Source organism: Patulibacter ginsengiterrae, assembly GCF_056269115.1.
In genome coordinates, this window is record NZ_JBWDOG010000016.1 from 55,389 (window position 1) to 101,003 (window position 45,615).

The following is a 45,615-nucleotide window of genomic DNA, read 5'->3' on the forward strand; positions in this document are numbered from 1 at the left end:
CGAGACCGCCTCGTCGGGCGAGCGCCGCGACCGCGGCGACCGCCGCAGGAGCACGGCCAGCGCGATCCCGCAGATCAGCGCGAGGCCGATCAGCCCGCGCACCCACGGCCGTCCGAGGTGGTCGTCGGCGCGCTCCCAGAAGCTGGCCTGGGCGATCTCGCCCGCCGTCACCGCCGGCACCCGCTCGACGACCCGGCCCCGCTGGAGGACCTCGATCGTGCCCAGCCGCGTGCCCTTGGCGACCGGCCCCTCGACGTCGACCGGCAGGTCGATCACCCGCGTCGTCACCCGCTCTCCGCGGCGGGCGACGCGGGTCACCGAGGACGCGGCGACGAGATCGGCCTGCGCGTCCCGGTAGCGCAGCGGCAGCCGCGCCACGACCGCACCGGCCTTGACCGGTCGGACGCGGTGGTAGCGGCCGAGCGCGTACCGCAGCAGCGCCAGGCTGTCGCTGTCGCGGGCGCCCTCCGAGGGATCCCCCAGCACGACCGTGATCACCGAGACGCCGTTGCGGCGCCCGGACCCGACCAGCGCGTAGCCGGCCTTGCTGGTGTGCCCGGTCTTGACCCCGTCGACCCACGGCACGGTCTGGACCAGCGTGTTGCGGTTGACCACCGTGATCGGCGGCGAGGCCGACTCCAGCCGCATCGACTTGCGGTCGACGATCGTCCGGAACGCCGGATAGCGCCGCAGCAGCAGCGTCAGCTTGACCAGATCGGCGGCGCTCGCGTGGTGGCCGGGCTGGTCGAGCCCGATCGGGTTGCGGAAGCGCGCATCGAGGCCGAGCGCCCGCGAACGGTCGTTCATCAGCTCGACGAACCGCGGGACGCTGCCGCCGACGCCCTTCGCGATCGCGACCGCCGCGTCGTTGCCCGACGGCAGCAGCATCGCGCCGAGCAGGTCCCGCAGGGTCATCCGCTCGCCGGCGTGGATGCCGGCCAGCGACTCGGCCGGAGCCGCGTCGTAGCGCGGGACCGTGATCTGCTCGTCGAGGTCCGGCTGCCGTTCGAGCGCGACCAGCGCGGTCATCAGCTTGGTGGTCGAGGCGATCCCCCGCTGATCGGTGCTCCGACGGGAGTAGACGACGTCCCCGGAGGTGACCTCGACGGCGATCGCCGACCCGGCCTCGATCGACGGCGGATCGGCCGCGGCCGATCCCGGACCGCCGGCGAACGCCAGCAGCCCGAAGAGCAGGAACAGGGGGAACCGGCGCGCAGGTCGCGCCCCGCGACTAGCCACGGAGGCGGAGCCGCTGACCAGCCCGGATCGCCTGGGGATCCACCTTCGGGTTCAGCTCGGTGAGCCGCTCGACCGTGATGCCGTAGCGATTGGCGATCTTGCCGAGGCTGTCGCCGGGGCGCACCGTGTACAGACGTCGCTTCGGTTGCTTGCTCGCCTCGGTGACCGTCGTTCGCGCCGCCGTCTCCGAGCCGCTGTCGCGTGACCCGCTGCTGACGACCATGAGGACGGCCACCACGATCACCAACAAGGCGACGGGAGCAACGATTCGAAACGGGCTGCGCGGTGGCATCTCGGGGCAGAATACGGCGTCAGGCGCGGGGCACGGACCGACGGCGGCGCTCAGCGCAGGCCGGCAGCCGCCGCACGGAGCTCTTCGGCAGCCCGTCGGGCGGCCGAAGCCGGATCCGCCGCGCCGGGCGGCGCGGCACCCACGATCGAGCGCGAGGCCGTGACCAGCGCCGCTCCAGGACCGGCTGCGAAAGCCGGTGCGAGGTCCTCGACGCGGCCGCCCTGAGCGCCGACGCCCGGCAGCAGGAAGGGCGTCCGGGGCATCAGCTCGCGGAGCCGCTGGAGTCGCTCGGGCGCCGTCGCACCGACGACCGCTCCGACCGGGTCGAGCGGAGCCGGGCCGGATCCGGCGTCGGCGGTCGCGGCGGTCGCCGCCGCGCCCAGGTCGGCGACCATCCGGGCGACGCGGGCCCAGACGGGCTCGCCGTCCTCGAGCGCGTGCTCCTGGAGGTCGCCCGCGCCCGGATTCGAGGTGCGGACGAGGACGATGACGCCGGCACCGCGGGTGACGGCGACGTCGATGAAGGGTTGGATGCTGTCGCGCCCCATGTACGGCGCGACGGTGACGGCGTCTCCGCCGATGCCGGGGACGTGGCCCCACGGCGTGTCGGTCCCGCCGAGCAGCGCTTGGGCGTAGGAGCCGGCCGAGACGTCGATGTCTCCGCGCTTGGCGTCCAGCAACACCAGCAGGCCGAGGTCCTGGGCGTAGCGGGTGACGGTGGTCAGGGCGGTCAGTCCGTCGGCTCCGAGCCGCTCGAACGAGGCGCTCTGGAGCTTGACTGCCACGCAGGCGTCGGCCACGGCGTCGAGCACGCGGCGACAGTGATCGGTGACCGCGAGTGCGGCCGCCCGGGCCGGCGGCAAGCCGTCGGCCGAGGAGGCAACGCCAGCCCAGAGCCGCGACGGATCGGGATCAAGCCCGACCACGACGGCGCTGTTCCGACGCTGAACCGCGGACGCCAGCCGGAACCCGAATCCGGGAACCGACTGGTCGCCAAGCACCTGCAACGTCAGGCGACCGACTTCTTCAGCGCGGCGCCGGCCGAGAACTTCGGCAGCTTCTTGGCGGCGATGTCGATCTGCTGGCCGGTGGCCGGGTTGATGCCCTTACGCGCGCTGCGCTCCGCAACGGAGAACTTGCCGAAGCCGGAGAAGGTCACGTCGCTGCCGCGCGAGAGCGCGTCGCTGATGGTCTCCAGAACCGCATCAACAGCGGCCTGCGCGTCCTTCTTGCCGAGACCGGCCTTCTCGGCGACATGGTCAACGAATTCTGCCTTGGTCATGTTCCGCTCCTCCTGTGGGGGGCACCTAATCGGAATGCGACGCTATCGCGTCTGCTCGCCCCCCGCAGGCTGCGGGATGGCGGCCCCTCCCGAGCCGCAAGACAAGGGAAGGACGGCGAAAGTGTGCCTTCCCAACAGGACGGAACGCGGTGCGACCCCCTGGCGACCCTCCCGCCGACCGCCCCGCGAGAGCACCCGATCGGCGTCGGACCGCCCCGCCACGGACCCCGCGAACTGGTTGGATAGACGGCGATGACGCTCGAGCGAATCTCGTGGGCCGTGGTCGTCCTCGCCTGTGCGGTGACGGCCCTCCTGCTCGCCGTGGGCGGCTACGTCGGCTACGGCGGGGTCGCCACCGCGGTCGGCCTCTCCGCGGCGATAAACCTGCGCTGAGCAGGGAGAACCCGGCGCCGGCTAGCGGTACATCCGGCTTCCCAGCCACTCCTTGAAGGCCCGTGCCGCCTGGCCACGGTGCGAGATCTCGGCCTTCTCGTCCCGGCTCAGCTCGGCCATCGTCCGGCCGCCGGCGAGCTCGTCGTCGGGCAGGAAGATCGGGTCGTACCCGAAGCCGCCGAGCCCGCGTGGGGCGTCGGCCATCCGGCCTTCGCAACGTCCTTCCACGACGTGCTCGATTCCGCCGTCCGGATCGACGTAGGCGAGCGCGCAGACGTAGGCCAGGGCACTTCCCGGCGGGACCCGTTCGATCAGCAACGCGAGGTTCTCCTCGTCGGTCGCGTCCTCCCCGGCGAACCGCGCCGAGCGGATTCCGGGGGCGCCATCGAGTGCTTCGGCGACGATGCCGGAGTCGTCCGCGAACGCCCTCCGCCCCGTCCCGGCGGCCGCGGCCCGTGCCTTGTCGAGCGCGTTGGCGGCGAACGTCGTCCCGGTCTCGGGCGGGAGGTCGACGTTGTCGGGAAGCGGGGTGACGGTGCACGGCGCCAGCAACGTCGCGAACTCCTCCGCCTTGTGTGCGTTGCGCGTGGCGAGGATCAGTTTCAGCACGAGGCCATCCTACGAGTCGGACGGCCGCCGACCCGCCCTCGGGGCGGACGCGACGGCCGTCCCGGATCGACGCTCAGGAGCGGCGCCGACCGGGGAGGGCCGTTCCTCACTTCGGGGCCTTCCCCGCGCTCCCGATCGCGGCCTTGACCTTCTCGACGACCGCCTGGGCGATCCCGCCGCCCTTCAGGCCACCGGCGGCGACCACCACCCCGGCCATCACCGCCGCGATCAGCATCGCCAGGGCGACGTACTCGACCGTCCCCTGGCCCCGCTCGTCGCGGAGCCGGAGCAGGCGGTGGTGGACGGTGGCGGCGAGCGCCATCGGCGCCCACGGCGTCGGCGGGTGGGTCGGGAGATGGATCGGGACGTGGATCGGGCGGGACATGGGATTCCTCCGGTCGGAGTTGGCTTGCCGCTCCATGGTCCACCGGAAGCCTGTGCCGACTCCAGGGGTCAACCGTGCACAATCAGCACCAAATGCGTGTCCTCGTCGTGTCGAACATGGCGCCCGACGCCCAGCACCCGGAACGCGGCGGCTTCGTGCGCGACCAGGTGGCGGCGCTGCGGCGGATCCCCGGGATCGAGGTCGAGCTCGACGAGTTCGCGCCCGGCGGCTACCGCAGCGCCGCCCGTGGCCTCCGCCAGCGACACCGCGGCGTCCGCTACGACGTCGTCCACTCGCACTTCGGGCTGACCGCCGTCCCCGCGCTCGTCGTCCGCGCCCGCCGTCGCGCGGTCACCCTGCACGGCCGCGATCTGCGTCACCCGCAGACACGGCTCGTCACGCTCGCGGTGCTCCCGACCCAGCGACTGATCGGCCTCGCGTCGGGCGATCTCGCCTCGCTGCTGCCGCGCCCGTTCCACCGACGGATGCAGTCGCTGCCCGTCGGCCTCGCGCTCGACCGGTTCGGCCCGACCGCCCGCGAGGACGCCCGTCGCGAGCTCGGCCTCGACCCCGCCGAGCGGTTCCTGCTCTTCCCCTACGGACCGGACCGCCGGGTCAAGCGGGTCGACCGGGCGCGCGAGCTGGCGGCCGCCGTCGGGGTCCCACTGCGCACCCTCGGCGGGCAGCCTCCCGAGCGGATGCGTGCCTGGCTCAACGCCGCCACGGCGGTGGTGATCCCCAGCGAACACGAGGGCTTCGGACTCGCTGCCGTCGAAGCGCTCGCCTGTGACGTGCCCGTCCTCGCCACCCCCACCGGTGCCCACCCCGAGACCGTGGGCGCGACCCCCGGCTGCCTCTGCGCCGCCTGGGACGTCGACCGCTGGGCCGCTGCCCTCTGCCCCCACCTGGCGAGCGACGATCCCCGGGTCCCGGGCCGCGCGATCGCCGAGCGCCACGGGACCGACGTCTACGCCCGGCGGCTGGCGGAGGCCTGGCGAACGATGCTCCCGTCGCCGCTAGACTCCGGCCGCGGGCCGACGGTCTGAACACGTCGCCGCCCGTCACCCTATGAGCAGCCTCTTTCACCGCATCCGCCAGCGACGCGGAGAGGACGACGCGATCGACACCCCTGCGTCCTCCCCGGAGCCGGACCCGACGGCACCGCCGACGATGGTGGCCCCCGCCCCGGACGCCACCTCCACGGCCCCCGAGCCCGCGGACCCCGCCGCCGTCGGGACCCCGTCCGAGGCCGCCGACGCCCCGTCCGCCGCAACCCCGCCGGCGCCCGCGACAGACACGTCCGCCCCCGCGAGCGGCGAGGCGGCTGCCCCCGCGGCCGCCGACGCCCCGACCCGCGTGCACGGCCTGCCCCCGTCGCTCGACCCCGAGGCCGCCCTCGCTGCCGAGCTGTCCGACGACGTGCGCACCGGGCCGCTCCCGGCCGCTCCCGCTCCCACTCCGGCTCCCCCGCCCGCGTCCGCCGAGGCCGCCAGCGGGTCGCCGACGCCGCCGCCCGGAGCACCCGGGGCCGCGACGGACGCCAGCGCCGCGCCGCAGGTTCCCGCGGCCACCGTCACCCCCGAGGCCGACGGCGGCGCGCCCGAGACCCCCGCCCGCCCGCCGAAGGTCGGCGTCCGCAACCGCGGACGGATGCGACGCCGGCTGCGCTACCTCCGTCGGGTCCGCGAGCTCGGCTACCGCGACCTCGGCGGCCTCGTCTTCGAGCTGCGGCGGGCCAACGCCCAGAACGAGATCCTGGTCGGCGCGAAGGTCGACGCGCTCCTGCGGATCGACGCCGAGCTGCACGCGCTCGAGCACGCCGTCCGCGACTACCAGCCGATCGAGGAGCTGCACGAGCCGGGCGTGTCCGTCTGCATCCGTTGCGGGGCCCTGCACGGCAGCGAGGCGCACTTCTGCCCCCAGTGCGGCCTCCGGATCGGCCACCCCGGATCGGCGCTCAGCGCCGCCGATCCGGCCGCCGTCAACGCCAACAGCGGCCCGCCCGCGATCCCGGGCATCACGGGAACTCCGGCCGGGCCCGCAACCGGAACCCACCCGACCCCGGGCCCGGTGACCGGCAGCCATGCCGCGCCCGGTCCCGCCACCGGCAGCCACCCCACCCCGGGGCCCGCGACCGGCAGCCACACCCGCCCCGGCTTCGGCGGTGCTCCCGCGTCGGTATTCGGCCGTCCTGCCGCGCCCGGGTCCGGGCCGGCCACCCCGACGCCGCCCGGCCCGGCCACGCCGACGCCGCCGGAGGGCGCCAAGCCGGCGCCCCAGACCCGTCCCACGCCCCCCGGTAGCGAGGCGACCCCGACCGAGCCCGCCCGGTCGCCCTGGTCCTCGATCCCCGACCGCCCGTACCCCGGTCCGACCGGCCCGGCCGCCCCTGGCCCGACCGACGGCACCGCGGACGAGCCGTCCTCCGGTCGATGACCCGAACCCCGCCGACCCCGATCGTCTGCCCTCGCTGCGGCGGGACCGTCGGTCCCGAACAGGCCTGGTGCCTGACCTGTGGCGCCCCGGCCCGGACCCGGATGCGGCCGACCCCGAACTGGAAGATCCCGCTCGCCGCGATCGCCGCGATCGTCCTGATCGTGGCCGGCGGCACCGTCGGCGCGTTCGTGGCCTTGACCACCGACCGCGAGGCCCCGACCGCGACGCCCACCACCGAGCCGGCGATCACCGCCCCCGCCGCGACGCCGCCGGCCACGCAGGCCCCGACGGCAACCCCGACCATCCCCCCGGCCGTCGGCACCACCCCGACCCCGGGGACCGCCGGGACCAGCCCCGACGGCACGACGTCCGCCCCCGACGGCACGACCACGCCCGGCACCATGACGACCCCGCCGCCCGCCGCGGAGGCGACCCCGACGACGACCGGCACCACGACGAAGAGCGGCCCGGCGACCTAGCGTCGCCCGGCGACCTCAGCCGGCCGCGACCGCCGGCCAGCGGTCGGCGAGGAATGCCTGCGCCTGCGCGACCACCGGGGTCACCGGGAGCGAATCGCCGGCCGGCTCGGGCGGCCGCGACCAGACCTCGAGCGTCGCCGCGACCGTCCGGGCGAGCGCGTCGACCGCGTAGCCACCCTCCAGCACCAACCCGACCGGGACCTCGAGCTCGGTCCCGAGCCGGTGGATCGCCGCCGCAACCGCCGCGAACCCGGCGTCGCTGACCTCGCAGCCCGCCAGCGGGTCCTCGGCGTGCGCGTCGTAGCCGGCCGAGACCAGGATCAGCTGGGGCCGGTAGGACCGCGCGATCGGCAGCAGCAGCCGCTCCGTCATCCCGATCCAGGTCGCGTCGCCGCTGCCCTCCGGAACCGGCAGGTTGACGGTGAAGCCGCGGCCGGCGCCGTGGCCCTGCTCGTCCGAGCGGCCCGTCCCGGGGTAGAGCGGGAACTCGTGGATCGAGCAGAAGAGGACCTCGTCGGTCCCCGCGAAGATCTCGGCCGTGCCGTTGCCGTGGTGCACGTCCCAGTCGTAGATCAGCACCCGCTCGAGGCCGTACGCGTCGCGGGCGTGGCGGGCCGCGACCGCGACGTTGTTGAAGAGGCAGAAGCCCATCGGCTGGGCGGTCTCGCAGTGGTGGCCGGGCGGCCGGTGCAGCGAGGCCGCGCGATCGATCCCGTCGGCGTCGGGCCCGAGCAAGGCGTCGACCACCGCCACCGCCCCGCCGGCCGCGTGCAGGGCCGCCTCCCACGAGCCGGCCGAGACGATCGTGTCGGCATCGATCGACCCGCCCCCGATCGCGGCGAGCGCGCGGATCCGCTCGACGTGGGTCGCTGGATGGATCGCCTCCAGCTGCTCGATCGTCGCCGCGGGCGACTCCCGCGGCCGGAAGCCGCACCAGTCCCGGGCCTCCAGCTCGCGTTCCACGGCGACGATCCGCGCCGCACGCTCCGGGTGCGAACCGGTGTCGTGCCGCAACGAGGATCCATGACGAAAGAGCACTGGGGCCACGGCGGATACGGTACCCGGCATGCCCGCCTCCGCTGACGCGACCACCGACGTCCTCGTCGTCGGGGCCGGAGCCGCCGGTCTCTACGCTGCGCTACGGGCCGCCCGCGACGGTGCCCGGGTGACCGTCGTCAGCGCGACCCCCCTGGCCGAGACCGCTTCCTACTGGGCCCAGGGCGGCGTCGCCGCCGCACTCGCGGTCGACGACGACCCCGCCGCCCACCTCCTCGACACCGAGCGGGCCGGCCGCGGACTCGTGCGCCGCTCGGCGGCCGAGGTGCTCTGCCGGGAGGCCCCCGATGCCGTGCGCGACCTCGAGGCGCTCGGCGTCCGCTTCGACGCCGACCGCCACGGCCGCCTGGTGCTCGGATTGGAGGGCGGCCACACCCACCGCCGCGTCGTCCACGCCGGGGGCAGCGCGACCGGCCGGCGACTCGTCCGTCAGCTCTCGGCCCAGCTCGTCGGCCATCCCAACGTGACGGTGCTCGAACGGACCCGGGCGGCAGTCGTCTGGACCAGCGAGGGCCGCTGCGTCGGCGTCGTGACCGAGGACGGGGCCGGCGGTCGCCCGGTCCTCGCCCGCGCCACGATCCTCGCCTGCGGGGGCTCGGCCGCGCTCTGGCGCCGGACGACCAACCCGCCCGGCTCGGTCGGGATCGGTGCCCAGCTCGCCTACGCCGCCGGCGCCGAGCTGGCCGATCTCGAGTTCGTCCAGTTCCATCCGACCGCGGTCACCGGGATCCCGGGCCGCGAGGGCTTCCTGGTGACCGAGGCGATCCGTGGCGAGGGCGCCCTGCTCCTGAACGGCAACGGCGAGCGGTTCGTCCAGGAGCTGGCCCCGCGCGACGAGGTCGCCTACGCGGTCTGGCGGACGATGCAGGACGAAGGCAGCGACCACGTCCTGCTCGACATGCGCGAGGTCGATCCCGGCGCGTTCCCCAACGTCGTCGGCACGCTGCGGGAGTCCGGGCTCGATCCGGCCACCACTCCGATCCCCGTCGCCCCCGCCTGCCATTACACGATGGGCGGCGTCGCCTGCGACCTGAACGGGGCGACCCGCGTCCCGGGCCTGTTCGTGATCGGCGAGACCGCCTGCACCGGCCTCCACGGGGCGAACCGGCTGGCGTCGAACTCGCTCGCCGAGTGCATCGTCTTCGGCGGCCGCGCCGCGCGCGCCGCGCTCGACGCCCCCCCGCTCCCGGCGTCGCCCGACCCGGCCCCCGCGAGCCCGACCGTGCTCACCCCGACCCGGGAGACCCGCACGGCGCTCTGGCAGCACGCCGGGATCGAGCGCGACGCGGAGTCGCTCGCCCTGCTCCTCGACGACCCGCATCCGCTCGCGCGCGCGATCGGGGCCGCCGCGCTGGCCCGCGAGGAGTCCCGCGGGGCGCACCGCCGGAGCGACCATCCCGACCTCGATCCGGGGCTCGACGAGATCCACACGATCGTCGAGCCAGTGGTCGGCGGAGAGGCCCCCCGGACCCGCCGCGAACGCTGGGGCACCGGCGCTTCGGCGCGGGCCTGAGCCCGGCCCCGGGAGCGCCGCGCGGTCCGCGCCGGGCACCGCCGCAGGGGGCCCTTAACCGAAACCCAACATTCGAGGGGTTCTAAGAGATAGACGGCTATTCCCTCCGTCGAACTTGACTATGTACCACCTCTCCAGGACCCTCTACCGCGACGTCACCCGGAACCTCCCGGACGGCGGCAACCACGCAAGCCAGGAGCGTGTGCTCCGTGCGTGTGAGTCGACGATCGAGCGGTTGGTGACGGACCCCCACTACTTCGCCCATCCGGCAAGAAGCCTCTTCCACGAGATCCGCTTCCTGTTCCCGATGGCGGCCCAGGCCCGCGTCTGGCAGATCGTCGACCGGCACGTGACCACGGTCGCCGACGAGCTCCGCCGCCGGCCCGACCTCGGCCACGACCTGACTGGCACCAAGCCGACCTGTCAGGCGACGACCCGCCGCGGCCAGCCCTGTCAGCGGGACCCGCTCGCGGCCTCCCGCTACTGCCCGTCGCACCAGCACCTGACCGCGACCGAGGAGCTCTTCGACGAGTTCCACGAGATCGAGCACCAGCACGAGGAGATCGCCGCCCTCGCCGCGTAGCCGGTTGCGCCATTGAGGGGCCGTCCGCCGGTCGCACCGCGAGCGTCGCTACGCTCGCGGACGATGCTCCTGGGAGTCGACGTCGGCGGCACCTTCACCGATGCGACGCTGGTCGACGGCGATCGTGTCCACACCGCCAAGACGCCGACCACCCCCGACGACCAGTCGCGGGGCGTGCTCGCCGCGATCGACGCCGTGCTCGCCGAGGCTGGAGCCACGGCTGCCGACGTGAGCGGCTTCCGCCACGGCATGACCGTGGCCACCAACGCGTTGCTCGAGGGCCGGCTGGCCCGGACCGTGCTCTGCGCGACCGCGGGCTTCGTCGACCTGATCGAGCTCGGGCGCCAGGACCGCCCGCACCTCTACGACCTCAGCCGCCGCCGGCCCGCTCCGTTGACGCCCCCGGAACGCCGGGTCGCCGTCGCCGAGCGCTGTGGCCCCGACGGCGTCGAGCGGCCGCTGACCGCGGCCGAGACCGACCGCGTCGCGACCGCGGTCGCTGCCCTCGAGCCGGAGGCGGTCGCGGTCGTCCTGCTCCACGCGGACCGCTATCCGGCCCACGAGCAGCAGCTCGGCGCCGCCCTCCGCGAGCGCCTCGGGCCCGACGTCCAGATCTCGCTCTCGCACGTCGCCGTCGGCACCTTCCGCGAGTACGAACGGGCGGCCACCACCGAGGTCGACGCCGCCGTCTCGCCGCTGGTCGGCCGCTACCTCCGGCGGCTCGCCGAGCGCTGCACCGAGGCTGGCCTCCCCCGTCCCCAGGTCCTGCAGTCATCCGGCGGCGTCTGCGAGCTCGAGGTCGCCGCCAGCCGCGGGGCGACCACCGTCCTCTCCGGCCCCGCCGGTGGTGCCGCGGCCGCCACCATCGTCGCCCGCACCGCCGACGAGCCCGACCTGCTCTGCTTCGACATGGGCGGCACCTCCTGCGACGTGCTGGTCGTCAGCGGCGGGCGCGTGCGCGAGGTCGGCGGCGGCGAGGTCGGCGGGCGTCCGATCGCCCTGCCGACGATCGACATCCACACCGTCGGCGCCGGTGGCGGATCGATCGCCTGGGCCGACGCCGGCGGCGCCCTCCGGGTCGGCCCCCGCTCGGCCGGCGCCGTCCCCGGCCCTGCGGCCTACGGGCAGGGCGGCGAGGAGCCGACCGTGACCGACGCCCACGTGGTGCTCGGGACGCTCGATCCCGCGGTGCCGCTCGCCGGCGGCGTCCGGCTCGACGTCGATGCCGCGCGGGCTGCGGTCGCCAGGCTGGCCGCGAAGCTCGACCTCGACCCGCTCGCCTGCGCCCGCGGGATCCTGCGGGTCGCCGACGCCGAGATGGGCCGCGCGCTGCGGGTGATGACCGTCGAGCGGGGCGTCGATCCGCGCGACTTCGCGCTGCTGGCCTACGGTGGCGCGGGCGGCCTCCACGCGGCCGGCCTCGCCGCCCGGCTCGGGATCCGCCGGGTGCTCGTCCCCCAGGCCGGCGGCGTGCTCTCCGCGCTCGGGCTGGCGGCCGCGGAGCGACGCACCGATCGCGCGCGGACGGTGCTCCTGCGCGGTCCCGCGATCACCGCCGAGGCGCTGCGACCCGACCCCGGGGCGGCCACGCCCACGTCCTCCCAGGACGTTCGCCAGACGCCGACCCTGCACGACCCGCGGGTCGCGATGGCCTACGACGTCCGCTACACCGGCCAGGCGTTCGAGCTGACCGTCCGCGACTGCCCGCCCGACCCCGAGGCCCTCCGGCGGGCCTTCGACGCGGCTCACGAGCAGCGCTACGGGTTCTCCGACCCCGACGCCGAGCTCGAGCTGGTGACCGTCCGCCAGGCCGTCGTCGAGCCCGGACCGGCGGTCGCGCTCGGGCACGACGGCCACGGCTCGGACCGGGTTCCGGGCCCGGCCGTGCTCCGGCTGCGCGGGGCGACGGTCGTCGTGCCCGCCGGCTGGACCGCCCGCACCGACTCCCACGGCACGCTCCGGCTCGACGCCGACGACCCGCATCCGCGGCCGGCGCCGTGGGACGAGGAGCAGCGATGACCCGCCCCGACCACGGCATGCTCGACGCGATCGACCTCCAGGTGCTGGTCGGCGCTCTCCGCGCCGCCTGCGACGAGATGGGCGCGGTCCTGATCCGCAGCGCCCACTCCGTCAACATCACCGAGCGCCGCGACTGCTCGACCGCGCTCTTCGACGCCCAGGGACGGATGATCGCCCAGGCCGAGCACATCCCGGTCCACCTCGGCGCGATGCCGGCCTCGGTCGCCGCCGTCCGCGACGAGCACCACCGGCCCGGCGTCTCCTGGATCCTCAACGACCCGTTCGCCGGCGGCTCGCACCTGCCGGACATCACCGTCGTGACCCCCGTCTTCGCCCCTCCCGGCGACGCTCCCGGCGAGGTCCAGGGGCACGAGCCCGTTCAGGCGCCCGAGGGCGTGCGCTCCGGGACCGAGCCCCACGTTCCGGCCCCGCCGCCACACCTGATCGGCTTCGCCGCCGCCCGCGCCCATCACGCCGACGTCGGGGGCAGCACCCCCGGCTCGATGCCCGCGGATTCGACCTCGCTCGACCAGGAGGGCGTGGTGATCGCTCCGGTCCCGCTCACAGCCGCGCTGATCGACGAGCTCGCCGGGCAGATGCGGCATCCGGCCCAGCGGCGCGCCGACCTCCGCGCCCAGCAGGCCGCGTGCGTCGCCGGAGCAGCCCGCCTGACCGCCCTCGCAAGCGCGCGCGGACCTGAGCGGCTCGCGGCCCAGATCGACGACGTGCTCGCCTACGGGGAGCGACGGATGGCCGCCGCGATCCGTTCGCTGCCGGTCGGCGTCCACCGCCGTAGCGACGTGCTCGAGGCCCGTGACGCACCGATCGAGCTGCAGGTCGCGGTCACCGTCGAGGAGGACCGGGTCACGATCGACCTTCGCGACGCCCCCGACCAGGGCCACCACAACCTCAACTGCCCGCGGGCCGTGACCGAGTCGGCGTGCCTGTTCGCGATCCGGGCCGCGGTCGGCGACGCCGAGCTGCCGACCGACGACGGCACCCGTCGCCGAATCCGGGTGCTCACCCGGGCCGGCTCGCTGCTCGACGCGCGCCCGTGGCCCGACGGCTCGCGTCCGGCGGTCGTCGCCGGCAACGTCGAGACCAGCTCGCGGGTGGCCGACCTCGTGCTCGGCGCGCTCGGACGGGCGCTCGGGCAGGGCACGATGAACAACGTGACCCTCGGCGACAACACCCGCACGATGTACGAGACGATCGCCGGCGGTCAGGGCGCACTCGCCACCTGCGACGGTCCGACCGCTGTTCACGTCGCGATGTCCAACACCCGCAACACGCCGATCGAGGCGCTCGAGGTGAGCTTCCCGGTGCGGGTGGACCGTTACGAGGTTCGCCGCGGAAGTGGTGGTGCGGGTCACCACCGCGGCGGCGACGGCGTGGTTCGCGAGCTGCGGGTGCTCGCGCCGCTCGAGTTCCAGCTGCTGACCGAGCGGCGGAGCACTGCGCCTCCCGGTGCCGCGGGCGGCGAAGACGGTGATCCCGGGCGCAACCTGCTCGACGGTCGACCGCTTCCGGCCAAGGCCGGTGGCCTGCTCGTTCCGGGTCAGCGCCTGCGGATCGACACCCCTGGCGGCGGGGGATACGGCCGCCCTGACAACCGGTCGTTCGACTCCGAACCGCCGCGCTGACGGTCCCGGGCTCCGTGCTTTGGCGCACGGATTGACGGCAACCCCTTGGATTTTGCACCGTTGTCTGCAACGATGCTTTCTCCGTCCTGTTGCGATCTCCCGCTTGTGTGCGGCTGCGCGCAGGGTCGTTCATCATCAACTGTTGGTTCCGCCATGCCGATTGCATTCAAGGAATGGGCGGTCACGGTTCGTGCCCTCGCCGAGGGTGAGCAGCTGCTCACGCTACGCAAGGGTGGGCTTCGCGAAGAGCACAAGCACTTCCGGCTCGAGCACGACCGTTTCTTCCTGTATCCCACCTTCGATCACCAGCGCAACGATGTTGTGAGGGAGTCCCACCTCCCCGAGCTTCGTCGTGCCCTCGAGGAAGGCGTCTGGCCGGACGGCGATCCGCCGCCGACCGCGCTGACCGACGACGGCGGCATCCCCCAGCCGGAGCGCGTTCGCATCCGGGCCTGGGCCGAGGCCGTTGCGCACTACACGGTCACCGACGCCCGCGTCGTCGAGGCGCTGTCCCCGTACTACGTGTGGACGCCCGACTACGCCGAGAAGCGGCTGAACTGGAAGCACCGCCACCCGCTGCACGTCGTGCTGCTGCGCGCCTACCGGATCCCGCGTCCGGTGACGGTCCGCGTCCGCGACGACTTCGGCGCGAGCCGGTCGTGGTTGGAGATCCAGCGCGACCTGCCGTTCGAGGGCACCCCCGTGCTCTCCGACGACGAGTTCACCCGGGCCACCGACCAGATCGAGTCGATCCTGGACGGCACCGCGGACCGCTCGTCGGTCCCCGCCCTGGCCTAGAGCACCCGTGTCGGGCGGCGCTGAGGCTCGCGCCGCCGACATGGTCCTCCCCGACGCGGAGCGCGTGCTCTGCGTCGGGATCGGCGGAGGCGGCGACGTGGTCGGCGCCCTCGCCGCCGCGCAGCTCCTGGAACGGGAGACAGTGCTCGGCGGCCTCAGCTGGGAACGGCTGCCCGTCGACCCGGTCCCGGGTCCCCGGCGGATCGACGAGCTCGTCGACGCCACCCCGCTCGCCACAGCCGCCGCGCTCGCCGGCGCTACGACGCGGACCTCTTCCGGCGTGCTCTTCGCCGAGTCCCGGATCGCCGCCCATCTCGGCACCGCGACGGTCCTGATCGACCCAAATCCCGGTCCGGCGATCGTCGCCGACGGGCTGGCGGCCGCCGCGGACCACCTCGGTTGCGACGGGATCCTGCTCGTCGACGTCGGCGGCGACGTGCTCGCTCACGGTCACGAGGCAACGCTCGCGAGCCCGCTCGCCGACGCCACGCTGCTGGCCGCCGGCGCGCTGCTCGTCCGGCGCGGCCAGCAGGTCGCCCTCTGCGTGGTCGGTGCCGGCTGCGACGGCGAGCTGACGCCGCTGGAGGTCCGCGCCCGAATCGACGAAGCGGCCGCCCTCGGTGGCCTGCTCGCCGAGGTCCCGCTCTCCCCCACCGGCCTCGACGAGCTCGAGGCGGCCGTCGCCGACGTGCCGACCGAGGCCAGCGCGCTCGCGATCCGCTGCGCCCGCGGCCAACGTGGCCCGGTGCTGATCCGCAACGGACGCCGCTCGGTCGAGTGCACCGCGCTCGGCGGCCGGGCCGTCTTCCTCGATATCGAGGCGTGCCTCGCCGGGCCCGCGCGACTGGCCGTCGTCGTGCTCGACGCCGAGGACCTCGACGCCGCCGACCGACGCCTGGCCGAGCGCGGAATCACGTCCGAGCTGGCCTGGGAACGGGCCCAGCGCCCGAGCTGAGCGGGCCCCGGCCCCGGCCCCGGAGCCACCCTGGCCCGCGGGGTCGACGCGGCCGGGCGGTCAGTCCGCGGCGGCGGTGACCGTGACGGGGACCTCGGTGATCTCGCCCGCCTTGGTGATCAGGTAGCTGCGGACCTCGGGCTCGTCACCGGTGGTCCCCACGATCAGCCACTCGACGTTCGGCCAGTGGGCGGCGAAGTTGACGTCGGTCTGCGACGGGTAGGGCGCCGACCGGGTGTGCGAGTGGTAGATCACGCCGAGCTCGTCGCCGGCGTCCTCGATCTCGTCGTGAACGCCGAGCAGCGCCAGCGGAGCGATCTCGAACCCGAGCGGCTTGGGGCCGTCGAGGGCGTTCTCCAGCTCGTGGACGGTCACGGCGACGCCGTCCCGCACGCCGAGCACGCCGCAGCACTCGTCCGGCGCGTCACGCACGGCATGGGCGATGACCTGATCGAGCAGGCCCTGAGCGATCCGCATGCGGTCAGGCCGCGTGGCCGACGGCGACGCCGGAATCCGTCACGACTTGTCGCGCCCGAAGGCGTCCTCGGCCGTGTGCTCGTCGGCCTTGGCCGAAGCGGTCGTGGTCGCGACCGGGCTCGGAGCGGCGTGGACCTCGGCCGGCGCCTTGCGGACCGGCTTCTCATCCTCTTCCTCGAACGGGTTCGAGGAGGAGATGCTGTCCTTGAACTCGCGCATGCCCTTGCCCAGCGACTTCCCGACCTCAGGCAACTTCTTCGGGCCGAGGATCAGGAGCGCGACCACGAGGATCACGATCAGTTCGGGAGCACCGATAGGGCCCATCAGATCACCACCAAAGCGTTGATTCGAGTTTCTCGATCTCTTCGATCGGCTTCGTGTAGATGCCGGACGAGAGGTACTTCCAGCCGTCGTCGCAGACGATGAAGACGACGTTGCCCTCGTCCATCTCGTTCGCGATCCGGACGGCGACGCGGGCGATCGCGCCGGAGCTGACCCCGGCGAACAGGCCCTCTTCGTCGAGCAGCTTGCGCGTCCAGACGATCGCGTCCTGGTTGGTGACGAAGATCTTCCGGTCGAGCAGCGAGAGGTCGATGATCGGCGGGATGAAGCCGTCGTCCAGCGACCGCAGGCCCTGGACCGGCTCGCCCTGCATCGGCTCGGCGGCGACGATCTTGACGCGGTCGCCGAGCTCTTCCTTGAAGCGGCGGCCGTTGCCCATCAGGGTGCCGCCGGTGCCGAGGCCGGCGACGAACGCGTCGACCTCGCCGTCGAGCTCCTCGAGGATCTCCAGCGCGGTGCCGTTGTAGTGCGCGAGCGGATTCGCCGGGTTGCCGTACTGGTACGGCATCACGTACTGCGGATCCTCGGCGGCCATCTTCTCGGCCAGCGCGACGGCGCCGTTGGAGCCCTGGTCACCGGGCGAGTAGACGATCTCGGCGCCGTACATCAGCAGGAGGTCGGTGCGCTCCTTGGTGACGTTGTCCGGCATCACGACCTTGAGCCGGTAGCCCTTGCGCCGACAGATCATCGCGAGCGCGATCCCGGTGTTGCCGGAGGTCGGCTCGAGGATGATCGAGTCCGGACCGATCGTCCCGCGCGCCTCGGCGTCCTCGATCAGCGCCTTGGCGACGCGATCCTTGACCGAGCCGGTCGGATTGGCGGATTCGAGCTTCGCCCAGATCCGCACCCCCGGCTTGGGGGAGAGTCGCTTGAGCTCGATCAGCGGGGTGTGACCGATCGACTGCACGATGTCGCCGTAGCGACCGGCGCACGGACGATTCTCGAGAGGAGGGAGGGCCATGACCTCACGAAGTGTAGACACCCCGCAACCTCGGCCCGGCCAGTCTTCGTTCATGCGTCCACGGTGAGTCGCCGAGCAGGCGTGCACGAGCGAGCAACTAGGCTTGCCGCGTGGCACGCTCAGGCACGGATCGACGGACGCTCCGCACGACCGCGGCGATCCTCGACGCCGCGGAGGCGCTGTTCCACGTCCGCGGCTTCCACGCCACGACCGTGGAGGCGATCGCCGAGCGCGCCGAGGTCGCGGTCGGCTCGATCTACTTCCACTTCACCGCCAAGGACCGGCTCTACCTGGCGCTGGTCGAACGGGCGCTGGACGTCAACGAGCGCTACATGGCGGAGGCCTATGGCCAGGGGCGGTCGCCGCTCGAGGAGCTGCTGGCCGCCGCCGAGGCCTACCTCCGGTTCCACCTCGACCATCCCGGGTCGTTCCGGATGATCGCGCTCCGGGGCCTCGACGTCGGCGCAGGCCCGGAGCTGGCCGCGATCGAGGCCGGATTGGCCGACCGGGTCGAACGGATGGTCGGCCAGGTCGGCGACGCGATCGCGCGGGCCGTGGCCGCGGGCCAGGCGCGGGTCGACGACCCCGCTACGGCGGCGGTCTTCCTGTGGGGCTCGTGGAACGGCGTGGTCGCCCTCCACCAGCGCCCCGACCGCCTGGCCCTCGACGAGCAGCGGCTGCGACAGGTGCTCGCCGTCGGGCGGCGGATCGTGGTCGAGGGGTTGGCGTCGGCGACGCTGCGCAACGCCGACGGCACGATCTCGGACGAGCTCGCCGACTTTTTGTAGTGACGCTCAACTTCGGGTAGCGTTGCGGCCGTGATCCGTGTCGGGGCCGTCCAACTCGAGGCCGTCGTCGCCGACGTCGACGCCAACCTCGCGGCCTGCGAGCGCCTGGCCGACGAGGCCGCGGCACAGGGCGCGCGGGTGATCGCGCTGCCCGAGTTCTTCTCGACGGGGATCGCGTTCGACCCGGCGCTGGTCGATGCGGTCCTGCCGCCGGACGGTGCGGCGACCGTGCTGCTCCGTGCCCTGGCGCGACGCCACGGCGCGCTCGTCGGCGGGTCGTTCCTCTGCCGCGATCCCGATGGCCATGTCCGCAACGCGTACGTGCTGGCCGGGCCGGAGGGCGTGGTCGGCCGCCACGACAAGGACCTCCCGACGATGTGGGAGAACGCCTTCTACGTCGGGGGCGACGATCCGGGCGCGATCGAGCTGCGGCTGCCGGAGTCGGTCGCGCCCGAGCAGCCGGAGATCACGGTCGGGACCGCGGTCTGCTGGGAGCTGATGCGGACCCAGACCGTCCACCGCCTGCGCGGCCGGATCGACCTGGCGATGACCGGGTCCGGCTGGTGGTCGGTGCCGGAGTGGCGTCCGCGCGGCGTCTTCCGCCGACTCGAGGCCGCCAACGCGGCGACCGCCCACCTGGCGGCCGCGAGCTTCGCCCGCTACGTCGGCGCCCCGGTGGTGCACGCCGCTCACGCGGGCCGCCTGCGCTGCTCGATGCCCTGGCTGCCCGTCGGGTACGAGGGCCGGTTCGAGGGCGCGACGCTGATCTGCGACGGCGACGGACGGATCCTCGCCGAGCGCGCCCGCGACGCCGGCGAGGGCGTGGTCGTGGCGGACGTCACGCCGGGCCGCCGGCCCCCGTCGGCGATGCCGCCGGAGCGCTTCTGGCTGCACCGGCGGGGCGCCCTCGCCGCCGTGACCTGGGCCTACCAACGTCGTCACGGTCGCCGCTGGTACGCCAGCCACGTCGGCCCATCGGCCGTACGGCCGTCGCCCCCTCGCCCCACCTCACCGCACGGAGACGCAGCATGAATCCCTTGACCCAGTTCGGCCTCTGCCTCCTCGCCTTCGGCGCGCTATCCGGGTGGGTGGTGGTGCTGCGCACCGAGTACCCACAGGTCCTGACCCGAATCGGCGTGAAGAGCCCGCGGCGGCTACTCCAGGCGCACATCGACTTCATCATGATGGGCGTGATCCTGATCGCCGTCGGGCTTGCGCTGCCCGATCTCGCGGGCTGGAACCGCGCCCTGCTGATCGCCGGCACGATCGTGAACCCGCTGCTGTTCCTGCCGCTCGCGTTCCGCGAGGAGTGGTCGAAGGCGATCCCCTACCGGGTGATCACGATCCTGTCGTTCCTCGCCATGAGCACCGGGACCGTCGCCGCGGCGATCGCCGGCCTCGGCGCCTGAGGCTCCGCGGCCGGCGCACCCTGAGGGGCCGCCAGCGCGAAGCGGCCTACCCCGATGGCCAGCCGCGCCGGTGCCCGCCCGATCGCGCCGCGACCGCCGTCAGTTCGACGTGCTGAGCACCAGCGGGTAGACCTGACCCGCGCCGCGGCGGCGGAGCTGCCCGCCGACCATCGCCCCCGTCCAACCGCTCTGCCGCAGATCGTCGATCAGCAGGCAGGGCCCGGACGGCACGTCGCCGACGATCGCGAAGGCCCCCCGGACGTTCGCCGCCTGCTGGGCCGCGCCCCGCTGGTCCGCCTGCCGCGGCCGCTCTTCGCAGCGGGCCACGACGGGCTGCCACGGCAGCCCGAGCGCTGCGGCGACCCGCGCAGCCACGTCGGCCACCGGGTCCCCCGCCCGCCGGGACGGCACCGCCGCCACCCAGGCGACCGGCACGCGCCAACCACGAACGAGCTCGGCCAACGCGGTCACGACATCATCGCCCAGCCGGCCGGCCTCGAGCTCCCCGCGGACCTGCGCGTCCCAGCCGGCGTCCCCCCGACGCGCGAGCGCGCGCCCCGGCTCGATCCGCGCACCGTCCGGGATCTTGCGCATCTTGCCGCTGACCGCATCCGGAGCCATCCGCTTGGGCTCGAACCCGACCGGCCGCGACCGCAGCGCCGCCTGCGCCTCGCGCACGAGCTCACGGTCCGGGGCGCGGTCGTACTTCGCCGCGGTGCAGATCGCGCAGCGGCCGCAGTCGGACGGATCGGGATCGTCGAGCTGTTCCTGCAGCGTCCGCATCAGGCAGCGGCCGTCGGTGCCGTAGGCCGCCATCGCCTCCTGCTCGCCCCGCCGCAGCGCCGTCACGTGGTGGTAGCGGTCGGCATCGTAGGTCCAGGTGCTGCCCGGCTCGTGGACCCAACGGCCCCCGGAGCGCCCGACCGCGCCCTCGACGTCGAGGACCTTCAGCATCGCCTCCAGGCGGGTCAGGCCGAGGTTGACCTGGGCCTGGATCTCCCGCGTGGTCGCCCCCGCGTCACCGACCTCGGCCAGGATCCCGCGGACCTCCGCCACCCGTTCCGCGGACGGGAACGCCTGGGTGATGAAGAAGTCCTGGATCCGCCGGTCCTCGCTGCCGCGCAACAGGACGACCTCGGCGTGGTCGACACCGCGCCCCGCTCGGCCGACCTGCTGGTAGTAGGCCACCACCGATCCAGGCGCCTGGTAGTGGACGATGAACCCCAGGTCCGGCTTGTCGTAGCCCATCCCCAGGGCGCTGGTGGCCACGACCGCCTTGACCTGGTCGTCCTGCAACCGTCCTTCGAGCGCGATCCGGTGCTCGGTCGCCTGCTGGCCGGTGTAGGCCTCGGCCGCGATCCCGTGGTCGGCCAGGAACGCCGCGACCTGCTCGGCGTCGGCGACGGTCAGCGTGTAGACGATCCCCGAGCCCGGAAGCTCGTCCGGGCCGCTCCGCAGCCGCTCGACCAGCCACGCCAGACGCTCGGCGGGATGCGGCAGCTCGACCGTCTCCAGCCGCAAGCTGGTGCGGGCCAGCGATCCACGGTAGGTCTGGAGGGCTCGGCCGGCGCTCTCCGCCCCTCCGTCCGCGGACGCGGAGCCGGCGGCCGTCAGCTGTTCGACGACGTCGGCCACCACTCGATCGTTGGCCGTCGCCGTCGTCCCGAGCACCGCGGCGTCCGGCGGCAGCCCGGCGAGCACGTCCCGGATCCGCCGGTAGTCGGGGCGGAAGTCGTGTCCCCAGTCGGAGACGCAGTGGGCTTCGTCGATCACGAGCAGGCCCGTGCGCGCCGCGACCAACGGCAGCAGCCGCTCGCGGAAGCGGTCGGCGTTCAGACGCTCGGGACCGATCAGGAGCAGGTCGACGTCGTCGGCCCCGATCAGGCGCTCGATCTCCGTCCACTCGCCCTGGTTCGTCGAGTTGATCGTGTGCGCCCGCAGGCCCATCGCCTCGGCCGCCGTCAGCTGGTTGCGCATCAACGAGAGCAGCGGCGAGACGATCAGCGTCGGCCCCGCGCCCCGGGCGCGCAGCAACGCCGTCGCGACGAAGTAGACCGCGCTCTTGCCCCAGCCGGTCCGTTGGACGCAGAGGACCCGGGCCCGATCCTCGACGAGGTCGCGGATCGCGTCGAGCTGGTGCTCGCGGAAGACCGCCTCCGGGTTGCCGGTCAGCTGCCGGAGGCGGGTGAGGGCCTCGTCGGCGAGGGACGGGGCGGGCTGCAGCGTTTCCGACATCCCGGTCCATGCTGACGAACCAGTCGTGCCACGTGGGTTGCGCGCCGTGCCAATAGCGCGCAGGCCCTGTGCCAACTTCGTCACGAACGGGCTCCAACGGCCGCTCGCACGCGAGCTGTGCTCCTAGCGGTCGTCCTAGCTGCCGTCCTACGCCGGTCGCGCGACGCGCTCACCGGCGGCACCGCGGTCCCGATCGGCCCAGACCGCCACGACCGCGAGCAGCGCGATCACGGCGCCGAACAGCGCCACCGTGGTCGACAGGTCGAGCGTGTCCGCGAGCAGCCCCTCCCCGATCACCGGCAGCATCATGCCCAGGTAGGCCGCGACGTAGAAGGCACTGAACAGCTCGGCCCCACCGCCGTCGCCGGCCGCCTGGTGCAGCCGCCCGAGCGCCCCCTGGAACGCGACCCCGAACGCCGCGCCGATCACGACGATCGCCACCAGGTAGAGCGCGAGGCTGCCGACCTCGATCGCCACGGCCTGGAGCGCGAGACCGGGGACCAGCCCGAGCAGACCGAGCCGCTGCTGCCGTGCGACTGGCACTCGGGCGTGCAACAGCGGCGGCACCGCCAGCGCCACCACCGCCATCAGGCAGGGGACGGCGCCGGCGAGCAGGTGACTGGGCTGCCCGAGGCCGACCCGCAGGAACGTCCCCGTCAAGGCGCTGACCAGCCCGAGGACGGCGAACCCGCAGAAGCCGGCCGCCGCGGTCGTCGCGAAGGCCCGGGCCTGACCGGAGGGCACGCCGACGCGCGGCCAGCTCGGTCGGGCCGGGCGCCGTTCGGCCACCGTCTCGCGCACGCGCAGCAGAACCAGCCCCGCGAGCACCACCAGCGCCAGGTGGACGACGTAGGCCGTCGTCGTCGGGCTCACCAGCCACGCCGCGATCGCGCCGGCGACCAGCGCCCCCGCGCCACCCCCGAGGATCGTCGCCACACCGGACAGCTGGCCTGCCCGCGCCCGCCACCGCTCGGGCGCCGCCTCGACCATCCCGGCGGCCGCGGCCCCGGTCAGCAGCGCGACGGCGATCCCGCAGAGGAAACGGCCGACCAGCAACGCCCAGAGCCGGTCGCTCCCGAGCGCGAAGCAGAGGTCGCTGAGAAGGACGACGCCCAGCCCGATCGCGATCACCGGACGCCGCCCGAGCCGATCGCTGAGGTGCCCGCAGGTCAGCAGGGTGAGCAGGACGCCGAGTGCATAGGCCGCGAACAGCACGGTGATCGCCGTCGCCCCGAGGTCCAGGCGCTCGGCGTAGAGCACGTAGAGCGGGGACGGCAGTTGGCTGGCGAGGACGACGACCACCAGGATCGACGCCAGCAGCACCAGCGGCCAGGCCGACTCGCGGCGGACGGTGAGCACTGCGGCCTCCGGGGGATTCGCGGGGAGGCCCCTGCCGGGGGAGCTGGCGCGCCGGTCCATGGGGCCACGGTAGCAGCCGAAGTGACCGATGGTCACTAATCAATTAGGCGTACCTTACCCGCCGCCCTGAACGCCGCCCAAGAGGGTCTCGAGCAGCACCTCGAAGCGGGGCGCCGGCTCGAGCGGCGACGTCCGCGCCTGCTCGGTGGCGACCCAGCCGACGACGCTCGTGCCGAACGCGTACCAGTACTGGACGGCATCGTCGTGCGCGAGCCCCGCATCGACGACCAGGACCGTGACGACCCGCTGCTGGAGGCGGTCGTAGGCGGCCGTGTGCTCGTGCGGCCCGACCAGCCGGTGGGCGTGCCCGGGAGCCGCCAGCAGGACCCGCCGGATCGTCCACCCCAGCTCGACCAGCCAGGCGCGCCACTCGCCGTCGACCGGCCCCTCCCGCGGCGTCATCCGCTCCAGCACGACGTCGCTCACCAGCTCGACCAGCGCCTCACGGCTGGCCACCCAGCGGTAGAGCGCCCCGTGCGAGACCCCGAGCCGGCGGGCCAGGCCGTGCATGCTCAGGTCCGCGAGATCGAGCTCGAGGGCCGCCTCGATGATCGCCTCGCGGCTCAGCCGTGGGGGCCTCCCGGGGCCGGGATGCGGCGACGGGACGGGCGTCACCGCGCGCACCCCGGACCACACGGCCGGCCGGGCGTGGGTGACGAGCGGGCGATCTCCGACATCGCCCCAATGCTGACGGACCGGACCGCACCCGGTGGGCCGGAATCGACCACCGGCGCTCGGCGGGCCCCGGTCGGCCCCAGCCCGAAGCCCGCTGAACCCCCGATCGCCGCGGGGCTCGCTCGCGGTCGAGCCCGACCGGACGTCCACCGGCGCCCCGCCTATGCGTCCAAACCGCCGAACGACCAGCCACCCGCGCGTAACGTGCACGCTGCGAGGTCGTGTGGTGGGCCCGGGAGGCCAGAATGACGCGGTGCACCGTCCGTTGGCTGCTGTCGGCGGCGTTCCTCATCTCGATGTCCCTGATCGCCGTGATCCCGGCGCAGTCGTCGACGGTCGTCGGCCGCTCGACCGACGCCCAGGGCAAGGGCGTCTTCACGCTCGACGGCAATCCGTGGGTGTCGATCGGCTGGAACGACTACACGCTCTCCAACCACCCGGTGCTCGGAGACCAGAACTGCGGCGACCCGATGAGCTCGGAGGACTTCACCCGCCAGATGGACCGGATCCAGGCCACCGGGGCCAACACGATCCGCGTCTGGTTCTTCCAGGAGTACTACCACGACGCCCCGAGCAACGATCGCTGGCGGCCGTTCGTCCGGATCCTCGAAGGGGCCAAGGATCGTGGCCTGAAGATCGTCCCCGTGCTGATCAACCAGTGGTCGGCGTGCGACCGCGCCAACGACTGGTACGACCAGGCGGACAACGGCCAGTACGGCAACCTCACGACCGGGTTCTACGCGAACGACTACTCGACCGCCGGGGCCACCCCGATGGAGAGCTACGAGTTCTCCGCGCGCGCGTGGGCCCAGCAGGTCGCCAAGCGCTTCAACCCCGACTCGGGCTACGCGTCGACGATCGCGTTCTTCCAGCTCGTCAACGAGGCCGAGACCCGGACCTGGGCCAACGACAAGCAGTGCACCCCCGGCGGCGCGCAGGTGCTCCGGAACTTCGCCGACGACATGACCGGTGCCCTGAAGACCGCCTACGTCGATGGCGTCAGCGGGCGCCAGGCCCCGCTCGTGTCGCTCGGGACGATGGGGATCGGGCAGTGCGGTCAGAAGCCGGAGGACGCGACCCCCTCCGATCCCAACGACGACCGCACCGAGTACGAGTACATCCACGACGGGGCCGTCGACATCTGCGAGGTCCACGACTACGACGCGATGAACGAGGCGTGGCCGACCAACGTCTACGGCATCGCCGGCAACAGCTTCGCCGACCGGCTCAGCGAGTGCGGGAGCAAGCCCTTCATCGTCGGCGAGGCGGGGATCAAGGCGAACGTCCGCGCCGGGGCCAAGGGCCGCTTCGACGACCCTCCGACGTACTACGAGAGCGACCCCACGACCACGGCGACCCTCCAGCGCCGCGCGGACTGGTTCCACGACAAGATCAGCACCGCGCTCGGCAACGGGACCGACGGCTACCTGCTGTGGGACAAGTACTTCCTGAAGACGACCCACCCGTACAACAAGGGCCGCCACGAGAACTTCGGCATCGGGGCGCCCGGCGATCCCACGACGTGCGCCTTCCGCTCGTTCACCGCCGCCCCCAACTGCGGCCCGTTCGGCCCCCCGGTCGGGGCTCCGGACGACGGCGTCTTCACCCACTACGGCTTCGAGCAGGACGACGCCGGCTGGGGCTCCGACTCCTGGAACGGGCTCACCGTCGGGCGCTCGAGCTACGTCAGCGACCAGGGCGACTACGCGCTCGCCGTGAAGATGGCGGCCGAGCCGACCAAGGCCTACGCCGGGGTCGGCACCTACTACGGCCTGACCGGCCTCGATTCGGGGACCGTCGTCACCCTCCGCTTCCACAGCGCGAGCGACGCCGACCAGGTCCAGGTCCAGCCCTACGTGAAGGACGCGAGCTGGACCGCGCACTTCGGGTCGACCACGAGCCTCTCCGGCTCGGGCTGGCAGACCGTGACGTTCACCGTTCCGACGGTCGACGCGGTGCAGGCGATCGGCGTCCACTTCCTCAACCCCCAGCACCAGACCGGCAGCGTCCATCTCGACACGGTCCGCTGGTAGCGGCGACCACGGAGCCCTTCCCATGACCACCGTTCTCTCCCCTCGCCAGCGACTAGCCCTCGCGCTCGCGGCGGTCGTGCTCAGCCTCCTGGCCGTCGCCGCGGTGCTGCTCGCGACGAACGCCAACGGCGCTCCGGGCACGATCAGCGCGAACGGCGACCAGCTGAGCTGGGACGTCCCGGGTCGAGCCAGCGTGACGATCCGCACCACCCCCGGCACCGCCTGCGGGGGAGCGCCGTGCGCTGTCCTGAGCGACGCCGAAGGCGCCTCTGCCCCCACCGGTTCGTGCGTCGCGACGGACGCCGGCGGCCCCGGCGTGCGCTGCCCGACCGACGGCCTCCGTCGTCTCCAGGTCACCGGCCAGCCCGGACCGAGCAACCTGCCCGTCAGCGTCGCGGTCGACCGTTCGCCCGGTCAGCCGTGCCCGGCGTACGAGCTGGCGATCGTCCAGACGGCCAGCAACGGGCCGGTCAGCGCCCGCGACGGCTGCCGCCAGCTGATCGAGTGCTCGAGCCGCTACACCGGTCCGATCGACGCCGACGGCCTCGACGAGGTCTCCGCCGACTGCACCCGCGTCGACGTCGACGGCAAGGTCCTCCGGCGACCGGGGACCGGTGGGGCCTGCGGCGACTCCAGCAGCAACTGCTCGCCCGGCGGGGGCGGGGGCGGCTCGTCGACGAGCGGGATCCACCCCGTCACCGGCCCGAGTGGGCCGACGATCCCCGAGCACCGAGCACCGTCGGGGAAGACGCCCAGCGGTGCCCCGCTGATCTCGTCGGTCCGACTCCAGCCCGCCGGCCGGCACGCGCTCCGGGCGCATTTCTCGCTGGGCCAGGAGGCGCGGGTCTCGGCGGTGCTCTTCCGGCGCACGCCCAAGCGGCGCTGGAAGCTCGTCGCCAGCATCCCGCGACCGGGTCGCCTCGGTGCGAACCAGGTCCTCTTCCGCTCGAGCGCCCGCGCCCGGATCACCCCGGGCCTCTACCGCACGATGGTCGTGATCGCGCTCCCCGAGGGCAAGCCCGTCACGTCGCGCGCGATCCGCAAGCGCTGAGCGGCCGCCCGCGGAATCCGCCGACAGCTCACGGTCCGGCCCCGAGGACGGCGCCGGACCTCGTTCACCGCGCGGCCGGGGCCAGCGTCCCCCGGCGCCCCTGGAGGAACTCGGCCTCCGCCTCCCCCAGCGGCGTCGACGGCGGCGCCCCGTGGAGGTACTCCGCCGCGATCGCGCCCCAGTCGGCCCCCGCCCGCAGCTGGCCGAGCACGATCGCGACGATCGCGTGCATCCGCCGGGCGAGGATCGCCTCCGGCGGGATCGTGAACTGGTTGACCTGATCGCGGATCTCGGCCCGCTGCTCGCGGTTGGGCCGCTCCCGCCCGCCCCCGTGCCCGCCGGGACCCCCGCGGGCGTCCTCGGGGGTGAATCGCCGCTCACCCGGGAGCGCGTACCAGCCCGAGACCGAGCGCATCATCCGCAGCGTCCACTCGGCGTCGACCGCCTCGGCCCGCGCGGGAGGCAGGTACCCGCCGTTCCGGAGGGCTGCCTTCAGGCCCTCGGCGTCACCGGCCGTCAGCGCGGCGGCGATCGTCCGCTCCCCCGCGAGCTGGCCCGGATCGACGTCCTTCAGGAGACCGAAGTCGAGGAAGCAGACCCGGCCGTCGGCGCAGCGCAGGTAGTTGCCCGGGTGCGGGTCGCCGAGCGCGATCCCGTCGCGGTAGAGCAGCCCGAAGAAGAACCGGAAGACGATCTCGCCGTAGCGGTCGCGTTCGGCCTCGTCGCTGCGGCGGACCGCCTCGAAGCCCTCGCCCTCGACGTACTCGGAGATCAGCACCCGCCGCGTCGACAGGTCGGTGCGGACCCGCGGGACCTTCATGGACGGGTGCCCGCGCAGCAGCCGCTCGATCCGACGCTGGTTCTGGGCCTCGAGCTCGTAGTCGAGCTCCTCGCCGATCCGCTCGCGCATCTCGGCCGCGAGCGCCCGCGCGTCGAGCCCCGGCGCCAGCCGCTTGACCAGCGGCAGCAGCAGCATCGCGTTGCGGAGATCGGTCTCGACCGCCTCGGCGACACCCGGATACTGGACCTTGACGACCACGTCGTCGCCGTCGAGGGTGGTCGCCCGGTGGACCTGGCCGATCGAGGCGGCGGCGAACGCCTGCTCGTCGAAGCTCGCGAAGACGCTCGAGAGCGGGCCGCCCAGCTCCTGGCGCAGCAGCTTCTCGAGCTTGGAGAAGGGGACCGGAGGAACGTCGTCGCGGAGCGCCGCCAGCTTGCGCTGGAGCTCGTCCTGCTCCTCGTCCGGGAGCCCGTCGAGCTCGACCATCGAGAGCATCTGGCCGACCTTCATCGCCGCGCCCCGCATCTGGCCCAGCTGCTCGACGAGCTGGTTGACGAGCGCCGCGGTGCGGTCGCTCTGGGCCTCGGCGGCCCGTTCGGGGGTGCGGACGCGGTTGGCGGCCCGCATCCCGGCCCAGCGCAGGCCCTGGCCGGCGACGAGGCCGCCGACCCGAGCGGTCCGGGAGACCCGACTGGTCGGGAGCTTCCCGGCTTCGGGCGGCGGTTCGTTCGGCCCGTCGGTCATACCGACGAGCGTACCGCCCTGTCCTCAGCGTTCCCTGAGGGACGGGTCCTCAACGCGGGTGCGTGCGAGGGGTTCGTGGATCAAGCAGGTCGGTGCGCGCGGGGCGAGAGCTGGGCGCCAGCCCTGCCGAGCCCCGTGCGTGCCGAGATGCGCCGCGTCCACGGTCGCCTCGCACCGCCCGCCGAGGTGCGAAGCGCCTACGGGCGCGCCGCACCGCCCGCCATGGCCGGGAGGATGACGATGGTGTCGGCCTCCACCACGGCGGTCTCGAGGCCGCCGAGGACGCGGACGTCCTCGTCGTTCAGGTAGACGTTGACGAACCGGTTGAGGTCGCCGTCGGCGCCGAACAGCTGCGTCTTGAGCTCGCCGTGGGCTTCGACGAGCGCGTCGAGCACCTCGCGGACGTTGCTGCCGTCGGCGGACACCTGACGCTCGCCGCCGACGGCGGGACGCAGAACCGGAGGAATGCGAATCGTGGCCATGGAAGGATCAATCGTAGTGGGATGGAGACGCCCGCCGCGAACGACGAGCCGGGACGACGCAGGCGCCGCTCGCGGCGAACGGTTGCCTGGAACAGCTCGGGCCGAAATCTCAGCTGCCGGGCCGTCGGACTGAGGCGAAGGTATCGGGGGCGCTGGCAAGGACGCAGGACCCGCCGAAGGCCGCCAGGCCTTCAAGCGGTCCGAGGACACCGCCAGCGCCCCCGAGACCGAGCCTCAGCCGGCGGCCGCGCAGAAGGCCTCGTAATCGGGGAAGACGCCGATCTCGTCCTCGGAGATCGACTCAGGATCGCGGGAGCAGACGGGGCAGTTCGGATCGCGCCGGACCTTGACCTCGTTCATCTCGGCCGCGAGCGCGTCGTACATCACCAGGCGGCCGCGGAGCGAGTCGCCCTTGCCGATGATCAGCTTGATGACCTCGGTCGCCTGCAGCAACCCGGCGGTCCCGGGCAGCACGCCCAGCACGCCGTTGGCGCCGCAGGACGGAGCCAGCTCGGCGGGCGGCGGCTCGGGGAAGAGGCAGCGGTAGCAGGGGCCGTCGTTGGCGGTGTCGAAGACCGACAGCTGGGCCTCGAAGCCGAGGATCGCGGCGCTGACCACGGGCTTGCCGAGGCGGACCGCGGCGTCGTTGATCAGGTACCGCGTCGGGAAGTTGTCGGTCCCGTCGACGATGATGTCGTAGCCGCGGAAGATCTCCAGGACGCTGCTGCTGTCCAGCCGCGTCTCGTGCGCGATGACCTTGACCTCGGGGTTGAGGTCGTTGATCCGGCGGGTGGCCGACTCGACCTTCGAGACGCCGACCGTCGAGGTCCCGTGGACGACCTGGCGCTGGAGGTTGGAGAGGTCGACGACGTCGTCGTCGACGATCCCGATCGTGCCGACGCCGGCCGCGGCCAGGTAGAGCGCGTTCGGCGAACCGAGCGCGCCCGCGCCGATCAGCAGCACCTTGGCGTCGATCAGCTTGATCTGCCCGTCGAGGCCGACCTCGTCGATCAGGATGTGGCGGCTGTAGCGCTCGCGCTGCTCGGCGGTCAGCGTCCGCGGGACGTCGACCTCGTAGCCGCGGTCCTTCCAGAGCGTGTAGCCCCCGGTCATCGACTCGACCTTCGCGTACCCCAGGTCCTCCTGGAGCGTGCGGGCGGCCAGCGCCGAGCGGTTGCCGGACGCGCAGTAGAGGATCACGCGCTTGTCGCGATCGCCGACGGCGCCGTCGATCCGCGACTCGAGGAATCCGCGCGGGACGTGGATCGCCCCGGGCAGCTTCCCGGCCGCGACCTCGTCGCTCTCGCGAACGTCGATCAGTACGACGCCCTCGTCGAAGAGGACATCGTGCACCTGCGCCGGATCGACCTCGTCGACCTGGCCCTTGATCTGGCGGACGAATTCCGCACCCGAGGGGGTCATGTCATCACCTGAACGTCCATGGGAATTAACTACTTTACAAAGTGTAGCGACTGTCGCAAGCCGGTTGCCAAACCGCCCGCAGTACTCGCGCGACGCGCGCGAAGCGGACGAGCCTCTACCCTCGGTCGTACCGTGAACGCGCGCGTCCGCCTGTCCCTGTTCGTCACCGCCGTCGTGGTCCTCGGAGTCTGCACCGTCCTGGCCCTCGCCCGTCCGGGAAGCTCCGACGGCGGCGTCGCCGACGGCATCGTCAGTGCCCAGTCGCCGTACGTCGGGGCGACCCGCCCGCCCGCTCCGTCACCGGCCTTCCGCCTGCGGGACCAGCACGGCAAGCCGACGAGCATCGATCAGTTCCGCGGCCAGCCGCTGATCGTCACCTTCATCTACAGCACCTGCGAGGACACCTGCCCGGCCGCGGCCCGGCAGATCGCGTCGGCGCTCGACACCCTCGACCAGCCGGTCCCGACGCTGGCCGTCAGCGTCGATCCGGTCGGGGACACGCCCGCGTCCGCCCAGCGCTTCCTCAACAAGATGCGGCTCGGGACGCGAGCGAAGTTCCTGCTCGGCGACCGCGCCCAGCTCGCGCCGGTCTGGAAGGCCTACGCGATCGAGCCCCAGGGGCCGAAGTTCGACCACTCCGCCTACGTGCTCGTGCTCGACGGCCAGGGACGCCAGCGGGTCGCGTTCCCGGTCGACAAGCTGACCGCGGACGGGCTCGCCCACGACGTCCGCGTCGTCCAGGCCCAGGACGCCGCCGGCGACACGCCGACGGCGACCCGCGGCTGAACCGACTCAGCCGGGCTGGCCCGCCGCCCGCTCCGCGTTGCGCTGGATCCGATCCTCGCGGCGGAGCGCGTCGACGAAGACCAGGCCGAAGGCGATCCCGAAGACGAGGATCTCCAGCAGGCACATCGAGGCGCCCGCGAGCTGCTGGTCGGTCAGCGGATCGATCCCGCGCCGCGCCGCGGTGACCGCGTAGTCGGGGAACATCTCGCGCCCCATGAAGGTGAGCGGCAGGCAGACCGCGACGGTCGCGAACCGCGACGCTGCGATCACGGCCAGCCGCTGCATCCGCGGGCGATGGCGTCGGCGGCCGAGCGGATCGATCACGACCCACCAGAGCAGGACGCCGGTGTAGAACAGCAGCGCGTGCTGGAGCAGGTGCAGGACGGGGCTGCTCTGGGTCAGCTGGAGCATCGCCGGCACCGCCCACGTCCACTGCATCGCCGCGAACAGGCCGACGGCGACGAACGGATTCGTGAGGAAGCTCGTGATCCGGCCCCAGCGTCCGCGCGGAGCGAGCAGCCGCAGCGCTGCGCGGGGCAGCCCGAGGGTCAGCAGCGGGCTGCGGAGCCCGAGCACGAGCAGGGCCGAGGCGAGGTCCGCCAGCAGCACGTGCTGGAGCATGTGCGCGGACAGCAGGTCGTCCGCCGCCGACGACAGCGGCGGGACCGCGGTCGCGACGATCGCGAGCAGGCCGAGCCCGAAGGGCAGGATGTGGCTGATCCCGAGCTGGGCACCGCCCGGCTTGCGGCGAGCGGTACGGAACAGGCGGGCGTAGACGTAGGCGTAGACCGCCGCGATCGGGAGGACGGTGACCAGCTGTGCTGGCCAGGTTGCCGTCGCAAGGGTGAGGGACATGAGGTTCTCCGGCGTGCGCGCTCCTCCGGAAGCCGGCAGGAGCACCGTGATCGGGTCGTAGGCCGCGGCCGGGCCGCGAGCGTCGGCGACGAACGCGAGGGCGCGCGCCGTCGCTTCCGACGGCGTTCAGGACCCGGGCCGGGTCCTCAGGAGGGCGCGCTCGCGAGGCCCGCCCGGGGTGGCGGGCGGCGGGCGAGCCGATCGCCGACCAGCGCGCTTCCGCGGACGACCGGACCGCTGGCCCGGCGCGCCTGCCGGGGCACGCGGGCGTCGGCAGGCCGCTGACGGCGCGGGCGACGGGCGATCCCGCGCAACCGCGCCAGCGACCGCTCGCCGACGTAGCGCGACAGCAGCAACGGCAGCAGCAGGACCAGGCCGGGGGCCAGGAACAGCAGGCCGGTGCCGAGCTCGGTCGACGCCAGCGCACAGGCCAGCGCCACCAGGACGGCGGCGGCCACGGCAACCCGATGACGACGAGTCGTCATCGGGGCGAGTCTAGTTGATCGTCTCGCCCGTCTCGCCCGTCTCGCCCGTCACCGGCCAAGCCGGCCTCGTGCGTGATCCGATCAGCGATCGGTCGCGAGCGCCGCCAGCGCGGCGTCCTCGCGGTCGCACGCGGCGAGGTAGACGGCCCAGCGCTCGGTTCCCGGACGGGCGGTCCAGGCGGCCCACTCGGTGTGGGCCTCGTCGCGGGCGGCTTCCCAGGCGGCGCGGATCATGTCCTCCGCGTCGGAGCGCCACACGACGATCTCGTGCGTGTCGTCGATCGAGTCGAGCAACAGGTGAAGCTGGTGACTGTCACGCGTGGGCATCTGGCTCTCGGGTCTGACGGTGGGTCGTTACCCGGGAGAACCCCGGACCGGCCCGTTGGTTGCGCTCGGCCTGCGAATACGCGCGACCGTACCGACGACAGGTGATCCCACTCCCCGCCTCCGTCGGCGGCGCCCCACCCCGGGGTTGCGCCGCCAGCGCGCCGCGCTCCCGGTCAGGAAGCGGGCGGGAGCTCGTCGTCCGCGATGCCCTCGCCGAAGCCGTCCTCGGCCTCGTCCTCCGGCAGCTTGCGGCCGGCGTACCAGAGGCCGCCGGCGACCAGCGCGACCGGGGCCAGGTAGAGCAGTGCGTGGTACCAGTGACCGACGTGGGCGAGGACCATCACGACAGCAACCATAGCCCGAGCGACGTGAACCCGACCATCACGGCCAGCATCCAGTACTGCGATCGGGCTGCTGCCCGCGGCCCGCGGAAGGTCCGCAGCGCCAGGTCGTGCGCAGCCACCAGCCCGGCGACGTGGCCGAGCACCAGCGCGGTGACCTGGACGTACCAGGTGCCGTTGCCGCTGAGCACGCCGTAGTCGACGCCCCAGCCGGAGGTCCCGAGCCAGTTCGAGCCGTCGCCCCGCGGGTCCGACAGCAGGTAGCCCATCGTCTGCCCCTGCTGGAGCAGCAGCGAGCAGTAGTGCGCGACCGCGTAGCCGAGCGCGATCGGGACCAGGGTCGGCGCGAACCGGCCCATCAGGTCGCGCGAGCTCAACCGGGTCGGATCGACGCTCCGAATCCCGGCGATCCCGAGCCGAACGAAGCCGCTGACCAGGCCGATCACGGCGAGCAGGCCGACGGTCTTCGCCGCCGTCGCCGCCCCGTTGGGACCGAGCCCGAAGACCGAGCTGAAGAAGTCCTCGAGCGTCGGGCCGACCGCGCCGTCGGAGGTCCACAGCTCACCGGCGGAGATCCCGTCGAAGGTCGTGGAGCCGATCAGCACCAGCACGACCGCGGCGAGCCCGATCTCGGGCCGGACCTCGCCCAGACCGGTGGCGGGCCAGCGCAGGTGCAGCCGGCCCTCGGTCCAGCGCAGCGGCGCGAGCGCCGCGGCCAGCCGGAAGTACTGCCCGAAGCCGTCGGCCTGGTCGAGGAAGCGGGTGCCGTAGAGGCTGGCGCCGATCAGCATGACCGCGCCGTAGACGAGCACCAGCACGCCGAGCACGCCCGGATCGTCGTGGCTGGGGGCCGCCAGCTCGAGCCAGGCGAAGCAGAGCAGGACCAGCGCCGCGGGCCAGAGGCCGAGCCGCGCGGGGTACGGCTGCGGGGTCGGCAGGCCGTCGGGGCCGGCGATCCGGCGTCCGATCCAGCCGGCGAAGTCGGCGATCGCCCGCCACGGGCTCAGGGCCCGCCAGATGTCGCCGACGAACAGCGAGAGCACCGGCAGCCCGACCCAGAAGCTGACGTAGACCATCGTCGGGGCGATGTTCGCCTGGACGTTGCTCGTGCCGGTCAGGCCGGCCCAGATCGTGAGGGCCCAGAGCGCGACCCCGAGCAGGCCGAGCACGACCCGGCCGACGTGGCGGACGGGCGCCGGCACCGCCACCGAGCGCCCGACCGCCAACGCCGCCAGCCGCGGCCGGGGCCAGAGGACCATCAGCCCGACGAACGAGACCACCAGGACGATCGCGGCGGCCCAGGCGAACAGCCACTCCGGGATCGGCAGCGTCCGCGTCCCGCCCAGCCCGTGGGCGGCGGCGGAGGAGGGCGCGAGCAGGAGCAGGACGACGCCCAGCAACGCCGCCGACCCCCACCACGCCCGATGCGATCGGCGGCGAGACATGCGGCGGATGCTACGGCGCCAGAACGATGTACCGTGTCGCCCCCATGCGCGTGCCCGCCGAGAGCATCCCCGCCCCCGCGTTCCCCCGGCCCGCACTCTGGCTGAACGTCGCCATGCTGCGGATGGACCAGCAGCGAGGCCGTCCGGTCCTGGTCGAGTTCTGGGACTTCTGCCGCCCCGCTTCGGTCCGCAGCCTGGAGTACCTCAAGGCCTGGCACGAGCGCTACGAGCCGCACGGCCTGCGGGTCGTCGGCGTGCACTGGCCGGGCTTCCCGTGCTCCAAGGGCTACGACGTGATCAAGCCCGCCGTCGAGCGGCTCGGGGTCGAGTTCCCGGTCCTGATCGACGACGACGCCAAGTACCGCGACGAGGTCGAGGCCCCCGGCTGGCCCGCCCGCTACCTGTTCGACGGCAAGAGCTGGCTCGTCGACTACCACCACGGCGAGGGCGGCTACCGGGAGACCGAGGAGGCGATCCTCGAGCTGCTCGGCCTCGACGAGCAGCCGCTCGCCCCGCAGCGTCCGGTCGACGACGACGATGCGCTGCTCGTGGTCCCCTCTCCCGAGCAGGAAGGTCCCTGGTCGGGGTCCTACACCGCGGGCGAGGTCTGGGCCGTGCTCGAGCCGCCGGCCGAAGGCCCCGGCGCGATCCAGGTCAACGGCGAGACCGTCACCGTCGACCATCCCGGCGCCTACCTGCTGATCGATCACGGCGGGCTCTCGGCGACCGGCGAGCTCGACCTCGTCGCCGACGAGGGCACGATCGTGCACGGGGTCAGCTTCGCCCCCGGGCTGTCCGCCGGCTCGGCGAACGGCAGCGCCCACGACGGCGAGTAGCGCCCGCCCGACGCGGCGGGCGCGGCGGGCGCGAGAGCACCGTTCTACGTGCCTACCGCCCCATCTCCGTGCTCTCGCCGCCGCAACGACGGCGAGAGCACTGTTTTGGAGACGGCCTCTCCGCCTGGTCCTCGCCCCCGGCGGCGTCCCGACGCCGCTCACGTCCGGGAGACTGCGGAACCACCCATCTAGGCCGACGCGAACGGGTCGCGGACGTCGTCGAGCAGCCCGAGCAGGCGCGGAACGCCGTCGGAGCCGATCCGGATCGCCCGTCCGGGCCAGTACGGCGAGGCCGCCGGATCGCTGCCGCTGAGCAGCGTCCCGTCGTAGACCCAGCAGCCGCAGTTGTGCAGGCGACTTCCGTCGTCGAGCCGCCACTCCCAGGCCGCGTCGCCCGACTGCGGCCCCGCGCGGTGGCTGTGACCGACGATCAAGTGGCCGGGGTGCACGTCGAGACGGGTCGCGACCGACGCGATCGCGCGGGTGCCGGCGATCCGCAGCGCGTCGGGAGTCAGCTGCCCCTCGAAGTCGCCGATCCCCGCCCGTCCGAGCAGCCGGATCGCCCGCGGGAGCCCGGTCCGCAGCATCCGGCCGCGCCACGAGGTCCGGTCGTTGAGGTGCTCCCAGACCCCCGCCGACGTCCGCTGCGAGGCGCTGACGCCGTGGCCCGCAGCGTGGTCGGCGAGGCCGTCCATCCAACCGTAGGCCGGTCCCAGCAACCGCTCGAAGCTGTCCGGGTCGCGGAGGTCGTCGGTCCCGGTGCCGTGGATCCGGGCGACCAGGCCGGCCGCCAGCCGCTCGACGGTCGGGATCCGCCAGAGCGCATCCATGTAGTGACCGTGGGTCACCAGCACGCCGCCGGACGGCCCGGACGGCCCGGACGGCCCGGACGGCGCGACCAGCCAGGCGGCGGGATAGGCGATCCGGACCTCGGCGGGGGCGAGCGCCTCGGCGACGGCGACGGCGATCTCGGAGACCTCGTCGGGAGCGACGTCGTTGGTCAGCGCGAGCGGGCGGTCGCCCATCCGCAGGTGGTCGAGCCACGGCCGGACGAGCCGGTGGTCGTGGTTGCCCGCGAGCAGCAGGACCTGGCGGTCGGGGCCGAGCCGCTCCCCCAGCGCGCGCAGCGCGGGGCGGGCCCGATCGAGGATCTCGCGCGGCGGCGCGTGGCGCAGCTCGAGCAGATCCCCGGCGACCACCAGTCGCTCGACGTCGTCGAGCGCGGCCAGCAGGCGGTCGCGCGCGACGCCGGGAGCGCGCAGCACGTCGGCGCCGCCACCGGACCCGAGGTGCAGGTCCGAGACGACCAGGGTCGGCGTGGCGGTGCCGGTCATCTGCCCGCCGCCCGTCGTCCGACCGCGGAGGCGGCTCAGGCCCCGACGGCCTCGCGGGCGTGCTGCTCGACGCGGATCGCCTTCGGCAGCATGAAGCGGACGTCCTCGCGGATCACCTCGAGCTGCCGCACGTCCTTCGTCCCCCGCGAGCGGAACAGCTCCAGCAGCTGCTCGACGAGCTCCTCGGGGGCACTGGCGCCGGAGGTGATGCCGATCGTGCGTCGCCCCTCGAGCCACTCCTCCTGGACCTCGGTCGCGTTGTCGATCAGGTAGGAGTCGGTCCCGAGCTCGCGCGTGACGTCGACCAGGCGCAGCGAGTTGGAGGAGTTCTTCGAGCCGATCACGAGCACCAGGTCGCACTGCTCGGCCAACGCCTTGACCGCCGACTGGCGGTTGGTCGTGGCGTAGCAGATGTCGTCCTTGCGGGGCCCGGTGATGTGGGCGAAGCGCTCGCGCAGACGGGCGATGATCTCCTTCGTCTCGCCCACCGAGAGCGTCGTCTGGGAGATGTAGGCGAGCTTCTCGGTCTCGGGGTCGATCTCGAGCCGGTCGACGTCCTCGATCGTCTCGACGAGCGTGATGTGCTCGGGGGCCTCGCCCATCGTGCCCTCGACCTCCTCATGGCCGGCGTGGCCGATGAGGATCATCTGGTAGCCGTCCTCGGCGAACTTGACGGCCTCGCGGTGGACCTTGGTCACCAGCGGGCAGGTCGCGTCGATCGTCCGCAGCCCGCGCTCTTCGGCGTCGGCGTGGACGGCGGGGCTGACCCCGTGGGCGCTGAAGACGGTGATCGCGTTCGCGGGGACCTCGTCGGTCAGCTCGTCGACGAAGATCGCGCCGCGCGCCTGGAGGCTCTCGACCACGTGCTTGTTGTGGACGATCTCCTTGCGGACGTAGACCGGCGGGCCGTAGAGGTCGAGCGCGCGCTCGACCGTCTGGACGGCCCGGTCGACCCCTGCGCAGAATCCGCGCGGGCGCGCCAGCAGGACGGTGTCCGGGGTGGAGAGCGCGGTCACCCCACCATCGTAGCGGCTCCGTCCGTGACCTCCGCCGATCTCCGACGCCGACGGTCGGCTATTCGCCCGACGGAACTGCGCGCGTGGGACCGGCCCTGGTGCCGGGTCCCCGCGCCCTCCGCGCGTGACCGGCGCCGCTAGCGCCGTCGGCGCTCGGCCGCCAGCCAGGCGACCATCGTCTCGCCGGTGGCGTCGATCGCCCGCGACGAGAGCCGATCGAGGGTGTCCTCGACCGTGTTCTTCTGCGGGTAGCTCCAGTCGATCAGGTCGACCGCGGGCACGCCCGCCTCGAGGAACGGGACGTGGTCGTCGATGATCGCGAACTGGCTCACCCCGGCGAAGACCGTCCCGACGCCGACCCGCTGAGCGGCCGAGCGAACCCGACTCCAGAGCTTCTGGTCGGAACGCGGCTCGCGGGGCAGTCGCAACCCGCGGTTGGCGGCGTAGTCGACCAACGTCAGCGCCTCGACCTCGTCCGCGTGGGCGTCGGCGTAGGCCTTCGATCCGCGCAGGCCGTCGCGCGCGAACTGGCTGTCGTCGCCTCCGGGCGGCAGCTCCTCGCCGTCGAAGAGCACGAAGCGGATCTCGCGCCCGCCGGCCGGGCGCGGTGTCCGCGCCAGTCTCCGCGCCGCCTCGAGCACGACCGCGGTGCCCGCCGCCGAGTCGTTGGCCCCGACGAAGCCGGTCGGCAGGATCTGCGTGTCGTAGTGAGCCGCGAGCACGATCGCGGGCTTGCGCCCCGGGATCCGCCCGACCAGGTTGAACAGGCCGGGGTGCCCGTCGACCGCCTCCTGGCGGCCCCGCGGCAAGCGCGCGAGCAGCTGCGGGCGTAGCCGCTCCAGCGCCGTCGACGTCGAGGGGCGCGGCCCGAAGCTGAGTTGCGTCTTGACCAGCCGCAGGGCCCGGTCCGCGTCGAAGCGGTCGACCGTCGCCCGCGGCACCCGCGGGTCGGCGCGCTGGGCGGCCCGCAGCTGGGCGTTCAACGATGGCTCCGGCGCAGCCTCCGTGGTGGTGGTCGCCGCCGTCGCCGCCGAAGCGGCAAGCGCGGCACTGGTCGTCGCCGGATCGTCCTCTCCGCCACCGGCGAGCAGGACGACCAGCAGGACGATCACGACGGCCGCCGCGCCCCCGATCGCGACGAGCCACCCGCGCGACCCCCACCCGCCTGGCCCCTTGGAGGACGCTGCCGAAAGATCAGGAGGCGCGGTCATAGCTACGAAAGTATATGGAGCCTACGCGACCGCCCGTGCAGGCTCTTGCCGATTCCGACGCCACGGGTAGGGTGGAGGGCTCGCAGCCGTCGGTCGCACCTGCGCCGACGACAGAGGGGACGACATGGCTCAGCAGAACTCCGATCGACTCACCGCCGTCGACGCAGGCTTCCTCCACCAGGAGGGTCCCGCCGCCCACATGCATATCGGCGGGGTGATCGTCTTCGAGGGACCACCACCACCGTTCGCGGAGGTCCTCAACACGGTCCGCGGGCGCCTGCACCTGCTGCCGCGCTACCGGCAGCGGCTCGAGCAGGCACCGCTCCAGAGCGGCAACCCGGTCTGGATCGACGACCCGGCCTTCAACCTCGAGTACCACGTCCGGCGGACCGCCCTCCCCCAGCCGGGCACCCGCGACCAGCTGCGCGAGGCGACCGCCCAGATCTTCTCCCAGCGGCTCGATCGGTCCAAGCCGCTCTGGGAGCTGTGGGTGATCGAGGGGATCGAGACCGGCCGCTGGGCGTTGATCTCGAAGACCCATCACGCGCTGATCGACGGCCTCAGCGGGATCGACATCGGCACCGCCCTGCTCGACATCGGCCCCGAGCCGATGGAGATCCCCCACCCCGACGAGGCCTGGCAGCCGCGACCGGTCCCGAGCCGCTCGGAGCTGCTCGCCGACGGCGTGGTCGGGATCGCCCGCGCCGGCGTCCTCGGCGCGGCCCGGGCGATCGATGCGGTGTCCCGGCCGACCGCCGCCGTCGCCCGCGCTCGCGAGGTCGGCGAGGGGATCGCCGAGATGGGCTGGGCGCTGATGAACCCCGCCCCGGGCACCCCGCTGAACGTGCCGATCGGCACCCACCGCCGCTACCGCGCCGTCGAGAGCGAGCTGGCCACCTTCAAGCGGATCAAGGACCAGTTCGGCGGGACCGTCAACGACGTCGTCCTGACCGTGGTGACCAGCGCCCTGCGCGGCTGGTTGCAGGAGCGCGGCGTCCGGACCGAGGGCCTCGAGCTCCGCGCGCTGGTGCCGGTCTCGACCCGGGTCGCGAGCGAGCAGGGCCAGCTCGGCAACCGGCTGACGGCGATGCGCGGCCCGTTGCCGGTCTACATCGCCGACCCGATCGAGCGGCTCGAGTTCATCCGCGAGGCGATGAAGGACCTCAAGGAGAGCAAGCAGGCGCTGGGGGCCGAGGCGATCGCCAACGTCCAGAACTTCGCGCCGCCGACGATCCTCGCCCAGGCGTCCCGGCTGACCTTCTCGACCCGGCTCTTCAACCTGCTGGTCACCAACGTGCCGGGCCCGCAGTTCCCGCTCTACTTCCGCGGACGCAAGATGGAGCGGGCGTTCCCGATCGCGTTCCTGCCCGAGAACCACGCCCTGGCGATCGCGATCCTCTCCTACAACGGCGCGGTCAGCTTCGGTCTGATCAGCGATCGCGACGCGGTGCCCGACCTGAAGGTGATCGCCGACGGGATCCGCCACGCACTCGACGAGCTCGACGAGCTGGCGCAGGCCAAGGCCGCGGGCGAGCGGCGCCCGCGCGTGCGGGCCTAGCGCCCACAGGACGCGCACGGCCCGGCTCGATCGGACCGACGCCCAAGCCGGGCCGGTCGAGGCGCCGTCAGGGGCGGTGCCCGGCCCGGGCGCCGCGCTCGCCGCTCAGTTCCGGTGGAGGCTGAGCGCGGTCTTGGTCGAGAGTCGAGCCCGATTGCCCGCCTTGTCGACGCCACGCAGGGCAAAGCGGACCGTCCCCTGCGGCACCGACACCGAGAGGCTGCGGGCGGCGGTGCTCGCGACCCGGGTGAAGCGCCCGCCGTCGACGCTGCGCCAGACCTCGACGCGCCGGACCCCGGAGGCGACCAGCGGACGCGGGGCGCGGTCGCTGACCTGCCACGCCAGTCGGGCCCGTCCGCTGGAGACCGTCCGCGACCGGCTGCGGAAGCTCGCCTTCGGAGCCTGGAGATCGACCCGCCGGGCGGCGTCGACGGCGGCGAAGGCGTCGACGACCCCCCAGCCGGTCTGCTCAGTCCAGCCACCCGACCGCTGCGCGGTCTGCTTGATCAGGCGCACGATCTCCTGCGAGCCGAGCTGCGGGTTCGCCGACCGCATCAGTCCGGCGACCCCCGCGACCATCGGAGCGGCCATCGAGGTGCCCGCCTCGTAGGCGTAGCGGCGATCCCCGCGGACGTCGGTCCGCTGCGCGAGCGCCGCCACCGGCTGCCCGGTGGCCGGATCGGTCGTCCGCTCGTAGCTGGCGTTCCCGGCCGGGAACGCGCCGATGATGCCGGGCGGCCCTCCGGAGTTGGCGTAGGCCCCGAAGGCGGCCACGCTGATCTGGGTCCCGAAGCCGGCGAAGCTCGCTCGCCGGCCGTCGGCGGTCGCCGCGGTCACGGTCAGCCCGATGCCGTCGTCGAGCTTGCTGCCGGTCCCGGTCGGCTGGAGGATGTTGGCCGGGTAGCCCTGCTCGGCACCGGGCCGGTCGGAGGCCGCGGTCACCAGGACGACGCCCTTGTCCGCGGCGGCCTGCAGCGCCTGCCGGAGGACCAGCGGCGCGTCGACGCCGCCGTCGACGCCGAAGCTCATCACGATCGCGTCGACGCCGAGCTCCGCCGCCCGGGTCACGGCCTTCGCGACGCTCGAGTCGTAGAGGTCGCTCTTGATCGTGATCAGCTTGCAGCGGCCACCGGCCCCGACCGTGCCGGCGGCGTCGTTGAACGCCGAGCAGGCGAGTGAGGCGACGTGCGTGCCGTGACCGAACTCGTCGGTCCGCGCGGTCCCCGGAACGGTCCCCTGGGCACGTTCGACGAACGACCGTTTGATCACCGGCGACAGCTGGGGATGACTCGCGTCGAAGCCGGTGTCGATCACCGCGATCGTCGTCTTCGCGCCGTTGGTCAGCTTCCACGCCTCGGGCAGGCGCATCTGGCTCGCCCACCAGGCCTTGGCCACGCCGTCCGGCGCGAGCGGCTCCTGGTCGTGGAGGACGGGGTCGTTCGGCAGGCTGCGAACGGCGGCTCGGCGCTCGGGGACGACCTCGACGACGGCCGGGTCCTGCTCCAGCTCTGCGGCCCGCTGCGCACGGGCCGCGGCGTCACCGCCGGCGACGACCGTCGACCGGAGCCCGTCCTCGGTCCGCGTGGTGACCAGCAGCCGCCCGGTCGGACCGGAGCGCTGCTCGGCCGTCGCTCCGGCGTGCTTCTGGGTGGACGTCGCCGCGAGCGCGGCCGGTGAGGCCGCCGCTCCGCTGAGGCAGACGACGATGGCGACGCCGAGCAGGCGGACGGCGGGACGGGCAACGGGACGGTGCATGTTCTCCCGGGTTGCAACCCCCACACAGGGCTGCGGTTTCGGTCGGGGGCGAAGAGATCGGGCCAAGCGGCGCGCGGTGGCGCTCAGAAGCCGAGCGCGAACTTCGCGTCTTCGCTCATCTTCTCCGGCGACCACGGCGGGATGAACGTCACCTCGGAGCCGACCGTCTCGACGCCGTCGAGCTCGCCGACGAACTCCTCGATCTGGGACTCGACCTGCGGCCCGATCGGGCAGCCCGGCGTCGTCAGCGTGTACGTCACCTGCACGTGGCCGTCCTCGATGACGACCCCGTAGATCAGTCCGAGCTCCACGAAGTCCAACCCCAGCTCGGGATCGATCACGTTCGCGAGCGCGGCTTCTACATCTTCGACGCTGGCCATCTACCGAGTGTCGCACACTGGCGCGGGCGATCGATCGGCCTGCGCTCCCGCTCGGCGCCGCTCCGGCGTACGGTACGAGGATGATCCTGATCGTCCTGCTCGCCCTCGTTGGCGGTGCCGTGCTCGAGGTCTGGGCCGTCCTGCGGGTCGCAGACCTGATCGGGGCCGCCCCGACCGCGCTGCTCCTGATCGCCAGCTCGATGCTGGGGGCGCGGGTGCTCGGCCGCGGCGCACTCCACGCCTGGCGGCGAGTGGCGGACGCCTCGCAGACCGGGGACAAGGTCGGCGCGCGGGTCCTCGACGCCGGGATCGTGGTCATCGCCGGGGTGCTGCTGCTGGTCCCCGGCCTGATCAGCGGCGCGCTGGGGCTGCTGCTCCTGCTGCCGCCGGTGCGGACGTTGGTGCGACCGTTGCTCGGCTTCCTCGTCCTGCGGCGGATGACGATGCCGTTCGTCGTCGGGACGCGCGGCGCCGGCTGGGCGGCAGGCCAGGCCGCCCGTCGCCGCGCGGGCGCGGCGGACGTCGAGGGGACCGCGACCGAGCAGCCGCGGCCCGGGGACGTGCCACCGACCCTGCCCGAGAGCGACCTGTTCGACGACGAGCCGGTCCGGCGCTCGCCGCCGCCCGACCTCGAGGGCCACGCGGACAGCGACGACGATCCCCGCTGAGCGGCGTTCTCGCGACGGGAGGGGCTCGTCGTCCGCGGCCGGGTGCCGTCGCTGACGACGGAGACGGCCGCCCGTCGGTCCGGGTCGCAGGCTGGCATGATCGCCGGATGGCCCTCGATCCCGCTCTGGAACGGCCCCATGTCGCCGACGACCCGGCGTTCAGCGACGCCGTCACCTGCGCCTTCGCCGACGAGCGCTCGGGCGTCCAGGGCACGGTGCGGATCGGCGTCGCCGGCGGGGCGGCCTCCGGGCTGATCATGGTCTTCGCCGAGGGCGCTCCGGTGATCAGCCAGGCCGAGGGCGGGATCGCCGTCGAGGGGACGCCGCAGGACTACACCGAGCTGCAGGCTGCCGGGATCGACCACACGATCGTCGAGGCCCATCACCGCTGGACGGTCTCGGTCGCCTCTGACGCGGGCGCGCTCGACCTGACCTTCGAGGCGACCGGCCCGCCGCTGGTGCTCGCGGCCGACCATCCCGCCGCGAAGTGGGGCGGCATGGAGGGCTACGAGCAGCCGTGCCGCGTGACCGGCAGCCTCAGCTGGGCGGGCGGAAGCCGCCGGGTCAAGATCGACGGTGTCGGCCAGCGCGGCCACCAGTGGGGTGCCCCGGACTGGAGTCGGCTGGAGCTGGCACGCACGGTCACCGGCTGGTTCGGCGACGAGGTCGCCTTCAACGTCAACGCCCTGCGGCCCGACGGTGCCGAGTCCCACGCCGACGAGATCGCCTGGTCGACCGTCTCCCGCGCGCCGGCCCTGGTCGCGGAGGAGCAGTTCGACGACGAGGACGAGGACGACGTCGCTCCGGAGCCGCTGGCCGAGCCCGACACGGCTCGGGCCGTGGTCGAGACGCCGGAGCCGCGGATCTCGACCACGACCGACAGCGGTGGCCGCCACACCCACGCCACGATCGAGCTCTGGGAGAGCGACGAGGGGCCGGTCTGGACGGCGACGGGCGAGGCGATCTCGGGCACCACCATGGAGCTCGGCCGCCTGCGGCTCGACATGGCCTTCTTCCGCTGGCGCCTCGGCGACCGCAGCGGCCTCGGCCGCTACGACATCCTCCGCAAGGTCCCCGCGCCCGACGAGTCCTAAGACGCCGCGCGGTTCCGCGAGGGGAACCGCAAAGCCGCGCGGTTGCGTCTGAGGTGGTCGTAGGCCGAGCAGGTCGCCGCCGGGAAGCGAGAGCTGGACGCCAGTCCTGCCGAGCGAACCAGGTGGCGAGATGCGACGGCATACGGCCGCCTCAGACCAACCGCCTAGTTCTCGGAGCCGAGGCGATCCCAGCAGTACAGCTCGGTCGCCTCGCGCGCGATCAAGGTGGCGCTCTCGTCCGAGAGGTGCGGAAGCACCGCGCGCAGGGCCTGTTCCTCGGCGACGCCCGCGTCGAACGCGTCCTCGCCCCGGAAGCCGGCGGCGATCTTCATCGCCTCACGGCGATTCTCGCCGAGGGTCGGGAAGACGCGGACGAGGAAGTCGCGGTTGGCGACCGGCTGGCCGACCTCCAGCGAGGCGTGCCAGGCGGCGAGCATCGAGAGGTCGTTCTCGTCGAGGTCGGCGAGCGTGCGGGAGTACTGCCCGACGAGCTCGGGCTCCGGGATCTCGTCGACCCAGGCGCGCACGACCTCGCCGACCAGCTGGCGACGGGCCTCGCGGCCGATCGACTCGGCGATGACGCGGATCGCGTCCTGGGGACAGATGAAGACGAGGTCCACGGGTTCTTGGAACGGTAGGGCGCGGGCCGGACGGAGCCCGTGCTACTCGATGCCGAACTCGTCGGCGGCGGTTCCTCCGCCCGCGGCCGCAGGCCCTCTGGGCGCCGACGCGGTGCCAGCACTCGACGAGCCTCCGGAGCTGTTCGACGGAACGCTCGGGTCTGTCGGGGCCGGGGCCGTCGACTCCGGGGCCGTGGGCGCTGGGGCCGTCGGCGCCGTCCGACGTTCCTCGGCCGCCCGTCGAGCCGCCGCCCGTCGAGCGGCGTCGGCGGCCGCCCGACGACGCTCCGCCCGGCCGGCCGCGGCCCGCCGCCGGCTGGCCGGTGGTCGGATCGATCGCGACGTCACCTGCCGGCGCGCCGGGCTGCTGCTCGGCCGCACCGGGGCGCTTGCCGATCGTCTC

At 73.5% G+C, this 45,615-nt stretch carries 47 protein-coding genes (1 of these 47 cut by a window edge); 20 read left to right on the plus strand and 27 right to left on the minus strand.

Translation table 11 applies throughout. The features are described 5' to 3' along the window. The 4 genes in view from ACVUH9_RS17895 to ACVUH9_RS17910 are tightly spaced (at most 50 nt apart) and all read right to left on the minus strand, a layout consistent with a single transcriptional unit that may run on beyond the window. On the minus strand, nt 1-1,239 hold the 5' portion of the coding sequence (locus ACVUH9_RS17895) for a D-alanyl-D-alanine carboxypeptidase family protein (RefSeq protein ID WP_475759347.1). The gene continues 3 nt to the left of window position 1, outside the view; 1,239 of the gene's 1,242 nt are visible here — the first part of the coding sequence; the start codon lies at nt 1,237-1,239; its stop codon lies off the left edge, out of view. Next, complete coding sequence (locus ACVUH9_RS17900; RefSeq protein ID WP_475759349.1) at nt 1,232-1,531, minus strand: LysM peptidoglycan-binding domain-containing protein; 300 nt, start codon at nt 1,529-1,531, stop codon at nt 1,232-1,234. Before ACVUH9_RS17900 ends, ACVUH9_RS17895 begins: the two co-directional genes overlap by 8 nt. Before the next feature lie 50 nt (nt 1,532-1,581). Next, nucleotides 1,582-2,532: an orotidine-5'-phosphate decarboxylase gene (gene pyrF / locus ACVUH9_RS17905; RefSeq protein ID WP_475759351.1), complete on the minus strand. Its 951-nt coding sequence runs from the start codon at nt 2,530-2,532 to the stop codon at nt 1,582-1,584. 8 nt (nt 2,533-2,540) lie between these two features. Continuing rightward, nucleotides 2,541-2,849, minus strand: a complete 309-nt coding sequence (locus tag ACVUH9_RS17910; protein WP_475759438.1) for an HU family DNA-binding protein — start codon at nt 2,847-2,849, stop codon at nt 2,541-2,543. A 216-nt stretch (nt 2,850-3,065) separates the two neighbouring features. Between ACVUH9_RS17910 and ACVUH9_RS17915 the strand changes: the two genes are divergently transcribed. Further along, nucleotides 3,066-3,206, plus strand: coding sequence for a hypothetical protein (locus tag ACVUH9_RS17915; protein WP_475759353.1), 141 nt, complete (start codon nt 3,066-3,068; stop codon nt 3,204-3,206). Between the two features lie 21 nt (nt 3,207-3,227). On the opposite strand, the gene rdgB is transcribed toward ACVUH9_RS17915, so the two are convergent. Beyond that, entirely contained in the window at nt 3,228-3,815 is a 588-nt protein-coding gene (gene rdgB / locus ACVUH9_RS17920; protein ID WP_475759355.1) for an RdgB/HAM1 family non-canonical purine NTP pyrophosphatase, read from the minus strand. Nucleotides 3,816-3,921: 106 nt separating this feature from the next. After that, complete coding sequence (locus tag ACVUH9_RS17925) at nt 3,922-4,200, minus strand: hypothetical protein (protein WP_475759357.1); 279 nt, start codon at nt 4,198-4,200, stop codon at nt 3,922-3,924. Between the two features lie 92 nt (nt 4,201-4,292). Between ACVUH9_RS17925 and ACVUH9_RS17930 the strand changes: the two genes are divergently transcribed. Genes ACVUH9_RS17930 through ACVUH9_RS17940 form a run of 3 tightly spaced genes read left to right on the plus strand, consistent with a single transcriptional unit; the run spans nt 4,293 to nt 7,115 of the window. Beyond that, nucleotides 4,293-5,246, plus strand: a complete 954-nt coding sequence (locus ACVUH9_RS17930) for a glycosyltransferase (RefSeq protein WP_475759359.1) — start codon at nt 4,293-4,295, stop codon at nt 5,244-5,246. Between the two features lie 22 nt (nt 5,247-5,268). Beyond that, nucleotides 5,269-6,636 (plus strand): hypothetical protein, encoded by a 1,368-nt coding sequence (locus tag ACVUH9_RS17935; protein WP_475759361.1) that lies wholly within the window; start codon nt 5,269-5,271, stop codon nt 6,634-6,636. Next, a complete protein-coding gene (locus ACVUH9_RS17940; RefSeq protein WP_475759363.1) occupies nt 6,633-7,115 on the plus strand; it encodes a hypothetical protein in 483 nt (160 codons plus the stop codon). The genes ACVUH9_RS17935 and ACVUH9_RS17940 overlap by 4 nt, the downstream gene beginning before the upstream one ends. Nucleotides 7,116-7,130: 15 nt before the next feature. On the opposite strand, the gene ACVUH9_RS17945 is transcribed toward ACVUH9_RS17940, so the two are convergent. Next, on the minus strand, nt 7,131-8,183 hold the full coding sequence (locus tag ACVUH9_RS17945; protein WP_475759365.1) for a histone deacetylase family protein: 1,053 nt from the start codon (nt 8,181-8,183) through the stop codon (nt 7,131-7,133). On the opposite strand from ACVUH9_RS17945, the gene ACVUH9_RS17950 reads away from it, so the two are divergent. From ACVUH9_RS17950 to ACVUH9_RS17975, 6 genes are all read left to right on the plus strand, one after another. Next, nucleotides 8,182-9,684 carry an L-aspartate oxidase gene (locus ACVUH9_RS17950; protein WP_475759367.1) on the plus strand — a complete coding sequence of 501 codons (1,503 nt, stop codon included), beginning with the start codon at nt 8,182-8,184 and terminating at the stop codon, nt 9,682-9,684. The genes ACVUH9_RS17945 and ACVUH9_RS17950 overlap by 2 nt on opposite strands. 121 nt (nt 9,685-9,805) lie before the next feature. Next, entirely contained in the window at nt 9,806-10,267 is a 462-nt protein-coding gene (locus ACVUH9_RS17955) for a hypothetical protein (RefSeq protein ID WP_475759369.1), read from the plus strand. Between the two features lie 63 nt (nt 10,268-10,330). Then, nucleotides 10,331-12,286, plus strand: a complete 1,956-nt coding sequence (locus ACVUH9_RS17960; RefSeq protein ID WP_475759371.1) for a hydantoinase/oxoprolinase family protein — start codon at nt 10,331-10,333, stop codon at nt 12,284-12,286. Further along, on the plus strand, nt 12,283-13,929 hold the full coding sequence (locus ACVUH9_RS17965; RefSeq protein WP_475759373.1) for a hydantoinase B/oxoprolinase family protein: 1,647 nt from the start codon (nt 12,283-12,285) through the stop codon (nt 13,927-13,929). Before ACVUH9_RS17960 ends, ACVUH9_RS17965 begins: the two co-directional genes overlap by 4 nt. A 153-nt stretch (nt 13,930-14,082) precedes the next feature. Then, complete coding sequence (locus ACVUH9_RS17970; protein ID WP_475759375.1) at nt 14,083-14,727, plus strand: DUF1802 family protein; 645 nt, start codon at nt 14,083-14,085, stop codon at nt 14,725-14,727. 40 nt (nt 14,728-14,767) lie between these two features. Further along, on the plus strand, nt 14,768-15,682 hold the full coding sequence (locus ACVUH9_RS17975) for a DUF1152 domain-containing protein (protein WP_475759376.1): 915 nt from the start codon (nt 14,768-14,770) through the stop codon (nt 15,680-15,682). A 60-nt stretch (nt 15,683-15,742) separates the two neighbouring features. Here the strand turns inward: ACVUH9_RS17975 and ACVUH9_RS17980 are convergent, their stop codons facing one another. Genes ACVUH9_RS17980 through ACVUH9_RS17990 form a run of 3 tightly spaced genes read right to left on the minus strand, consistent with a single transcriptional unit; the run spans nt 15,743 to nt 17,462 of the window. Continuing rightward, the gene (locus ACVUH9_RS17980) at nt 15,743-16,159 is read right to left on the minus strand and encodes a M67 family metallopeptidase (RefSeq protein WP_475759378.1); all 417 of its coding nucleotides are present in this window, start codon (nt 16,157-16,159) and stop codon (nt 15,743-15,745) included. Nucleotides 16,160-16,198: 39 nt separating this feature from the next. Beyond that, nucleotides 16,199-16,483 (minus strand): twin-arginine translocase TatA/TatE family subunit, encoded by a 285-nt coding sequence (gene tatA, locus ACVUH9_RS17985; protein WP_475759380.1) that lies wholly within the window; start codon nt 16,481-16,483, stop codon nt 16,199-16,201. A gap of 4 nt (nt 16,484-16,487) precedes the next feature. Further along, nucleotides 16,488-17,462, minus strand: coding sequence for a PLP-dependent cysteine synthase family protein (locus ACVUH9_RS17990; protein ID WP_475759382.1), 975 nt, complete (start codon nt 17,460-17,462; stop codon nt 16,488-16,490). 110 nt (nt 17,463-17,572) lie between these two features. On the opposite strand from ACVUH9_RS17990, the gene ACVUH9_RS17995 reads away from it, so the two are divergent. From ACVUH9_RS17995 to ACVUH9_RS18005, 3 genes are read left to right on the plus strand one after another with little or no spacing between them, the layout of a single operon-like run. Further along, entirely contained in the window at nt 17,573-18,250 is a 678-nt protein-coding gene (locus ACVUH9_RS17995; protein ID WP_475759383.1) for a TetR/AcrR family transcriptional regulator, read from the plus strand. A gap of 30 nt (nt 18,251-18,280) precedes the next feature. Continuing rightward, nucleotides 18,281-19,282 carry a carbon-nitrogen hydrolase family protein gene (locus tag ACVUH9_RS18000; protein WP_475759385.1) on the plus strand — a complete coding sequence of 334 codons (1,002 nt, stop codon included), beginning with the start codon at nt 18,281-18,283 and terminating at the stop codon, nt 19,280-19,282. Continuing rightward, nucleotides 19,279-19,659, plus strand: coding sequence for a hypothetical protein (locus ACVUH9_RS18005; protein WP_475759387.1), 381 nt, complete (start codon nt 19,279-19,281; stop codon nt 19,657-19,659). Before ACVUH9_RS18000 ends, ACVUH9_RS18005 begins: the two co-directional genes overlap by 4 nt. Nucleotides 19,660-19,758: 99 nt before the next feature. Here ACVUH9_RS18005 and ACVUH9_RS18010 read toward each other — a convergent pair whose 3' ends face one another. The 3 genes from ACVUH9_RS18010 to ACVUH9_RS18020 form a co-directional block, all read right to left on the minus strand. Next, the gene (locus tag ACVUH9_RS18010; protein ID WP_475759388.1) at nt 19,759-21,894 is read right to left on the minus strand and encodes a RecQ family ATP-dependent DNA helicase; all 2,136 of its coding nucleotides are present in this window, start codon (nt 21,892-21,894) and stop codon (nt 19,759-19,761) included. 147 nt (nt 21,895-22,041) lie between these two features. Next, nucleotides 22,042-23,313: an MFS transporter gene (locus ACVUH9_RS18015; protein ID WP_475759390.1), complete on the minus strand. Its 1,272-nt coding sequence runs from the start codon at nt 23,311-23,313 to the stop codon at nt 22,042-22,044. Between the two features lie 54 nt (nt 23,314-23,367). After that, nucleotides 23,368-23,928, minus strand: a complete 561-nt coding sequence (locus tag ACVUH9_RS18020; RefSeq protein ID WP_475759392.1) for a TetR/AcrR family transcriptional regulator — start codon at nt 23,926-23,928, stop codon at nt 23,368-23,370. 356 nt (nt 23,929-24,284) lie between these two features. Here ACVUH9_RS18020 and ACVUH9_RS18025 point away from each other — a divergent pair, with 356 nt between their 5' ends. Together ACVUH9_RS18025 and ACVUH9_RS18030 are read left to right on the plus strand one after the other, a co-directional pair. Beyond that, complete coding sequence (locus ACVUH9_RS18025) at nt 24,285-26,021, plus strand: hypothetical protein (RefSeq protein ID WP_475759394.1); 1,737 nt, start codon at nt 24,285-24,287, stop codon at nt 26,019-26,021. A 22-nt stretch (nt 26,022-26,043) separates the two neighbouring features. Then, on the plus strand, nt 26,044-27,072 hold the full coding sequence (locus tag ACVUH9_RS18030) for a hypothetical protein (protein WP_475759396.1): 1,029 nt from the start codon (nt 26,044-26,046) through the stop codon (nt 27,070-27,072). A gap of 64 nt (nt 27,073-27,136) precedes the next feature. Here ACVUH9_RS18030 and ACVUH9_RS18035 read toward each other — a convergent pair whose 3' ends face one another. The 3 genes from ACVUH9_RS18035 to moeB all read right to left on the minus strand — a co-directional run bounded on the left by ACVUH9_RS18035 (nt 27,137) and on the right by moeB (nt 30,501). Beyond that, nucleotides 27,137-28,597: an ABC1 kinase family protein gene (locus ACVUH9_RS18035; RefSeq protein WP_475759398.1), complete on the minus strand. Its 1,461-nt coding sequence runs from the start codon at nt 28,595-28,597 to the stop codon at nt 27,137-27,139. 197 nt (nt 28,598-28,794) lie between these two features. Further along, nucleotides 28,795-29,079: a MoaD/ThiS family protein gene (locus ACVUH9_RS18040; protein ID WP_475759400.1), complete on the minus strand. Its 285-nt coding sequence runs from the start codon at nt 29,077-29,079 to the stop codon at nt 28,795-28,797. Between the two features lie 234 nt (nt 29,080-29,313). After that, nucleotides 29,314-30,501 carry a molybdopterin-synthase adenylyltransferase MoeB gene (moeB, locus tag ACVUH9_RS18045; protein WP_475759402.1) on the minus strand — a complete coding sequence of 396 codons (1,188 nt, stop codon included), beginning with the start codon at nt 30,499-30,501 and terminating at the stop codon, nt 29,314-29,316. Nucleotides 30,502-30,633: 132 nt separating this feature from the next. Here moeB and ACVUH9_RS18050 point away from each other — a divergent pair, with 132 nt between their 5' ends. Continuing rightward, nucleotides 30,634-31,287: an SCO family protein gene (locus ACVUH9_RS18050; RefSeq protein WP_475759404.1), complete on the plus strand. Its 654-nt coding sequence runs from the start codon at nt 30,634-30,636 to the stop codon at nt 31,285-31,287. Between the two features lie 6 nt (nt 31,288-31,293). Here the strand turns inward: ACVUH9_RS18050 and ACVUH9_RS18055 are convergent, their stop codons facing one another. From ACVUH9_RS18055 to ACVUH9_RS18075, 5 genes are all read right to left on the minus strand, one after another. Further along, a complete protein-coding gene (locus ACVUH9_RS18055) occupies nt 31,294-32,142 on the minus strand; it encodes a cytochrome c oxidase assembly protein (protein ID WP_475759405.1) in 849 nt (282 codons plus the stop codon). 146 nt (nt 32,143-32,288) lie between these two features. Beyond that, nucleotides 32,289-32,627 (minus strand): hypothetical protein, encoded by a 339-nt coding sequence (locus tag ACVUH9_RS18060; protein ID WP_475759407.1) that lies wholly within the window; start codon nt 32,625-32,627, stop codon nt 32,289-32,291. Between the two features lie 81 nt (nt 32,628-32,708). Further along, nucleotides 32,709-32,954 (minus strand): hypothetical protein, encoded by a 246-nt coding sequence (locus ACVUH9_RS18065; RefSeq protein WP_475759409.1) that lies wholly within the window; start codon nt 32,952-32,954, stop codon nt 32,709-32,711. Nucleotides 32,955-33,127: 173 nt separating this feature from the next. Next, on the minus strand, nt 33,128-33,298 hold the full coding sequence (locus tag ACVUH9_RS18070; RefSeq protein WP_475759411.1) for a hypothetical protein: 171 nt from the start codon (nt 33,296-33,298) through the stop codon (nt 33,128-33,130). Next, on the minus strand, nt 33,295-34,740 hold the full coding sequence (locus ACVUH9_RS18075) for a fenitrothion hydrolase (protein WP_475759413.1): 1,446 nt from the start codon (nt 34,738-34,740) through the stop codon (nt 33,295-33,297). Before ACVUH9_RS18075 ends, ACVUH9_RS18070 begins: the two co-directional genes overlap by 4 nt. Nucleotides 34,741-34,784: 44 nt before the next feature. Between ACVUH9_RS18075 and ACVUH9_RS18080 the strand changes: the two genes are divergently transcribed. Continuing rightward, entirely contained in the window at nt 34,785-35,576 is a 792-nt protein-coding gene (locus tag ACVUH9_RS18080; protein WP_475759415.1) for a thioredoxin domain-containing protein, read from the plus strand. A 188-nt stretch (nt 35,577-35,764) separates the two neighbouring features. Here ACVUH9_RS18080 and ACVUH9_RS18085 read toward each other — a convergent pair whose 3' ends face one another. The 3 genes from ACVUH9_RS18085 to ACVUH9_RS18095 all read right to left on the minus strand — a co-directional run bounded on the left by ACVUH9_RS18085 (nt 35,765) and on the right by ACVUH9_RS18095 (nt 39,137). Then, the gene (locus ACVUH9_RS18085) at nt 35,765-36,910 is read right to left on the minus strand and encodes a hypothetical protein (RefSeq protein WP_475759417.1); all 1,146 of its coding nucleotides are present in this window, start codon (nt 36,908-36,910) and stop codon (nt 35,765-35,767) included. Nucleotides 36,911-36,945: 35 nt separating this feature from the next. Then, entirely contained in the window at nt 36,946-37,926 is a 981-nt protein-coding gene (locus tag ACVUH9_RS18090; protein WP_475759419.1) for a 4-hydroxy-3-methylbut-2-enyl diphosphate reductase, read from the minus strand. Nucleotides 37,927-38,063: 137 nt separating this feature from the next. Next, nucleotides 38,064-39,137 (minus strand): M28 family metallopeptidase, encoded by a 1,074-nt coding sequence (locus ACVUH9_RS18095; RefSeq protein WP_475759420.1) that lies wholly within the window; start codon nt 39,135-39,137, stop codon nt 38,064-38,066. A gap of 124 nt (nt 39,138-39,261) precedes the next feature. On the opposite strand from ACVUH9_RS18095, the gene ACVUH9_RS18100 reads away from it, so the two are divergent. Continuing rightward, complete coding sequence (locus ACVUH9_RS18100; RefSeq protein ID WP_475759422.1) at nt 39,262-40,695, plus strand: WS/DGAT/MGAT family O-acyltransferase; 1,434 nt, start codon at nt 39,262-39,264, stop codon at nt 40,693-40,695. Between the two features lie 105 nt (nt 40,696-40,800). On the opposite strand, the gene ACVUH9_RS18105 is transcribed toward ACVUH9_RS18100, so the two are convergent. Both ACVUH9_RS18105 and ACVUH9_RS18110 read right to left on the minus strand, forming a co-directional pair. Beyond that, on the minus strand, nt 40,801-42,450 hold the full coding sequence (locus ACVUH9_RS18105) for a S8 family peptidase (RefSeq protein ID WP_475759424.1): 1,650 nt from the start codon (nt 42,448-42,450) through the stop codon (nt 40,801-40,803). A gap of 83 nt (nt 42,451-42,533) precedes the next feature. Continuing rightward, nucleotides 42,534-42,830, minus strand: a complete 297-nt coding sequence (locus ACVUH9_RS18110) for a metal-sulfur cluster assembly factor (protein ID WP_475759426.1) — start codon at nt 42,828-42,830, stop codon at nt 42,534-42,536. 80 nt (nt 42,831-42,910) lie between these two features. Between ACVUH9_RS18110 and ACVUH9_RS18115 the strand changes: the two genes are divergently transcribed. Together ACVUH9_RS18115 and ACVUH9_RS18120 are read left to right on the plus strand one after the other, a co-directional pair. Then, a complete protein-coding gene (locus ACVUH9_RS18115) occupies nt 42,911-43,498 on the plus strand; it encodes an FxsA family protein (RefSeq protein WP_475759428.1) in 588 nt (195 codons plus the stop codon). A gap of 107 nt (nt 43,499-43,605) precedes the next feature. Beyond that, nucleotides 43,606-44,592, plus strand: coding sequence for a DUF7065 domain-containing protein (locus ACVUH9_RS18120; protein ID WP_475759430.1), 987 nt, complete (start codon nt 43,606-43,608; stop codon nt 44,590-44,592). Nucleotides 44,593-44,756: 164 nt separating this feature from the next. On the opposite strand, the gene ACVUH9_RS18125 is transcribed toward ACVUH9_RS18120, so the two are convergent. Next, nucleotides 44,757-45,212 (minus strand): hypothetical protein, encoded by a 456-nt coding sequence (locus tag ACVUH9_RS18125; protein ID WP_475759432.1) that lies wholly within the window; start codon nt 45,210-45,212, stop codon nt 44,757-44,759. Nucleotides 45,213-45,615: the final 403 nt, after the last annotated feature.

Excerpts from the sequence above, each read along its gene's own strand:
- ACVUH9_RS17900 (WP_475759349.1), bottom strand. The coding sequence starts at position 1,531 with ATGCCACCGCGCAGCCCGTTTCGAATCGTTGCTCCCGTCGCCTTGTTG.
- ACVUH9_RS18080 (WP_475759415.1), top strand. The coding sequence starts at position 34,785 with ATGCGCGTGCCCGCCGAGAGCATCCCCGCCCCCGCGTTCCCCCGGCCC.
- ACVUH9_RS17945 (WP_475759365.1), bottom strand. The coding sequence starts at position 8,183 with ATGCCGGGTACCGTATCCGCCGTGGCCCCAGTGCTCTTTCGTCATGGA.
- ACVUH9_RS17915 (WP_475759353.1), top strand. The coding sequence starts at position 3,066 with ATGACGCTCGAGCGAATCTCGTGGGCCGTGGTCGTCCTCGCCTGTGCG.
- ACVUH9_RS17925 (WP_475759357.1), bottom strand. The coding sequence starts at position 4,200 with ATGTCCCGCCCGATCCACGTCCCGATCCATCTCCCGACCCACCCGCCG.
- ACVUH9_RS18105 (WP_475759424.1), bottom strand. The coding sequence starts at position 42,450 with ATGCACCGTCCCGTTGCCCGTCCCGCCGTCCGCCTGCTCGGCGTCGCC.
- ACVUH9_RS17950 (WP_475759367.1), top strand. The coding sequence starts at position 8,182 with ATGCCCGCCTCCGCTGACGCGACCACCGACGTCCTCGTCGTCGGGGCC.
- ACVUH9_RS17980 (WP_475759378.1), bottom strand. The coding sequence starts at position 16,159 with ATGCGGATCGCTCAGGGCCTGCTCGATCAGGTCATCGCCCATGCCGTG.
- ACVUH9_RS18030 (WP_475759396.1), top strand. The coding sequence starts at position 26,044 with ATGACCACCGTTCTCTCCCCTCGCCAGCGACTAGCCCTCGCGCTCGCG.
- ACVUH9_RS17965 (WP_475759373.1), top strand. The coding sequence starts at position 12,283 with ATGACCCGCCCCGACCACGGCATGCTCGACGCGATCGACCTCCAGGTG.
- ACVUH9_RS17955 (WP_475759369.1), top strand. The coding sequence starts at position 9,806 with ATGTACCACCTCTCCAGGACCCTCTACCGCGACGTCACCCGGAACCTC.
- ACVUH9_RS17990 (WP_475759382.1), bottom strand. The coding sequence starts at position 17,462 with ATGGCCCTCCCTCCTCTCGAGAATCGTCCGTGCGCCGGTCGCTACGGC.
- ACVUH9_RS18085 (WP_475759417.1), bottom strand. The coding sequence starts at position 36,910 with ATGACCGGCACCGCCACGCCGACCCTGGTCGTCTCGGACCTGCACCTC.
- ACVUH9_RS18040 (WP_475759400.1), bottom strand. The coding sequence starts at position 29,079 with ATGGCCACGATTCGCATTCCTCCGGTTCTGCGTCCCGCCGTCGGCGGC.
- ACVUH9_RS17940 (WP_475759363.1), top strand. The coding sequence starts at position 6,633 with ATGACCCGAACCCCGCCGACCCCGATCGTCTGCCCTCGCTGCGGCGGG.
- moeB (WP_475759402.1), bottom strand. The coding sequence starts at position 30,501 with ATGACCCCCTCGGGTGCGGAATTCGTCCGCCAGATCAAGGGCCAGGTC.
- tatA (WP_475759380.1), bottom strand. The coding sequence starts at position 16,483 with ATGGGCCCTATCGGTGCTCCCGAACTGATCGTGATCCTCGTGGTCGCG.
- ACVUH9_RS18055 (WP_475759405.1), bottom strand. The coding sequence starts at position 32,142 with ATGTCCCTCACCCTTGCGACGGCAACCTGGCCAGCACAGCTGGTCACC.
- ACVUH9_RS18095 (WP_475759420.1), bottom strand. The coding sequence starts at position 39,137 with ATGACCGCGCCTCCTGATCTTTCGGCAGCGTCCTCCAAGGGGCCAGGC.
- ACVUH9_RS18075 (WP_475759413.1), bottom strand. The coding sequence starts at position 34,740 with ATGTCTCGCCGCCGATCGCATCGGGCGTGGTGGGGGTCGGCGGCGTTG.
- ACVUH9_RS17970 (WP_475759375.1), top strand. The coding sequence starts at position 14,083 with ATGCCGATTGCATTCAAGGAATGGGCGGTCACGGTTCGTGCCCTCGCC.
- ACVUH9_RS18035 (WP_475759398.1), bottom strand. The coding sequence starts at position 28,597 with ATGACCGACGGGCCGAACGAACCGCCGCCCGAAGCCGGGAAGCTCCCG.
- ACVUH9_RS18110 (WP_475759426.1), bottom strand. The coding sequence starts at position 42,830 with ATGGCCAGCGTCGAAGATGTAGAAGCCGCGCTCGCGAACGTGATCGAT.
- ACVUH9_RS18025 (WP_475759394.1), top strand. The coding sequence starts at position 24,285 with ATGTCCCTGATCGCCGTGATCCCGGCGCAGTCGTCGACGGTCGTCGGC.
- ACVUH9_RS18010 (WP_475759388.1), bottom strand. The coding sequence starts at position 21,894 with ATGTCGGAAACGCTGCAGCCCGCCCCGTCCCTCGCCGACGAGGCCCTC.
- ACVUH9_RS17930 (WP_475759359.1), top strand. The coding sequence starts at position 4,293 with ATGCGTGTCCTCGTCGTGTCGAACATGGCGCCCGACGCCCAGCACCCG.
- ACVUH9_RS18060 (WP_475759407.1), bottom strand. The coding sequence starts at position 32,627 with ATGACGACTCGTCGTCATCGGGTTGCCGTGGCCGCCGCCGTCCTGGTG.
- ACVUH9_RS18120 (WP_475759430.1), top strand. The coding sequence starts at position 43,606 with ATGGCCCTCGATCCCGCTCTGGAACGGCCCCATGTCGCCGACGACCCG.
- ACVUH9_RS18065 (WP_475759409.1), bottom strand. The coding sequence starts at position 32,954 with ATGCCCACGCGTGACAGTCACCAGCTTCACCTGTTGCTCGACTCGATC.
- ACVUH9_RS17935 (WP_475759361.1), top strand. The coding sequence starts at position 5,269 with ATGAGCAGCCTCTTTCACCGCATCCGCCAGCGACGCGGAGAGGACGAC.
- ACVUH9_RS18005 (WP_475759387.1), top strand. The coding sequence starts at position 19,279 with ATGAATCCCTTGACCCAGTTCGGCCTCTGCCTCCTCGCCTTCGGCGCG.
- ACVUH9_RS18100 (WP_475759422.1), top strand. The coding sequence starts at position 39,262 with ATGGCTCAGCAGAACTCCGATCGACTCACCGCCGTCGACGCAGGCTTC.
- ACVUH9_RS18115 (WP_475759428.1), top strand. The coding sequence starts at position 42,911 with ATGATCCTGATCGTCCTGCTCGCCCTCGTTGGCGGTGCCGTGCTCGAG.
- ACVUH9_RS18015 (WP_475759390.1), bottom strand. The coding sequence starts at position 23,313 with ATGGACCGGCGCGCCAGCTCCCCCGGCAGGGGCCTCCCCGCGAATCCC.
- ACVUH9_RS17960 (WP_475759371.1), top strand. The coding sequence starts at position 10,331 with ATGCTCCTGGGAGTCGACGTCGGCGGCACCTTCACCGATGCGACGCTG.
- ACVUH9_RS17975 (WP_475759376.1), top strand. The coding sequence starts at position 14,768 with ATGGTCCTCCCCGACGCGGAGCGCGTGCTCTGCGTCGGGATCGGCGGA.